This is a genomic window from Phenylobacterium sp., from assembly GCF_036501465.1.
GTDB lineage: Bacteria > Pseudomonadota > Alphaproteobacteria > Caulobacterales > Caulobacteraceae > Phenylobacterium.
This window is the reverse complement of record NZ_DASYAF010000168.1, coordinates 1-42,045: the sequence shown is the minus strand read 5'-3', so window position 1 is coordinate 42,045 and position 42,045 is coordinate 1. Positions and strand designations below refer to the sequence as shown.

The following is a 42,045-nucleotide window of genomic DNA, read 5'->3' as shown; positions in this document are numbered from 1 at the left end:
CTTCAGGAACTCGCGCAGGCCGTGCCAGGGATTGGGTTTGTGAACTTCCAGGGGCGTCCTCACTTCTCGAGGGTGAAGGCGCCGCCCACGCCCAGGTCGCCGGTTTGTTTCAAGTCTCCAGGACGCGCCGCTGGGGCGACGAAGTAATGCGCCACTTGATCCGGAAGGCTCTTCGAAGGGGCCGGTCTCGGCAGGCAGATGCCTGTGTTGAGCGCGACCTTGAGCCCCTCCTGGAAGGCGCGATCAAGCTCAGCGGCGCTGAGCAGCCGGGAGCGCGCCACGAAGGATTCGGCCAGACGGGCGCTGACCTTCAATTGACCTGCGTCGCGCAGCGCATGGTTCGCGGCGATACGGGCCTGCGCAATTTCGGCGTCTCCGATAGGCCGGCCGGCCCCGGAGAGCATCTCCAGCGTCGCCCAGTCGTCGGACTCGACGCGGCGCATTTCGCGCATCCGCTCCAGTTCGCTCGCCAGCCCCGAGAGGATGATCTGTTCGCGGTTCGGGAAGTGCGACAGGATTTGGCCCGAGGTCAGGGCCGACCAGCTCTCGAAGGTCCAGGTGGCCGACGGCGGCTGAAAGCTCCATCCCAACGGAGGAAGTCGCCCGGTGCGCTGAGCCTGGTCTATGACTTCGTCGATCTCGCGGAGCCGTTCGACGGTGCAGACCGTATGCGCGTCCTGCGCCGCCGCGCCGCCCACCGTGCGCTTCAGGTCGAACGCGATCGCCTCTTTGGCCACTTCGACCTCGTGGCGCCAATGCTGCGTCTCGACGACCTGCTCAGCGCCCAGGGCCGTCAGCACGCCCACCACAATGATCAGATACTCCTTCAGGAATTCCCGAAGGCCGTGCCAGGGCTTGGGTTTGTGGATGTCCATGGCGCTACGGCTTCCGGAGGAGGGTGGGTACCACTAGCGATCCGCCCTTCCGGAACGCGGCGCGGTCGACCTGCTGCACGCATGCGCCCTCATGATCGCGGTTCGCCGCCATCAGCGGGTCGAGCATCGTCTTAGGCGGCCACCAGTCCCACTCCGAGGCAGTGGTGCCGATGGTGCGCGCCATCGAAACCGCCCTGGATTCGATCCGGTCGGCCCGCGCGACGACCGTGAGGTACCGCGCCTTGTCCTGCGCGGTCAGCGTCTGGTCGAAGGCGAGCGGCGTCAGCTCCGGCAGCAGGTCGCCCAACAGGCCTTGCTGTCCACCGGCGGTCATCGAGGTCCGATAGATGAGGGCGTAGGCGCGGACCCTGTCGGCCGGAAGATGCGTGAGCGAACCGTCGGCGAGCGCACTCTCCCATGGCGCGTACGCCCACGGCCGCCCTCGCACTTGTAGGCGCGGCGGAAGGTAGCTTTCGACCGGACCCGATGCGTCCGGCTTCAGTCCCTTCCACGCCGTCCCGGGCCGTAGCAGCGCCTCGCCGATCTCCTGCAGGGCGCCCCTTAGGCAGCCGTCGACCGCCAGCTGCTGGATGGCGTTGGCGGCCACGCTCTGGGCGCTCATGGCCAGTTCCGCGTCGTGTTGCTCCGCCAAATGCCGCCAGTGCAGCCACTCAACCCCGGCCTCGGCGCTGAGCGCCGTCAGCACCCCGATGACGATGATCAGGTACTCTTTCAGGAACTCGCGAAGGCCGTGCCAGGGCTTCGGCTTGTGGATGTCCATGCCCGGCCGCTCCCCCAAGCGGATCAACTCAGGGGTTACCGATATCCGGACTCTCCCGACGTCCGCAACGGGTGGGTAGCGGACCTTGGCTCGGGTTGGGTTGGTGCGTGTCAGTACCCGCCGACCCGACGCAGCATCAGGGCTTCGCGGGCGCGGGCGGGGCGACGCCCAGCAGCCGGCGATCTTCTGGGGTCAGGTCGGCAGGCGGGCGGGAGCCCGCGGGCAGGAAGCCCGCAAAGAAGCAGGCTCGGTACGTGCCCGATTGCTTCAGGAGCTGCCTTTCCGCGAGATTGGTGTCCGGCGGCCCGAGCCGAGCGATGTTGAGCATCAGCCTGCGCGCGTTGCTCGTCATCCCGTCATTGCGGACTTCTTCCTGCTCCAGCCGCAGGACCATTTCGTTGCGCTCCGGCCAGGATAGGACGGTGTGATTGTGCAACAGGTTGAACGCGGAGACCTCGCCGATCTCCAGAACGTGGCGAGCGCGCAGCGCCTGGGTTTGCACGAAGATGGAGCCGTAGAGAAGTTCGCGGTCCTCGCGCAGATGGGAGACCGTGCCGTCCGCCACGAGCGTTTGCCAAACCTGATCCGGCCAGAGGCGACTGGGGGTGATCAGCACACCGTCCCGTCCCGAAACGCCCGTCACCATCATGGACGCGAGCGGCTTCCACTCGCCGGGCCCCGTCAGTAGCGCCGCCTTGAGGTCCTCGATCCGCCGGTCGATGCAGGGCTGAACGACGTCCCGCTCATAGGCGTCGGCATAGATGCTCGCGATCTCGGGCGCCTCCTGAGCCTCGGCATGGCGCACCTTTTCCGACCAGTGGAACGCCTCGACCATCTGCTCCGCAGCGAGCGCGGTCAGCACGCCCACGACGATGATCACATACTCCTTCAGGAACTCGCGGACGCCGTGCCAGGGCTTGGGTTTGTGGATGTCCACGGCTCAGTTCCCCGCAGCAGCTGATTTGTACTGGATCGACCGGGTCCTCTGCGTCGCATCGACATCGACCTCGCGCACGCAGCCCTGCGGCATCCGCTGAAGCAACTGCGCCATGCGGCTCTTCATGTCGGTGGGATCGGGCTGGATCGATTTCTGTCCGGCCTGAACAATGGCGCTGCGGGCCATGGCGTCGGCCGTGGCCTCCAGCCCGTCCAGGTCGCCGACGATCGCGAGATAATGTGCGCGTTGTTCGGCGCTCAGCGACTGGTCGATGGCCAAGGGCGTCAACTGCGCCCGAACGCGCTTTTCTTGCTCCTGCGGCAGTTGGATATCGCGCGCGACCTCGAAGAGGAAGGCGTACAGCGCCACCTGCTTTCGCGGCAGGTGCACGAGAGCTCCGTCGCTCACTGCCGCTTCCCAGGCGGCGCTTGGCCAGGGCCGCCCCTGGGTCAGCAGGGCCGGGAGCAGGTACTCGCCGGGCGGCGTGTCCGGGCCGGGGTTGGCGCCCTTCCAGTCGCCTGAGGCGCGCAGCGCCGCGGCCATGCGCTTGAGTTCAGCGCGGGCGCAGGGGGCCTGAGCCAGGCGCTCTACGGACAGATCGACGATCTGCACCGCGCTTGCGCGAAGGTCCTGCTCGTGTTGTGCGGCCAGATGCCGCCAATGCAGCCATTCGACACCGGCCTCCGCGCTCAGCGCAGTCAGCACGCCGATCACGATGATCAGATATTCCTTCAGGAACTCGCGTAGGCCGTGCCACGGCTTTGGCTTGTGAATGTCCACGCCGCTCCCCCAAGCGGATCAACCCTGGGGAGACTGTAAGCGGACTCGCGGAAGGTTCGCTATGGGCCGAACGCCGACGTCGATGCGGCCACACTTCCGAACGGCTTCGTCCTTTAGGAGGCGGCGGAAGCGTCCGTGTCCGGGTCGCCGTGCAGAGTAGCGTCATGCGTTTGAAGCCTGTGATCCTCGCGGCCGTGTTCACCGCGGCGGCCTCCGCGACCCTGGCGGCCGAGCCGGCGGCTTCGTCAGCGGCGGCCCAGGCCCGGGTTCGCGCGACCCTGGCCGCCGACGTCGGTCCCATGCCGGCCGATGCGGCCGCCCTGGACGGCTATGTCGCGCGCGAGGACTGGACGCCGCTGATCAAGCGCCTGGCCTCGACCACCGCGCCGGGCGACATGCTGCTCGACCTGGACTGGGAGCGGTCGAAGGTCGTCAATGGCGGCAACCTTCTGTTCGACATCGCCTATGTGAACTCCGTCTGGAAGGTGGCGAGTTCGCTGCGGGGGCCGGTGGCGGACCAGATGCGCCAGACCGCCGTCGCCTTCGCCCTGTACGAACTGGCCGTGGTCGATCTCGACGGCCTCCGGTGCAAGGACCCCACGGCGCCGGCCCAGAAACGCGCGCTGGCGGTGAAGAATTGGCCGGTGATCTTCCGCTACGGCCAATCGCTCCCGCCCCAGGCGCAGCAGGTCGTCGAGCAGGTGGCCGTCAAGCTCGAATGGGCGACGGCGCCGGTTCGCGCCAATGACCCGGTCCTCTGCCGCGGCGGCGTGGCCGAGATGCAGGCGAACCTGGCGGCCGGGGCCAAGCCGCAGGAGGTCCCGACAACCCGGGCGCCCAACGACCTTCCAGGCAAGGCCTACGAGATCCCCCATATCGTCGACTACAAGCCGCAGTATCTGGCCGAAACGGTTTGGAAGCCGAGGGCGGAAGCCGGCCGCGCCAGGCTCCCCGAGGCCTTCGCCGCCTTGCTGAAGGCGCCGCCCGCCGCCGCGCCGCCGCCCGCGCCCGTCAAATAGCAGTGGGCGGCGCTTCGGTCCGGGGGCTCGGAGTTCCGCAATGGCCGCAACCCGAAGCCGTCGTATCACCTGTGTCCCGGCCGTGGCGGAACGCTCGGCGCGACCTTCACCCCCGCCGCCTTCAGCAGGGGATCGACAGCCGCCGCGCGGTCGGCGGCGAACAGGGCCTCGGCGCGCATGTGCAGGCTGTCCGAAAGGTCGCGCTCGGCGGTGATGGCTAGCGGATAGTCGCCCGCCACCGCCGTCACCGGCCCCTCGCCCTCGGCCTTGTCCGGCAGGGCCTCCGTCTCCGGCGTGGTGCAGGCGAAGACGCCGGCCAGGGAGCGCACGCAATATTGCCGCTGCAGATAGCCGGCCAGCTTCCAGCGATAGCGGTCGGCCCCGGAGTCGGACTTGGCGTCGGATGTGCCGTCGGCGGCGGCGTTCGCGGCCCGCACCTGGATCACCTGGGCGGTGACGAACACGGCGCGGCGCACCACCATCTCCTCCCTGCGGCCCGCCTTGGTGATGGTCAGCGGCAGGTCGAGGTCGGCGGCGACGGCGGTGTGGTCGGAGCGCGCGACCACCACCTCGGCGGCAGCCGCGGGGGTCGCCGCCTGGGCGGGCGGCGCATCAGCCTGGAACATCGGACTACTCGGTCGGTGACGGTTATCGGCCGGCGGGGCCCGGGTCGCGCAGGGCGTTCAGCCTCGCCACGGCCTCGGGGTCGCTGGGCAGGGCGAAGCGGATCGGGATGTTGATCCGCCCGTCCGCGGTCGGCACGCCGTTCACCGTCTGCGGCCGCATGCGGAACAGGCTGGCGAGCTGCAGCGAGGCGTTGCGGAACTGCTCGCCGAGGTCGGCCGGTCGGCCGAAGCCGGGCGCCAGCTCGTCCTTGGCGGAGCATCCGGCCAGCCGCCCATCCTTGCCCACGTCGCAGGAGAGCGTCACGAAGCCCTCCCAATTCCCCTTCAACGCCTCGGCCGGATAGAACCGCGCGATGTCGGCGCCGGTCGGCTTGTCGATCCAGTCCGGCCGGGTGACCAGGCCGACCTGGGCCGCCGGCGCCGCCGGCAGGAAACGGATCGGGATGCGGATCGCCCGTCCCGCCACCGCCTCGCCGGACTTGCTGAGCGGCTTGGCCTGGAACAGCGGCGCGAGCGCCAGGGCCGCGGCCCCGAAACCGTCGCCCGGCGGGGTCTCGCTGGCCACCTTGCAGGCGGTGAGCCGCCCGTCGCCGGCGAAGCGACAGTCGATCGCCGCGCTCCCGCCCATCCGGTCCTGATTGGCCTTCGGATAGACGCGGGCCACGTCCTCGCCCTTCGGCTTCGCGGCCCAGTCGGGCGCGGTCACGAACCCGGTCTCGGCGGCCGGCGGCGCGAAGGCGGCCAGCAGCTTCCTGGCGGGTGACGCCTGCGATACCCGGGCCGGCGGGGCCGGCGCGGGGGCGGCTGCGCCCGGCAGGGGCGGAGGCGGCCGCGCGAAGATGGCGCCTGGCGGCGGCGGGGTTCCGGGCACGGCGTCCGGCGCGAACACGATCCTGGCCGCGGCGTGGCCCTTGAAGGGAGTTCGGACCGGCTCGCGCATCCGGACCTGGTAGTAGCCGCCGAGCGCCACCGCGGCCTGGCCGAAGGCGGCGCGGGTCTCGTCGGTGACCGCAACCCCGTCCGGCGCCCGCACCACCGTCTCGCCCGCCGCGCAGTCTCTGTAGAGGCCCTGGATGGTGAGGTTGCAGGTGATGTCCACCTCGGCCGTGATGCCGGCCTTCAGGGCGGCCGCCGGGTAGAGGCGCATCAGGTCGCCGTGGGTCGGCAGGGCCAGGTGCACGGACTGGCGGATGATCTTGCAGCCGCCGCCGCTGAGCTCGATGGCGCGATCGCAGGTGTAGTTTGGATGCAGGTTGTCCTGCGCCTGGGCGGCCTGGCGTTCGGCCGGGCCGATGGTCGTCAGGCTCTCGACGCGGCGGCCGTCCGCCGTCACGGGCGGGCTCGCGGCCCAGGCCAGGCCGGCGGCGCCGGCGCAGGCGAGGAGAGTCACGGCCGCGCCCAGTCGGCGCGCCCCGCGCGCGGGCAGGGGAGACTTCAGCATGGCGATCCGCTCCTTCAGGGGATGCTCCGCGCCCGCCGGCCAGTGGCAGCCGAGCGGCAGGGGCTGGGTGAACAGCTGGGTCTTGAGCAGCAGCTCGGCATAGGCGCGCCGCCGCTCGGGGAAGCGGCCGACCACGGCGGCGTCGCAGGCCAGCTCCTGGTCCACCCGCATCAGCCGCGCGGCCAGGTGGACCAGCGGGTTGAACCAGCAGGCGCAGCGAAACAGGCAGGCCAGCGCATTGATCGCCGCGTCATGGGCGCGAAGGTGCGCGGCCTCGTGCGCCAGGATCAGCGCCCGTTCGTCGGCGGCGAAGCGGGTCTCGAAGTCGGCCGGCGCCACCACCTTGGGCCGCAGCACGCCCACCACCGCCGGCCCGACGCCAGCGCGCTCCGCGCGGAACAGGCCCGGCTGCGGCAGTGGCGTCAGCCGGCCCAGGGAGGCCACGAACCGCGCCTGGCGGCGCGCCAGCAGCCCCGCCGCGCACAGGCCGCCGGCGATCCAGGCCGCCAACAGCAGCGCCGGAACGTTCGGGCCGCGGTCCGGCGTCACCGTCACCGCCTCGGCCACGAAGACGTCGGCCGCCGTTTCGGCCTGCAGCACGATCGGCGCGACCGTCATCGGCAGCGTCGTGCGCGCCGCCGAATGCGGCAGCAGCACCGCGCCCGCCGCCAGCAGCGGCGCCAGCCACAGCGCATAGGTCGCCCGCGCCCCCAGCCGGCCGCGCGCCCACCGGCGCACGCCGATCACGCAGAGGATCGGGACGGCGGCGGCGATATTGGCCTTGGCCAGGTCGACCAGCAGGCCGGCGATGGTGAAGTGGATCATGGCTCGAAGTCCTCGATCAGCTTCTTCAGCTCGGCCACGTCCTCGGCCGTGAGCTTGTTGGTCTCGGAAAAATGGCTGACCAGCGGCGCCAGCCGCCCGTCGAACAGCCGGTCCAGCAGGCCCTGGCTCTCGGCCTCCACATAGGCTTCCCGCGCCACCAGCGGCCGATAGCGGTAGCGGCGCCCGTCGCGCTCGGCGCCGATCGCGCCCTTGTTGAGCAGCCGGTTGATCAGGGTCTTCACGGTCGCCTCCGACCAGCCCTGCGCCTCGGCCACCTCGCCGGCGATCTCTTCGGCGGTGAGCGGCGAACGCTGCCACAGCGCCCCCATCACCACGCTCTCGGCCGTGCTGATCTTCATGATGTTTACGCCCGTAATCGTTAGCCTGACGATTACGCCGGTAAACGATGGAGTCAAGGCCCCGATTGACACCGCGCCCCGTCCCCGCAAAACCCTGCGCCAATGTCGCCTGAGAGGGGCGCTGGAGAGCCTGTCATGCCCGTGTCCGCGCCGGTCTTCGACCAGCACATCGCCGCGCTGATCCAACGGATGGCCCCGGACTCGGTGCTCGACATCGGCCCCGGCGCCGGCAAGTACGGCCGGATCGTGGGCCAGCTGCGCGCCGCCGGCCTGGCGGTGGGCTCGCTGACCGCGGTGGAGATCGACCCCAGCTACATCGAGCAGTTCAGGCTGGCCGAGCTCTACGACTTCGTGCAGCAGGGCGACGCCTGCCTGCTGCCGGACGTCAGCCCCGACGCCTTCTGGGACCTGGTGATCCTGGGCGACGTCCTGGAGCATTTCCGCAAGTCGCGCGGCGTCGACCTGATCGACTATCTCTACTACCGCACTAAATACATCGTCCTGGTGGTCCCCATCGACTACCCCCAGGGCGCCTGGCAGGGCCACGCGGCCGAGGCCCACATCTCCACCTGGTATCCGGCCGATTTCGCCCGCTACAAGGCCAGCGGCTTCAGCTCGGTCGCGCCCAGCACCGGCAACGAGATCCAGCTCGTCCTGATCAACGGCCTGCGCGCCGACCCGGCCGCCGACTTCATCTTCGCCCGTGACCTCGCGGCGTCGGGCGTGTTCGCGGGGCCGTTTGCGCCGGCCTGATTTCCCAAGACCGTCATCCCCGGCCTTGTGCCGGGGACCCATACACACGATCGCCGCAAGAGAACCCCTGAACGGCGGTGCGCATGGGTGGCCGGGACAAGCCCGGCCATGACGGATCGAGGTCGATGGCAGTAGATAACCTACACGCGGTTTTGACGCGCTAGAACGTGGGTGAAATATCCCCCGCCGATTCCCATCTCCCAGCCTCCCATGAACGACATCACCACCGCCGCCCCGCCGCCGTCCGGGCCGGGCCCCGACGACCGGATCATCGACGAGCCCTTCGCCGAGGCGCTCAGCCGGCGCTACCTGGCCTATGCGCTCAGCGTCATCACCGACCGCGCGCTGCCGGACGTGCGCGACGGGCTGAAGCCGGTGCAGCGGCGCGTGCTCTACGCCATGCGCGAGATGCGGCTGAACCCGGAGGCCGCCGCGCGGAAATGCGCCAAGGTGGTGGGCGAGGTGATGGGCGGCTACCACCCGCACGGCGACCAGTCGATCTACGACACCCTGGTGCGCATGGCGCAGGACTTTTCCCAGCGCTTCCCGCTGGTCGACGGCCAGGGCAACTTCGGCAACATCGACGGCGATAACCCCGCCGCCATGCGCTACACCGAGGCCAAGCTCACCGCCGCGGCCATGCTGCTGCTGGACGGCATCGACGAGGACGCCGTCGACTTCAAGCCCACCTACGACGGCCAGGACGAAGAGCCGGTCGTCCTGCCCACCGGCTTCCCGAACCTCTTGGCCAATGGCGCCACCGGCATCGCGGTCGGCATGGCGACCTCCATCCCGCCGCACAACGCCGCCGAGCTGATCGACGCCTGCCTGCTGCTGCTGGCCAACCCGGACGCCACCACCGCCGAGCTCATGGCCCATGTGAAGGGCCCGGACTTCCCCACCGGCGGGGTCATCGTCGAGCCGGCGCCGAGCCTCTTGGAAACCTACGAGACCGGCCGCGGCGGCGTGCGCCAGCGGGCGAAGTGGGAGCGCGAGGAAACCGGCCGCGGGACCTACCAGATCGTCGTCACCGAGATCCCCTACCAGGTGAAGAAGGCCGACCTGGTCGAGGGCATCGCCCAGCTGATCGAGGACAAGAAGGCCCCGCTCTTGGGCGACGTGCGCGACGAGTCCGCCGAGGACGTGCGCCTGGTGCTGGAGCCCAAGTCCCGCAACGTCGAGCCGGAAGTGCTGATGGAGAGCCTGTTCAAGCTCTCCGACCTGGAGACCCGCTTCTCCGTCAACCTCAACGTCCTGGACGCGCGCGGCACGCCCGGCGTCATGGGGCTGAAGGCCATTCTCAAGGCCTTCCTCGACCACCGCCGCCAGGTGCTGGTCCGCCGCGCCGGCCATCGGCTCACCAGGATCGAGGCCCGCCTCCACATCCTCGACGGCCTGCTGATCGCCTACCTCAACCTCGACGAGGTGATCCGCATCGTCCGCTACGAGGACGAGCCCAAGGCCCGCCTGATCGAGGCGTTCGCGCTCACCGACATCCAGGCCGAGGCCATCCTCAACACCCGCCTGCGCCAGCTCGCCCGGCTGGAGGAGATGGAGCTGCGCCGCGAACACGCCGACCTCAGCGAAGAGCGCGACGGCATCGTCGGCATGCTGGCCAACGACCGCGCCCAGTGGAAGCTGGTGGGCGAGGGGCTGAAGCACACCCTGTCCATCGTCGGCGCCCAGACCGCGCTCGGCAAACGCCGCAGCCAGTTCGCCGAGGCGCCGGAGATCGACACCGAGGCCGCCCTGGAATCGATGATCGTGCGCGAGCCGATCACCGTCATCCTGTCGGACCGCGGCTGGATCCGCGCCGCCAAGGGCCGGGTCGACGACCCCTCGGAGCTGAAGTTCAAGGAGGGCGACAAGCTGGCCTTCCTGGTCCCGGCCGAGACCACCGACAAGCTGCTGATCCTGGCCTCCGACGGCCGCTTCTTCACGCTCGGCTGCGACAAGCTCCCCAGCGCGCGCGGCCACGGCGAGCCGGTGCGCCTGATGATCGACCTCGACGACAAGGTGGCGATCATCGACGTCTTCGCCCACCAGCCGGGTCGCCGCCGCGTCCTGGCCAGCAAGGCCGGGTACGGCTTCATCCTGCCGGAGGCCGAGGCCATCGCCTTCCGCCGCGCCGGCAAGCAGGTGCTGAACGGCACGGCCGTGGTCAGCGTGCCCCTGAAAGAAGGAAATGGGGCCGACGGCGACGACCAGATCGCGGTCATCGGCGACAACGGCAAGATCCTGATCTTCCCCACCGAGGAACTGCCCGAGATGCCCAGAGGCAAGGGCGTCAAGCTCCAGGCCTACCGCGAAGGCGGCCTGCGCGACGCCATGGCGTTTAGCGGCGCCGGCGAAGCCGCCTGGACCACCGCCGACGGCCGCACCCGCGCCTGGCCGGAATGGCGCGAATGGCTGGGCCGCAGGGCCGGCGCCGGCAAGCTGGCCCCCAAGGGCTTCCCGGCGACGAAGCGGTTCAGGCCCAAATAACCCCCGCCGCTTCGCCCACACCCCAAAACCCCGCTCATCCCCGCGAAGGCGGGGATCCAAGCTGAGTCAGCCGGAAGGATGCGGCCGGCCCGAAAATCCCCTGCGCCCCATGGGTCCCGGCTTTCGCCGGGATGAGCGGAGCCCTACCTCCCCCGCGAAGCGGCGGGAGGGGGACCGTCCGCCGAAGAGCGGATGGTGGAGGGGGCGAGCCTCACCTCGAACTCTTTGGACGTAACCGAAACTGGGATGACTTCCCGCTGATGGGGCGACGTTGCCTTAGGGCATCCCAGGAAAGCCCCAGTAAAAGCCACCAACACGATCATGGCTGCCCAGAAGTAGAAGTGTTCCCACGCCTCCCAGGTCTTCCCGTCGAGGTTCGGCCAGCGGCCCCTGGAATCCTGCCCTGGCAGGCTAAAGCCGTGGCGTTTTGTCTGGAGGTCGTTGTGGCTCGTCACGCGCGGGATTTGCGAAGCGACCATCCCGCCGCAGGCCCCAGCGAACAACAGGAGTAGAATGCTGAGGAACAGCAGCAGCTTCAGCCACCAGACCAGGTCGGCGACCTTGTCGCCGCTGAAGAACGACGCGCCCATGATCGCCGTCGCCAGGCTCAGATAGATGCCGATGTGGAAGTGCTGATAGGCCTGCTGCCGATCCAGCCGCTTGTCTTCGACAGACATCTGCCCTCAGCCCCGATCCCGATACGCCCGCGTGGAGTAGGACGGAGTTTCCGGCGGCAGACAAGGTAGCGCCTACCTCCCCCGCGAAGCGGCGGGAGGGGGACCGCTCGCCGACGAGCGAGTGGTGGAGGGGCGAGCCGTGGTTCGCAAGCAAGCGTTCGCCGTGCAGTTCGCGAATCACTCGTGATACGGTTGCAACTGATTCGAGTCAGTGCGGTGCCAATCCGAAAACTCATAAGTCAACGGCACGCGTAGGAGCGGCCAGCAAGTGTTGGCGAGGTCGAGCGGCTAATGAAACTCATCAAGAAGATTGAGGTGAACTATCTCAGATCGCTCTACGGGGCGACGCTCGACGACGTGGGCGACATGAATGTTATATTTGGTCGGAATGATAGCGGGAAGTCCAATCTTCTCAGAGCGCTCAATCTATTCTTCAACGGTGATGTCGAGGCGGGCCGAAAGGTAGAATTTGACGTTGATCTATCGGATCAACGGCGACAGGAGGCTCGCGATGCAAAGGGTAAGCAGTTCGTTTGGATAAAAATTACTTTCAACGTTCCAGACAACTATGTTCAGTCAGTGGGGAAGGAGGTGGCTGTAAAACGTCAATGGAATCGAGGTGGAGATCTAACGCAGACGGTGTTTCCGCATATGGATACTGCGGGAAAGAGCGCGAGGCTCACGAGATTCCTGAATGACATCGATTTTGCCTACATCCCAGCGATTAAAGATCTAAATGTATACGCGGATTTGATCGAGAGGATGTATGGGGCCGCCTCTGAGACAGAGGCTCTGCGTGACGCAACGACAAGATTTGTGGACGCTATCGCGGAGCAGACGACAAGTCTGTCTGATCAGCTAGGCACGCTATTTGGCGCGCCCGCAAAATTAGCGCCGCCGACAGAAATGAGCCGCCTATTTAGAAATTTGGATTTCGCTCATGGGGCGGCGGGGCATTCGATGCTGCGGCAGAAGGGCGATGGTATAAAGGCGAGGCATCTACCTGAATTACTTAGATTTATTAATGAGAACGAACCACGAAAGAAGACCTATCTTTGGGGCTTTGAGGAGCCGGAAAATTCTTTGGACCTTGGCGCTGCTGAGCTTGAGGCGCACCGGTTCGCTGATTTTGCGGCCCGAGTAGATACTCAGGTATTTATCACTAGCCACTCTCCTGCGTTCTACCTCGCAAATGAAGCCGGTGAGGCGGCAGTTCGAAGATATTTCATAACAAGACAAGAGCCTGGTCCCGATGGAACGATGAACCCATCTAACGCGGCGTCGCTTATTAATCGGCTTGAGGACGCTGAATTAAGAATGGAACAGGCGGGACTTCTCCAATTACCCTTTGTAATTCGTCGAATGGGAGAGCAACGCGAGGCGTTGCGCGCCAAGGAGGCGGAAGCAGAGGCGCTTAGAGAAGAATTGGAACAACTTAAGCGTCCAGCTCTCTTTGTCGAAGGTGTCCATGACGTTGAGATATTCAGCGCTGCGTTTAGCCGAATTGGTATTGGGGAGGAGGTAGACGTAAAGCCACTCGGTGGAACGCCGCAGACGTCTGATGCACTGCTGAGTGCTGTGCTGGAGCAGGGCGGTATTCGAGCCGCGGCTCCCACATTGTTCCTGTTTGACGATGATAAGGCGGGAAGGAGTGCTGCTAGGAAGCTAGCGAAAGGTCTTCTGCTGGGCCACCCGGTTGACTACCGGGACAACACGAAAGTCTGGGTATTGCCGCAAACCGACGAGTTTAAGTTGTTCCTGAGGCGCAGGCATATAGGTAGCGATCAGGCGTTCTTTACGGCTGAATTCTTATATCCCGTGGTCGAATCAGCAGCTCTTTGCATGGAACTGGCAGACTCATATCCAAGTGACGAAGTGACAAACTGGCGTACAAGTATAAACGGTGACTATTGGCCGAGCCTTGGGCAGGTGAAATGCCATGAGTTGGCGAACGCTGAACCAGGCTCGGCAGATTGGTTTTATTCACGGGGAGTGCCGCCTTCTTTGAAGCGTTTATTTGCTCGAGAAGCGGCGGCCCGAGGGTTTGCCACTGAAGTCATCGACGCAGTTGCAGAGGTGGCCCGCGAAAATCTGAGATGATTTGGGGGTTGCGGCCGTCTCGTGCCGCCCCCTCACACCCGCAACCGCCAAACCCCACCCTCGGCGCTCTCCACCCACCCCGCCGTCGGCGCGGCGAAGTGGGTGCCGATCACCAGCGTCTCCGTCCCCGCCAGCGCGCCGAACATCCGCCGCCGCGTCGCCGTGGACGCCGTCCCGTCATAGTCCGCGGGCGTGTCCCACTCCGGGTGGGTGAGCTGGCAGGGGTGGTGGATGAAGTCGCCGGTGATCAGGGCCTCCTTGTCGCCCGAGCGGATGCGAACGCTGACGTGGCCCGGCGTGTGGCCGAGCGTCGGCTCCAGGGCGACCTCCGGGCACACCTGGTGGGTGGTCTCCACCAGCTCGACCAGGCCCGCCTCCCACACCGGCCGCACGCTGTCGTGGAAGGGTGAGCGCGCCAGGTCTGCGCCGTCCCTGGCCTCGGCTTCCTCCTCGGCCTTCCAGTATTCGAACTCGTCGCGGGCCAGCAGGTAGCGGGCGTTGGGGAAGGTCGGGACCCAGGCGCCGTCGACCAGCATGGTGTTCCAGCCCACATGGTCCACGTGCAGGTGGGTGCAGAGCACCACGTCGATGCTCTCGCGCGGGTAACCGGCGGCGGCCAGGTCGGCGAGGAAACTGGTCTGCAGCCCGCTCCAGGTGGGGATGTCGCGGTCCTTGTCGTTGCCGATGCAGGTGTCGACCAGGATGCGGCAGGTGGGCGTCTCCACCACCAGGGCGTGGATGCTCATGCGCAGCTTGCCGTTCTCGTCGGCGAAGTGGGGGCTAAGCCAGCCGATCTCGCGCACCACCTCCGGCGTCGCCTGCGGCAGGATGAACCGCGTGCCCCCGGTCGCCTCCAGCTCCAGGATCCGCGTCACCGTCACGTCCCCGATCCGCCAGCTCAGCATCGCCGTCCTCCCGCGCCAGAGGCGGCGATCCTAGGCGCGCGGGGCGCGCATTTGAAACCACGGAAAACACGGACCACACGGAAGGCGGTCAGGAGGGCGCGTTCGTGTCGTTCGTGTGGTTCGTGGACCAATGCCTGCGATGCCCAAGCCGTCCCCACGGCCAGAAGGCTATCCACGAACCACACGAACCACACGAACAAGGGAGGAGAGGCCGCCCGCTGGCGCGGGCCCGCTTTTCCGTGTGTTCCGTGTATTCCGTGGTTCTCTAGACGGCCGCCACGCCCCGCCGCGCGCGCAGGCTCGCGCCTACGGCCCCAAAGCCCAGGATCATCAGCGCCCAGGCCGCGGGCTCGGGTACGCCGGTGACCGGCGCGCCGGCGACCACATCGCCGGTGACGGTCAGGATCATGGCGTAGCTGTCGCGGCCGAGGCCCGTCCCGGCGTCGGACAGGTCGATCTCGAACTGCTGGGAGAAGACGCCGAGCTGGCTGGTGTCGAAGCCGACGGTGAAACCCTGGCTGCCCGTGGTCTCCAGGTCGCTGAACGCCGGCACGTCGAGGGTGAACGGCCCCGGCGTGCCCAGCACGTGGAAGCCGTCGAGCTGCAGCCCATCGGTGTTGGCGTCGCCGAGGTTGAAGATCGTCCCGCCCAGGGTCGCGGCCGAGCCCTGGGTCACGGTCGAGAAGTCCAGGGTCTCGGTGTTCAGCAGGGACGCCAGGCCGGGGACCTGGCTGATCAGGCTCAGCAGCCCCGGCGGTATGGTGTCGGGCGACACGAACGAGGGCAGACCGTGCTTGAGGTAGTCGTAGGTCAGGCTGAGCGCGCTGGGGGTCAGGGTCGCGGTGTCGGTCATGCTGAAGTTGGGGGTGTCGCCGTCGAAGCCGAAGATGTTCGACGCCGCGGTCACCGAGGGCGTGACCGTCACCCCCTGGACGCCGGCCGAGGCGAAGGCCTGCAGGGTCGAAAGGTCGGTGAAGGTCTGGTGGACGTCGAACGCCTGGCTCTGGCTGCCGGACGCGCTGCACCCCTGGCTCGCCGACGCGCCCGTGCAGCCGAGCGTGAAGTTGTTCGAGGCGGTGGCGTTGACGCCGCCCGGGGTGAGCGTCAGGCCGACGCTGTTGGTGAACGGCACGCTGGCGAACGGCGGCGCGGTCTGGCCCTGGAACGGGCTCACGCTGGTGGTGGTCGCCACGCTGAAGGTGGACTGGTAGTCCAGGGTGGCGCCGACCAGCACCCCGTTGATCCCGAGGCCGAACACGCCGCTGGCCGGGTTCCAGCCATCGAACTGATAGGTGGTCGGGAAGACGAGGCCGCCACCGGGGATGACGCCAAAGGCGCCCGTGGCCGAGGCGGTCTGCACGCCGCCGCCGCCGGCCACGGTCTGGACCTGGGTGAGCGGCGTCGCCGCCCGCGCCGCGTTGGCCGCCGCCGTGAGCGCCGTCGCGCCGAACAGCGCGATGATCAGCGCCGCCGCTTGAGACCGTCTCGTCATATCCATCCCCCAAAGCCTGTCTCCACGAGGGTAAGGCCTTGGGATGGCTCTAGATATTGGACCAAAGTCGTAGGACTAAAGTCGCAGGCACGCCTGAGAGGCGAGCGGTCGCCCATCAGATGAATTGCTCCAGAGACGCCGAAAGCCGGAACCCCTGGGGGCCCCGGCTTCCACTGCGTCCGGTCCGGAGACTTAGGCCGGGGAGGGTCCTCAGGCCGACGCAACCTCCGCCTGGCGCCGCGTGCGCAGGCTCGCGCCCACGGCCCCGAAGCCCAGGATCATCAGCGCCCAGGCCGCCGGCTCCGGCACGCCGGGGGTCGGGGGCGTGGCGATCACCGCCACGTCGTTCGGGATGCTGAAGTTCAGCGCCGCGCCGGTCTCCTGGCGGTCGGCGTAGAACAGCTCGAAGGTGTGGGCGCCGGAGTCCAGCGCCACGTCGTTGTCGGCCGGCGTGTCGCCGTGGATGCCGCCCAGGATCACCGCGGCCTTGCCGTCGACGAACAGCAGGGCGTCGTCGTCGGCGCCCAGGCTGAAGTCGATGGTCTGGGCGGTGTTCAGGTTGAACGAGCCGGAGAAGATCGCCGTCTGGAACCCGGTCCCGTCGCCGTTATGGGTGTTGGTCCCGTTCACCGGATACATGGAGCCATTGTCGTAGCTGTTGCCGCTGATCACCACGGCCGGGCCGTCGGAGGTGACCACCGGGCTGTTCGTGCTGCCGGAGGACACCGTCCACCAGTTGAGCTCGTTGGTGGTCAGGTTGCGGTCCAGCAGCGTCGGGCTGTTGGGGATGTCCGACGGCGTGGAGTTCCACACCGGCAGGCCGTTCGGGCCCAGGGTGTTCAGCACCTCGTCGTGGTTGGCGAAGCAGCAGATCACCGGGCCGAAGTCGCGGCCGTCGGCCTGCACGGTGAAGAACTGGGCGAGCATGTCGGCCCGGGCGGCGGATGCCGCGCCAAGGGCGCTGGCGGAGATGGCGCCAAGGACGATGGCGCGGAACGGATGACGCATGGCTTGAACCCCCAATGACTGCACTTTGATCACAACGTTAGCTGAACGATGCAATCTGGAAACCGGATTCCCCTGAAAAGTGAATTCCTTCCGGGGATTACCTTCCGTTTCTCTATAGGCGACAGATCGGGCGGCGCGCGCAATTGCCTATATAGGCGCCGCCGCGTGGGGCCCGCCACCGACCTCCCCCAAAGCGGCGGGAGGGGGCGAGCCCCAACCCTCGCTCCGCTCAGCCCGGCGAAAGCCGGGATCCAAAGGGCCCCCGCCGTGGGACGCGGCGGCCCCGAACTCCGCCTCAGCCTGGGTCCCGGCTTTCGCCGGGACGAGCGGTGCGAAAATCCTTGACTCTGGGCTCGATCTATGTTCTTGTTTTGTTCATGTCGGATGCAGTGGCCAAGCGCGAGAGAGCCGAGCAGATCCTGGGCGAGCTCGCAGAGCTCGGCCTGATGCTGGCCCGTGACCTGGCGGTGCAGGCCCGCGCGGCGGAGACGCCGGAAGAACGGGCGCTCCTCACCGAAGCCTTCCACAAGACCTCGCGCACCGTGCGCCTGACCCTGGCGCTCACCTTCAAGCTGGATCGGGATGCTTCGCATGACGCTCGCGAGGCGGCGCGGGAGGCCGAGGCCCAGGCGGCCGAGGCTGAGCGGCGCGAGAGCCGGATCATCAAGCCGGCGCCTGGCCGCATAACCCCTGAGGAAAACCAGAAGCGCCGGGTGCGGAACATCCTCAACCGCCTGCTCTGGACCGAAGCCGAAGGCGACGAGGAAGAGTACGAGGTCCTGCGCGAAGACCTGGACGCGCGCCTCTACGAAGCCTGCGACGCCCCAGGCTTCGCCGAGATGCCCATCGCGGTCCTGGCCGAGACGCTCGCCCGCGACATGCGGCTCTCTGGTGAGCTGGTCATCACCACCGCGGCGACCCTCGTCCCGGCCAACACCAGCGCCCAGCCACCCCTGGCCGACACCGGCTGACGCGCCGCGTTACCTCCCCCGCGAAGCGGCGGGAGGGGGACCATCCGCCGAAGAGCGGATGGTGGAGGGGGCGAGCCACACCCAGGACCCCATGCGCAAGACACTCATCACCAACCGCGCACGTGCGATGCGCAAAGCCATGACCGAACCCGAGGTCATGCTCTGGAGCCGGCTGCGCGGACGCAGACCGGACAAGCCGTCGTTCCGCCGTCAGCATCCGTTCGGCTCGATCATCCTCGACTTCTATTGTCCGGCCGCCAGGCTGGCCGTGGAGGTGGATGGATCCACCCATTGGGACGAGGCGGCCCAGGCGAAGGACTTCGCGCGGGATCGCTGGCTGATGGGGCAGGGGGTGAGCGTGCTGCGCATTCCCGCCTCGCGGGTCTACCTTGAACTTGGCCAAGTCACCGACAGCATCCTGCTGCGGGCGGAGGCGCTGATCGCCGCCGAGAGGCGCCGGGCAGGGCTCGCCCCCTCCACCATCCGCTCTTCCCCCGGCTTGGCGCCGGGGTCGGCGGACGGTCCCCCTCCCGCCGCTTCGCGGGGGAGGTAGCCGCCATCCCCAACGCCCCAGCCGCATACCCTGTTCGCCAATTCTGGCACGCATCGTGCCACTTAAGAACAGCTCTCATCTTCGCTCGACGAGCGACATCCTCTTCCCTTGGGCGACCGAAAGGTTAATGGTGCAGCTTCACGGTTCGGCCTGGCCGGGGCGGCGCTTTGTCGGCGCCGAGGCTATCGGCCGAGGGCCAGGGAAACCTGGCCGGACTGCGGGCGCGGTGACCAGTCCTCACCACGCCCGCAGCGCCGTGTGCCAAACCACCACATCCCCAACCCCAGCCCGAATCTTTCCGGCCCGCGCGATCGGCGCTAGGCTCGTCCGCCTGTCCGGAGGGTCCGCCCGTGCTGCTCGCGCTCACCGCCGCCGCCGTCCTGTTCGCCCAGGCCACGCCTGACGCCGCGCCCGCCGCCGGGCCCAAGCTGACCAAGGCCGCCCCCGCGCCGGAGGGCGTGAGCGACACGCCCCTGGTGGTGACGCCCAGCGTGAAATCCAAGACCGTCTCGCCGCTGGTGGTGACGCCGCAGGTCAAGCCGCAGACCAGCGCCGAGGTGCAGAAGAGCACCGTGGTCTGCCGCACCGAGCCGGTGCTGGGCTCGATGTTCCCCAAGAAGGTCTGCGCCACCAAGGCCGAGCTCAAGGACCGCCGCGACCAGGACCAGGCGGAGGTCCGCAAGATGCAGGCCCTGCGCCCCTACGTCTCGAACTAGGGCCTAGGGTCCGTACTCAATCATTTTCCAGCCGTCATGGCCGGGCTTGTCCCGGCCACCCGTGAACGCCGCGGTGCAGGAGCCAGACGGCGCCGCCGACGCTGCTCCTTGTTCTGCGCTATCGGCGCGCATGGCTGGCCGGGACAAGCCCGGCCATGACGTAATGTAATAAAATCAATCTCTTGATTGGATATTTGCCTAGCCCGGCGGCGCGGGCTCGAGGTCCAGCCCGACCGCGCGCATCATCAGCTTGATCAGGATCGCCTGGCGGTTGGCGCCGGTCTTCTCGAAGATCCGCGCCAGGTGGTTCTGGGCGGTGAAGCGGCTGATCTGCAGCGTCTCGGCCGCCTCGGCCAGGCTCGCGCCCTCGAACAGAGCCAGCGCCAGCCGCGCCTCGGCCGGCGTCAGGCCGAACAGGTCGCGCAGCCGGTGCTCCGGCAGGCGCATGCCGGCCTCGGTGTCGGTGACGCAGACGATCACCATCGGCCCGCCGCCCAGCAGGCCGGCGTCGGGCAGCCGCACCGGGGCCACGGTGACCGAAAGCGGCAGGGCGCCCTCCGTCACCGCCAGCGCCATGGAGCCGCCGGCGCGGGTGTCGGGCTCGGCGGCCGCCGCCCGGCCGATCAGGGCGGCCAGCGCGCGGCCCGCGCCGCTCTCCAGCGCGATCAGCCGCCCGCCGCTCAGCGTCAGCCCCTTGCGCTGGGCGGCCAGGGTCTCGCCGGCCCGGTTCATGCGGCGCAGGCGGCCCTGGCCGTCGACCAGGAACAGGCCGTGCGCCGACTCGTCGAAGACCACCGCGAAGCCGCTGGTCAGCGCCCGGTCCATGGCCATCCGCTGGCCCAGGTCGAAGGCGCGGATCAGGTGCGGGTGCAGGCTGTTGGCCAGCTCCAGGTCGGCGCCGCTGAACTGGCCGTGCTCGGCGGGCCGGGTGATGTTGATGGTCGCCGTCCCGCCGCCGCGGCACGCCAGGCGCACCATGACGCAGGAGTGGATGCCCTGCGGCTTCAGGAAGTCGTTGTAGTACTCGGACGACGTCAGCTCGTCCTTCGCCATCCAGTCCTCGTCGGTGAGGATGCGTGGGACATAGTCCTTGACGAACCGCGCCGGGTCGTCGACCCGGTTCAGCGGGTTGATCCCAGCGAAATAGGCCATGTAGCGGTCCATCTCGGCCGGATCGATCCGCGCCAGGTAGCCGCCGCCGCGCCCATCGCTGAGATTGAGCAGCGACAGCCAGCCCCGCTGCCCGCCGATGGCGTCGGCATAGCGTTCCATGACCGACGTCCACAGGGCCGGCTCCAAGGCCGCCCCGTAGACCAGGTCCAGGAACTCGCTCTTGTTGAAGACGCCCATACCTCGGCCCAGACGCACGCACAGCCCAGTCGCACGGCGATCACGATAGTCGGATACCGCCGGTCCTCAAGGCCGCTCTCCTCTCAGGGGTTTCCGCTGGGGAAGATCGTCGGGTGTCCGCGGCGCCGCGGCCACACACCCGTGTTACGGCGGCGAAACGCAACCCCGCTTGCGTCGTGGTGCGAGCTATCTGAAGCTCGGGCCAACCACCAAGGGGGAAGACCATGCATCGTCACGCTTGTTTCGCCGCGGCGCTCAGCGCCGGCCTGCTGTTCGCCGGCTTCGCCGTCCAGGCCGCCGAGGCGCCGGCCGCCGCGCCCGCGGCCAAGGCGGCGCCCAGGGCTGGCGGGCGCGATCTCGGCGCGACCACCACGCCGGAAGCCGTCGGCTTCGACAGCGCCCGCTTGAAGCGGATGGACGACTACATGGCCAAGGTGGTGGCCGACGGCCGGGTGGCCGGCATGACCACGTTGCTCGCCCGCCACGGCAAGGTCGTGGAGTTCAAGACCTACGGCAAGGCCAGCCTCGCCACTGGCCAGGCCATGCCGAAGGACGAGATCTTCCGCGTCTATTCCATGTCCAAGCCGCTGACCGGCGTGGCCATGATGATCCTGTTCGAACAGGGCAAGTGGCGGCTGGACGACCCGGTCACCCGCTACGTGCCGGAGTTCAAGAACCTCAAGGTGATGGTCGAGGCCGACAAGGAGGGCCACATCACCAAGGTCGAGGACATGAAACGTCCGCCGACCATGCGCGAGATCATGAGCCACACCGCCGGCTTCGGCTACGGCCTGGGCGACCGCCATCCGGTGGACAAGCTCTATCGCGAGCGCAAGGTGCTGTCGTCCAACGGCCTGCAGGAGATGATCGACCGCACCGCGACGATCCCGCTGATGTACCAGCCGGGGACCAGCTGGTCCTACTCCAGCGCCGTCGATATCCAGGGCTATATCGTCCAGAAGCTCTCCGGCAAGCCGTTCGGCCAGTTCCTGCAGGAGAACGTCTTCGGCCCGCTGAAGATGAAGGACACCGGCTTCTACACCGGGCCGGCCAAGGCCAACCGGCTCGCCGCCGTCTATGTGGGCGAGGTGGTGGACCGCAAGCCGACCGGCCGGATCGTCGAGGCCAAGGACCTCTTCGGGACCCAGATGCCTGACTACACCAAGCCGCCGGCCATGGAGAGCGGCGGCGGCGGCCTGGTCTCGACCACCATGGACTATGCCCGCTTCTGCCAGATGATGCTGAACAAGGGCGTCCTGGACGGCGTGCGCATCCTGGCGCCGTCGTCGATCGAGCTGATGGACACCAACGTCATCCCGCACAACGTGCTGGTGAACAACAACGGCACGGGCGTTGCGAGCTTCAACGAATACGTCGGCTTCGGCCTCGACTTCCAGGTGGTCAACGACGCGCGCAAGGCCGGGATGAACGAGGGGAACAACACCATGAGCTGGGGGGGCGCGGCCGGCACCTGGTTCTGGATCGACCCGACCAACGACCTGCTCTACGTCGGCATGATCCAGCGCATGGGCGGCTCCGGCGGCGACGACCTCGGCACCATGGCCCGCACGCTCACCTACCAGGCGCTGCTGCACCCGGAGAAATAGGGACCTTTGGGATCGCTTCACACGCCGCCGCTGTCGGGCCTGGTCCGAGGTCTCCAGCGGAAGCACGAGTTGCAGACCTTCGTGGAGACCGGGACCTATCTCGGCGGCAGCACCGAGTTCGCCGCGGGCGTCTTTCCGCGCGTGGTGACCATCGAGATCAACCCGCAATACCACGAGGTCGCGGCCGCCCGGCTGCAGCCGTTCGCCTCGGTGACCTGCCGCCTCGGCGATTCCCGGACCGAGCTGCCGCAGGTGGTCTCGGCGCTGGAGGGGCCGGCGCTGTTCTGGCTCGACGGCCACGCCGGCGTCGGCCAGTACGGCGACACCGACGACTGCCCGCTGATCGAGGAACTGGCGGCCATCGCGGCGTCGCCCTTCGAGCATTTCGTGCTGATCGACGACGCCCGCGCCTTCCTGGCGCCGCCGCCGCCGCCGTTCGATCCCGACAGGTGGCCGGAGCTGGCCGAGGTTCTGTCGACGATCCGCCAGCGCACGGCCTACTACTGCGTGGTGATCGGCGGCGTCATGATCTGCGCCCCGCCGGCCGCCCGAGCGGACATCCGCCACTACTGCAACCTGGTGCGCCCCAAGATCTGAGATCGGTCCGCGCCTTGACTTTCGCCCCCTCGCGTGCGCCCTTCCGCGCCTCGTAAATCACTCGCTTTTCCAGAAGATATGCACGCCTACCGCACCCACACCTGCGGCGCGCTCCGCGCCGCCGACACCGGCCAGACGGTCCGCTTGTCAGGCTGGATCCACCGCAAGCGCGACCACGGCGGGCTGATGTTCGTGGACCTGCGCGACCACTACGGCCTGACGCAGCTGGTGCTGTCGCCCGAGACGCCCGGCTTCGACCTCGTCGAGCACCTGCGCGCCGAGAGCGTGATCCGCATCGACGGCGAGGTGGTCGCCCGCTCGGCCGACACCGTGAACCCCAACCTGCCCACCGGCGAGGTCGAGGTCCGCGTGAAGAAGGTGGACGTGCTGTCGGAAGCCGGCGAGCTGCCGCTGCCGGTGTTCGGCGAGCCCGACTATCCGGAGGACATCCGGCTCAAGAACCGCCACCTCGACCTGCGCCGCGAGACCCTGCACAAGAACATCGTCCTGCGCTCCAAGGTCATCCAGTCGATCCGCAACCGGATGATCGGCCAGGGCTTCCTGGAGTTCCAGACGCCGATCCTGACCGCCAGCTCGCCGGAGGGCGCGCGCGACTTCCTGGTGCCCTCGCGGATGCACCCGGGCAAGTTCTACGCGCTCCCGCAGGCGCCGCAGCAGTTCAAGCAGCTGCTGATGGTCTCCGGCTTCGACCGCTATTTCCAGATCGCGCCCTGCTTCCGAGACGAAGATCCGCGCGCCGACCGCAGCCTCGAGTTCTACCAGCTCGACGTGGAGATGAGCTTCGTCACCCAGGAGGACGTCTTCGCGGCCATCGAGCCGGTGATGCACGGCGTCTTCGAGGAGTTCGCCGACGGTAGGCCGGTGACGCCGTACCCGTTCCCGCGCATCCCCTACCGCGAGGCGATCGCCAGGTACGGCTCCGACAAGCCCGACCTGCGCAACCCGATCGTCATGCAGGACGTCTCCGAGCATTTCCGTGGCGGCGGCTTCGGCCTGTTCGCCCGGATCCTGGAGGACGCCAAGAACGCCGTCTGGGCGATCCCGGCCCCGAGCGGCGGCTCGCGCGCCTTCTGCGACCGCATGAACAGCTGGGCGCAGGGCGAGGGCCAGGCCGGCCTTGGCTACATCTTCTGGAGCGACGACCAGGGCGGCTGGGGCGGCCCGATCGCCAAGAACCTGGGGCCGGAGAAGACTGAGGCCGTCATGGTCCAGCTGGGCCTGGGGCAGGGCGACGCCGTGTTCTTCGCCGCCGGCGACCCGAAGGTGTTCTACAAATTCGCGGGTATCGCGCGCGCCAAGGTGGGCGCGGACCTCAAGCTGGTGGACGAGGACCGCTTCGAGTTCGTCTGGATCGTCGATTTCCCGATGTTCGAGTTCAACGAGGAGACGAACCACGTCGACTTCTCGCACAACCCGTTCTCGATGCCGCAGGGCGAGCTGGAGGCGCTGAACAGCAAGGACCCGCTCGACGTCCTGGCCTACCAGTACGACATCGTCTGCAACGGCTATGAGCTGTGCTCCGGGGCGATCCGGAACCACCTGCCGGAGATCATGATCAAGGCCTTCGAGATCGCCGGCTACAATCAGGGTGTGGTCGAGGAGCAGTTCGGCGGCATGCTGAATGCCTTCCGCCACGGCGCGCCGCCGCACGGTGGCCTGGCGCCCGGCATCGACCGCATCGTCATGCTGCTGGCCGGCGAGACGGCCATCCGCCAGGTCATCGCCTTCCCGCTGAACCAGCAGGGGCAGGACCTGCTGATGAACGCGCCCTCAGAAGTCTTCGACAAGCAGTTGAAGGAACTTCATATCCGCCTGGCGCCGCCGATCAAAACCTAGGGTCGTCAGCGGCGGAGGGCTGCGAGGCGGCTATTCCGCGATGGTCGGCGCGACCAGGTAGTTGCGGCCGATCTGCGGGCTGGGCGGCGCGGGCGGCGCCGGCGGAGCCGGAGGCGCGGGCGGGCTGATGGTCACTCGGATCCGCGGCATCACGAAGTGACCCGTGCAGGGCTTGGCGGTCAGGCCCGATGGCACCCGGGTGCGGCTGTCGGCGCAGGCCTCGTCGAGCTGATCCTGGGTCAGGCCACGGGCCTTCGACAGGTCGGCGCCGGTGATGAAGGCCCGGCGCAGGTTGGCGTCCTTGAAATCCGCGCCCTCGAAGTTGCCGCTGGTCAGGATGGCCAATTCCATCTCGGCGTCCCGGAAATCGGCCTGTTCGAAGTGCCCATAGCTCAGATTGGCGGCCCGCAGGGTGGTGTCGTGGAAGTTGGCTCTGCGGGCGATCACCCGAGTGAGGTTGGCGCTGGTGAGGTCAGCCGAGCGCAGCACCGTCTCGATCATCTGCGCCTGGCTGAAGTTCGAACTCTGGGCCGCTGCGTCGGAAAAGTCGGCGCCCGACAGATTGGCGTCCTGGAAGTTGCTGGCGGTGGCCTGGCTGTCGCGGAACCGGGCGTGGGTCAGTATGGCGTTGGTGAAGATCACCCCGATGATCTGGGAGTCCGACAGGTCGGCGCGGGTCAGGTCGGCCCCGTTGAAATTGGACGACAGGAAGTGGGCTTCGCGCAGGTCAGCGCCCACCAGGGCCGCGCCGGAGAAATTGGCGTTGATGAAGTGGGCGCCGTGCATCCGCCGCCCCGAAAGCTCGCATTTGACGCAGTCGCCGCCAAAGGTGTTGGTCCGCGGCACCTCCTTGTCGCCACCGCCGGCGTAGGCGGCCAAGGGCGCCGCGATCGCGATCAGGGCGGCCAGCGCGCTCAGCAGGTGGGTCGAGGTCTTGCTCACTTCGGAAGCTATCCTTGGAACATCTACAGCTTCCATCTGCCCGCCGATGCCCCACGACGCTACTTAATTCGCGGTAATTCATAAGGGCTTAGGCGTAGATGCCTGCAATCTAGCGTCGCCGTTTTACAGGCCTGTGTCTTCGCTGAGACGCCCGGCGCGCGCACCGCAGCTCTCGCAGATCAGCGCGACGCCCTTGCGGACCACGGCCACGTCGCCGCAGGTCGCGCACATGTCGGCGGCTTCGTTGGCGGCCGGCCCGCTAGTGCGGCTGGCGCTGGGCAGGAAGACCAGGTTGTCGGGCGCCGCGCCGCGTGAAAAGCCGCGGGAGATGAAGCGCGACGCCGGCTGCGGCCCGATCTCTTCGACGACGGCGTCCACGGCCTCCGCCTTGCCCTCGCCCATGCCGTCGGCGTTGAGCGCGTCGGGGTCGCTGGTCTCCAGGTCCTTTCGGCCGAGGTAGGAGATGCCGAGCTCGCGGAAGATGTAGTCGAGGATCGAGGTCGCCGAGCGGACGCTGTCGTTGCCGGTCACTGGCCCCGCCGGCTCGAAGCGGGTGAAGACGAAGGCGTCGACGAACTCCTCGAGCGGCACGCCGTACTGCAGGCCGATGGAAATCGCGATGGCGAAGTTGTTCATCAGCGAGCGGAAGGCGGCGCCTTCCTTGTGCATGTCGATGAACAGCTCGCCGAGCTCGCCGTCGTCGTATTCGCCGGTGTGCAGATAGACCTTGTGGCCGCCGACCCGGGCCTTCTGGATATAGCCCTTGCGCCGGTCCGGCAGCTTGCGCCGGGTGCGCTCGCGCTCGATGACGCGTTCGACGATCCGCTCCCCGAGGGGTTCTGGCGACTCGGGCGCAGCGCGGGCCGGGCGAGGCTCGGTGGGACTGGGCAGCTCCAGCGCGGCCTCGGCGGGCGCGGCGGCGCGGCGCAGGCGGATCGAGCCGGTGGCTTCGTTCAGGGCGGCCAGCGCGTCGGCCGGCGTGGCGTTCCAGGGCAGCTCGACCTCGGCCACCGGCGGGGCCGTGAGCGCCAGGTCCAGCGCCTGGGCCATGGCCCGGCGCGGCGCCTCGCCCAGCGCGTGGGCGCTGCGGAAGATGTCGTGGGCGACCGGGGTCAGGAACTCGGCCTCGGCCAGGCTGTCGCCGCCCAGGGCGTAGGCCTCCGCCGCGGCCACATCGGCCAGCGAGAAACCCAAGCTCGCGAGCAAGTCGAAGCGCGGGTCGCCGAGTTGCTCGGCGCTGACGCCCATGACGTCGAGCAGGAAGCCCTCGCCGACCACGGCGGGCGCGAAGGCGTCGGGCAGGCGCTGCACCAGGGGCAGGGCGGCCTCGACGGCGGCGATCTCGTGGTCGGTGAAGCCGCGCGTCAGCAGGGCCGCGTGGTTCACGCCGGGTGCGGCCGCAAGGTCGGCCCGGCCCAGCAGCAGGGCGTGGGCCTCGGCCGCCTCGACGCCGGCCAGCGCGAGGCCGCGGATGGCGGATTCGCTCAGCACCCGCACCGTCTCGCCGTCGGCGGTTTCGGCGAAGGTCAGCGGGCCGCCCCAGGGCTCGCCCGAGCACCGGCCGCCGCCCAGGCGCAGCTCCAGCTCCGGATCGCGGAACAGGCCAAGCCGGGGCGAAAGGTCACCGGCGCCGGCCATCGCCTGTCCCGCTGCGAGGTAGAGCTCTCGCGCGGTCTCGCGGGCCGCGTCGCTGTCGTAGTCGAGGCCGTGCGCCACCAGCCAGTCGCCCAGCCCGGCCAGGCCCACCAGGCCAGGGCCGTCGCCGGCGGCCGCCAGGGCGGCGGCCAGCACCGCCGCGGCGGCCTCGAAGCCGTCGATGTCGAAGCCCCGGTCCGACCAGAAGCCCATCAGGTCCAGGCCGCCGCGAAGCGCCGAGCCGGTGTCGGCGACGCGTTCAGCCACGCCCAGGCTGGGGCTCATCACCACCGCGCCGGTGGCCCAGGCGGCCGCGGCGATCGCCTCGTCGGGCGGCCCGACCACCACGAGCTGGACGCCGCCGGGCGCGGGCGGCGCCTCGGCCTCCCAGGCGCTTTCGCCGGCACGGGCCAGCGCGATGGCGTCCAGGATCAGGGCGTCGGACGCGCCTGCGGTCCGGGCGGCCTCGGCGGCGCGAGCGAGGCTCGGATTGGCGGCGGGATCGGCGCAGGCGTCGGCGTCGCCCTCGCAGCGCAGGATCGCGTCCATCACCGCCTGCAGGCGACGGCCGAGCTCGGCCGTCGCGGCCGCCGCAGCCGCGCGCCCGCGCCAGGCGGCGACCATCCGGCCGATCTGGGGTGAGCCGGCCTCGACGACCGCAACCGCCGCCCCCGGCCGAGGGCCGATGGCGATCACGCCGGACAGCAGGGCCTCGGTCAGGTCGTCGCGGAAGCGCGTGCGGGCCCGGACGTCCTTCACCAACCCCTTGGCCTGGGCCCTGGCGGTGAGATCCTCCACATAGTCGGCGATGGCGGCGGGCAGGTCGGCGACGGCGCCCTTCACCTTGAGGTCCGGCCAGTCGAGCCAGCCTTCCAGCCGTGCGGTCGTCCAGTGGGCCGGGGCCATGACCTCGACGAGGCGACCGCCGCGCTCGATGGCGCGGGCCTCGATTCCCGTCCGCGACGCCTGGCGCCCCATGAGCCGACTCCCTTCGGCGAGCCTAGGGCGCGTGGCGCGGGGCGATCAATAGATGTTGCGGTCGTGGGCGTGTTCATCCCCAACATCTTGGTGTGTGCTCGGCGCGGGCGCGGCGCTGGACGCTCCCCGGGGCGCCGCCTATAAGTCAGGCTCCACTGACGAATTCGAAGTGATCGCCCCGTGCTGAATTTCCTGAAGTCGATCTTCACCTGGTGGAACGGCGCCACGATCGGCGTGCGCTTCCACATCGGCCGGCGCGGTGTCTTCGTCGGGCAGGACGCCCACGGCAACCGCTACTTCGAGGCGCGGGACAATTCCGACAGCTACGACGGGCGCAAGCGTCGCTGGGTGATCTACCAGGGCTACGCCGACGCCTCGAAGGTGACGGCCGAATGGCACGGCTGGCTGCACTATACCTTCGACGAGCCGCCGACCGCGGAGACCCTCCCGGCCAAGGCCTGGGAGAAGGATCACCTGCCGAACCTCACCGGAACCATCCACGCCTATCGGCCGGCCGGCGCCCTGTCGCGTGGCGGCGAGCGGCAGAAGGCCACGGCCGACTACGAGGCCTGGTCCCCGAAATAGGCCGGCTGCCATGTCGCCTCGGCCATTGCTTCGTCGCTCACCTGGCAGGCTTCCACTGCGGGCCGCGGCGCTCGCCCTGACGGCTGGGCTGGCCGGCGGCCTGGCGGCGGCCCAGCCCCAGTCCCAATCCCAACCCCCAGCCGCGCTGCCCCAGGTGGTTGCGCCGAAGGCCGCCGAAGCGCCGCCGCCGGGGCCCGCGCCCGCGCCGGTCCCGGCCATCGCGCCGGACTCGGCGAAGGAGACGCCGGTCCAGGCCGCGCCGCCGCCGCCCAAGCCGCCGGCGCCGCCGGCGCGGCGGACCCGCTACGACGTCGCCGTGCTGGAAGCCTTGGACAAGGTGACCGCCGAGAGCCTGCGCTTCGAGGCGCCGGTTGGCCGCCCGATCCGCTACCGGACCCTGGTCTTCACGGTGAAGGCCTGCGAGCGCACGGCGCCGGACGAGCCGGTCGACGATTCCGTGGCCTATCTGACGATCGACAGCCAGCCGCGCGCCCTGCCGGGAAAGCCGGCGCTGTCGCCGCGCCAGGTGTTCAAGGGCTGGATGTATGCCTCCTCGCCGGGCCTGCACCCGCTCGAGCACCCCGTCTATGACGCCTGGCTGATCACCTGCAGGGCGACGGTCCCGGTGAACCCGCCGCCGACCCCGCCCGCGGCGGCGCCGGCAGCCGCCCCTGCGGTTGCGAAGCCCGAGCCGGCCGCCAAACCGGCGCCCACGCCGCCGCCGCCAGCCCCGAAGCCGCTGCCCGAGGTGGTCGCGACCCCGACCCCGGCTTCGCCGCCCACCCCCTGAAAGCTCGCGTCGCGCTCGAGCGCGGCGGCCAGGCGGCGATGGTATTCGTCCCGCGCGATCTCCTCGGCTCCGAACTGGGTCAGATGATCGGTGAGGAACTGGGCGTCGAGCAGGCGGTATCCGCCGGCGATCAGCCTGGCGACCAGGTGAACCAGCGCGACCTTCGAGGCGTCGGTGCGCCGGGAGAACATGCTCTCGCCGAAGAACGCCGCCTTGAGCGTCACCCCATAGAGCCCGCCCACCAGCTCGCCGTCGGCCCAGCATTCCACGCTGTGGGCATGGCCGATGTCGTGCAGGTGAACATAGAGGGCTTCGATCGGGTGGTTGATCCAGGTCTCCAGCCGGCCCGGCTTGGCCGCGGCGCAGGCCTGGACGACGTCGCGGAAGGCGGTGTCCACCCGCACCTCGAACGGATCGGCGCGAACGGTGCGCGCCAGGCGGTGGGAGACGTGGAAACCGCCCAGCGGGATCACGCCGCGCCGCTCCGGGTCGATCAGGAAGACCCGGTCGTCGTCGCGCGCATCGGCCATCGGGAAGACGCCGCGCGCATAGCAGGCCAGGAGGTCGCGGGCGTCGAACGCAGCCATGGCCGCCAGACTAGCCTCACCCTCCGTTCGGTACGACCGGCAGGATGATCCGCGAGGCCATATCCGGCGTGGAATAGACGGTCTGGGTGGCCGCCTGGAAGTCCTTCGCCTTGGCGGCGTAGATGCTGGGGACGAAGGTCTGCGGGTTGCGGTCGATCAGCGGGAACCAGGTAGACTGGACCTGCGCCATGATCCGGTGGCCGGCCTTGAACACGTGGTCGCGGTCGCGCAACGGCACGTCCCAGCGCACCGGCTTGTTCGGCGTCAGCGCCTTGGGATGCTCGTAGCTTTCCAGGTAGCGGCCACGGCGCACCTCCATGGCGATCGGAAGCTCGTAGCCGTTGGCGCTCCTGGCGAATTGGCCCGGCGCCGGGCCGAAGTCGGCGATCCAGTCGGGCTTGGCCGCGTTGTCGGGGGCTACGTCGATCAGCTTGACGATGAAGTCGCTGTCCGTGCCGGAGGTGGCGGCGAACAGCTCGGCGGCGACCGGCCCGGCGACCTCGACATCGTGGTCCAGGGGCGCGCTGACATAGGTGAGCACGTCGGGCCGGTGGTCGACGAAGCGCTGGTCGGCGCTCTCCCACAGACGCCAGTCACCGCCGGGATAGGTGGGCGAGATCGGCCGCTGGCGATAGGGGACCGGATTGGCGGGGTCCGAAACATAGGTGCGGCGCCCGCCCGTCTCGGCCGCGCCCGGCGCCTCGAAGCTCAGGGTCCCGTCGGCGTGGAAATAGAGGCTGGTGGACTGGGCCCCGGCCGGCGGCCAGGCGTCATAGCTCTTCCAGACGTTGGAGCCGGTCTGGAACATGCGCGCCGCGTAGGCCGGCTTGGCGCCCTTGTCGTGCAGCCAGTAGGCGAAGAAGGGCGCCTCGATGTCGCGCCGGAAGGCGAGGCTGGTGTCCTGGCCGAGCGGGGCCGCGCCGAGGGTCGAGACCGCGCCATGCCAGCCGCCATGATACCAGGGGCCGGCCACCATCAGGTCCGTGTGGTCCGGATCGCTCTCGGCGGCATGGCGGAAGATCTGCCAGGGACCCCAGGGGTCCTCCTGGTCCCAGAAGCCCGCGACGTTGAGGTTGGGCACGCTTGAGCGATGCAGGGTCTGGGCCCAGGCCTGGCTCTTCCAGAAGGCGTCGTAGTCGGGATGCTCAGTGGCCTCGTTCCAGTAGCGGATCGCGCCATGCAGGTGCTGGTCGTTGAGGTTCGAGAGGGGCCCAGCGGCCAGATACCACTCATAGGTGTCCCACTTGTCGAAGGCGAAGTGGGTGTTGGCGTTCTTGTCGGCCTCTTCATAGACCGCGTACTCGAAATCGTAGCTGAGCCGCAGCGCGCCATAGCGGTGGTCGTCGTCGTTCATCCACTGGTCGACCGGCGAGGCCTGCTCGCTCACCGCCTTCAGCGCCGGGTGCGGGCCCAGCAGGGTCGCGCCGGCCGTATAGCCGTCGTAGGAGATGCCGTAGATGCCGACCCGGCCGTTGTTGTTCGCCACGTTCTTCACCAGCCAATCGACGGTGTCGTAGGCGTCGCGGGTCTCGATGGTGCCCTGGCCCGGCGTGACGGTGGAATCGTCCGACAGGCTGAAGGTCCCCTCGGACTTGAACCGGCCGCGCAGGTTCTGGATCACGAAGATGTAGCCGTCGGCGTAGAGTTCCTTCAGCGGGTCCGGCACACCTTCATAGGCGTGGTCCGGGACGCCATAGGGCGTGCGGCGCAACAGGATCGGCAGCGGGCCCGTCGCGTTGGCGGGCGCCATGATCACCGTCTGCAGCCTGACCCCATCGCGCATGGGGATCATCACTTCCTGGTAGGTGAAGGGGGCAGGCCTGGGCGCCGCCTGGGGCGCGGGCTTCGGCTGGGCCGCCAGGGCTGGGCCGCCCGCCGCGAAGATGGCCGCCGCGAGGATGGCCCTCGCCGCAAACGCCGCCCAGACTGTCCGCACGCGCGCGCTCCCCGACTTGTCTCCGCCAGGAGCTAGAGCATGACGTGTGCGGAAGGCCAAGCCTTGCGCGACGAGCGGCCGGTCAGGCCCCCCGGCCAGGAACAGGCCTCAGGAACCGGTCCTAGGAACCGGCTTGGGCCTTCATCCAGTTTTCCAGCCAGTGGATATTGTAGTCGCCGGCGTTGATGTCGGGGTTGGCCAGCAACTCCTGGAACAGCGGGATGTTGGTGTCGATGCCGGCCACCACCACCTCGTTCAAGCAGCGGTTCATCCGCGCGATGCATTCGGCGCGGTCGCGGCCGTGAACGATCAGCTTGCCGATCAGGGAGTCGTAATAGGGTGGGATGGTGTAGCCGGCGTACAGCGCGCTATCGAGCCGCACGCCCAGGCCGCCGGGCGCGTGGAAGTCGGTGACCAGGCCCGGCGAGGGCGCGAAGGTCTTCGGATTCTCGGCGTTGATCCGGCATTCGATGGCGTGGCCCTCGAACACCACCTCCTTCTGGCTGAAGCTGAGCGGCAGGCCCGCGGCGATGCGGATCTGCTCGCGCACCAGGTCGATGCCGGTGATCGCCTCGGTGACCGGGTGCTCCACCTGCAGGCGGGTGTTCATCTCGATGAAGAAGAACTCGCCGTTCTCGTAGAGGAACTCGATGGTGCCGACGCCGAGGTAGCCGATGGCCTTGACGGCGTCGACCACCACCTTGCCGATCCTTTCGCGCGCGGCGGCGTCGATGGCCGGCGAGGGGGCTTCCTCCAGCACCTTCTGGTGGCGGCGCTGCAGCGAGCAGTCGCGTTCGCCCAGGTGGCAGACGTTGCCGAAGCTGTCGGCGATCACCTGCAGCTCGATGTGCCGGGGCGTCTGCAGGTAGCGTTCCATATAGACCGCGTCGTCGCCGAAGGCGGCCTTGGCCTCGGAGCGGGCGGTGGAGACGGCTTCGTAGAGATCGTCCTCGGTCTGGGCGACCTTCATGCCACGCCCGCCGCCGCCGGCCGCGGCCTTGATCAGCACCGGGAAGCCGATGGCCTTGGCCGCCGCGAAGGCTTCCTCCTCGGTGGTGATCGCGCCGTCGGAGCCGGGCACCACCGGAATGCCGGCGGCCTTCACCGCCTGCTTGGCGGTGATCTTGTCGCCCATCATCGCGATATGCTCGGGCTTCGGCCCGATGAAGGTGAAGCCGTGGGCGCCGACGATCTCGGCGAAGCGGGCGTTCTCCGACAGGAAGCCGTAGCCCGGATGGATCGCCTGGGCGCCGGTGATCTCGGCGGCGGCGATGATCGAGGGGATGTTGAGATAGCTCTTGGCCGCCGCCGGCGGTCCGATGCACACGCTTTCGTCGGCCAATCTGACCCACATGGCGCCCGAGTCGGCCTCGGAATGCACGGCCACGGTGGCGATGCCCATCTCCTTGCACGCCCGGTGGACCCGGAGCGCGATCTCGCCGCGATTGGCGATGAGGATCTTGTCGAACATCGTTCTAGCCGATGACCGCGAGCGGCTCGCCGAACTCCACGGGCTGACCGTCCTCGACCAGGATCGCCAGGATCTTGCCGGCCTTGGGCGCGGGGATCGGGTTCATGGTCTTCATCGCCTCGATGATGAACAGGGTCTGGCCGGCGGTGACGCTGTCGCCGACCTCGATGAAGGGATCGGCGCCCGGCTCGGGCTGCATGTAGATGCTGCCCACCATCGGCGACTTCACTTCCTCGCCAGCCGGGCGGCCCGCGCCGGCGTCGGAGGCGGGTGCGGCCGCCGGGGCCGAAGCGGCGTGCGTCGCGGGCGCTGTAGCCGGCGCAGGGGCCGGGGCATAGGTCACCGGGGCGGCCGCCACGGCGTTCAGCGTCCTGGCGACGCGGATCTTCAGGCCCGAGTGCTCGACCTCGATCTCCGTCAGGCCCGTCTCCGTCAGGATGTCGGCCAGTCGGCGCACCAGGCGCGCGTCGATCGGGTCGGCGGCGGGGGCCTTGGGGGGGCTAGCCATGCAAATTCACTCGCTTCTTCTTCTGCGTCAGGCGGAGCGGGTCAGGCCCGCGGCGGCCTCGACGGCCAGTTCATAGCTCGCGGCGCCAAAGCCGCAGACCGTGCCGGTCGCGGCCAGGGCCACATAGGTCTTGCGGCGAAACGGTTCGCGCGCCGCCGGGTTCGACAAGTGGCACTCGATCACCGGCACGCCCACGGCCTTCAGGGCGTCCAGGATGGCGATGGAGGTGTGGCCATAGCCCGCCGGATTGATCACCAGGGCTGAGGCCTCTGTGCGGGCCTCCTGGATCCAGTCGATCAGCTGGCCCTCGTGGTTCGACTGCCGGAATACGACGCTGCGCCCTAAAGACTTCGCGCGCGCCTCGCAGAGGCGCTTCACGTCGTCCAGGGTCTGATGTCCGTAAATCTCCGGCTCGCGGGTCCCCAGCAGGTTGAGGTTGGGGCCGCTCAGCACATAGATCGGTTTGGGCATTACGCTCCGCCGTAGATTCCGGCGTCTTGTACCGGCAGGGCTGCGGCGTCACAAGCTTGCCGGGTTCTGGAGGCAATTCGGCGCATGACCCTGACCCTGAACGGCGAGACGCGGAGCTTCACCGGCGTGGACCACCTGGCGGCCCTGGTGACGGCCCTGGGTCTGGACGGGCGCAAGGTGGCGATCGAGCGTAATCTGGAGATCGTGCCGCGGTCGGCCTATCTGAAGACGGCGCTCTGCGACGGCGACCGGATCGAGATCGTGCACTTCATTGGAGGCGGCTGACATGGACGGCGCGCAGACCCCGCAAGCCGCGGACACCTGGACGGTCGCCGGCCGCACCTTCCGCTCGCGCCTGATCGTCGGCACCGGCAAGTACAAGGACTACGCCCAGAACGCCGCCGCCGCCGAGGCCGCGGGCGCCGAGATCGTGACGGTGGCGCTCCGCCGCGTGAACCTGTCCGACCCCAGCCAGCCGATGCTGGTGGACCATGTGAAGCCCGACCGCTTCACCTTCCTGCCCAACACGGCCGGCTGTTTCACCGGCGAGGACGCCGTGCGCACCCTGCGCCTGGCGCGCGAGGCCGGCGGCTGGGACCTGGTGAAGCTGGAGGTGCTCAGCAACACCAAGCACCTGCTGCCCGACATGGAAGAGACCCTGCGGGCGCTGAAGCTGCTGATCGCCGACGGCTTCCAGGTGATGGTCTACTGCTCCGACGACCCGGTCTACGCCAAGAAGCTGGAGGAGGCCGGCGCGGCGGCGATCATGCCGGCGGCGGCGCCGATCGGCTCCGGGCGCGGCATCCAGAACTTCCTGAACCTCGGCCTGATCATCGAGCAGGCCACGGTGCCGGTGCTGGTGGACGCCGGCGTCGGCACGGCGTCCGACGCGGTGCTGGCCATGGAGGCAGGCTGCGACGCGGTGCTGATGAACACCGCCATCGCCGAAGCCCAGGACCCGATCCGCATGGCGGCGGCCATGAAGCACGCGGTGATCGCCGGGCGCGAAGCCCATCTCGCTGGGCGCATGGCCCGACGGACCTACGGCGATCCATCGTCACCGCGCGGCGGTTTGATCTAGGAAACCAGCGCCCTAGCTCTGCTTCTTGTACTTGGAATGACACGCCGTGCAGGTGTCGCCGAGGTCGTTGGCGGCCTTGGAGAAGGCGGCGCCGTCCTTCTTCTGGGCGGCTTTCTCGGCGTCGGCGGCGAGGCGGGCGAAATCGCCGGCGGACTTGGTCCAGACGTCACCGGGCTGCTTCTGCGGGCCGACGAGATCGGCCGCGGAGGCCTTCAGCTTGGTGGAGGCGGCCAGCGCCTCGGCCCAGCGGCTGGCCGGGACCTTGGCGGCGTCCGGGCCGTTGGCCGGGTCGACGTCGCCACCGACCGCGAAGATGGTGTTGGTGGCCGGATCGACGACGGTCTTCATCTCGTCCTTCACGCTCATGCCGGCGGCGAGCGCGGTTCCGGCGAGGGCGAGGCTGAGCAGGGCGGCGAGGGGCGTTCGGCGCATCGGGCGGCCTTTCGTTGCGGTCGCCGCAGTCTAGGCGGATTCAGCCGCCGCGAGCGAGCGCCACGCGCTCGATGTCGGCCTGGGGCGAAAGGCCGAGCCCGGTCAGCATCTCCTCGCGGTCCGGTCCGCCGCGCGGGCGATAGGCCTCGGCGTTGCGGTCCTTGCCCCGCGCCCAGTAGCCCAGCACCTTCGCCAGGTTCCTCGGCCGCTTCAGCCAGGCCTGCGGGTCCTCGAGCATGTGGAAGCCGCGCAAGGCGGCGCGGAACAGCTCGACATCCGAGCGCACGGCGACGGCCACGCCGTCTTCCAGGAAGGCCTTGGTGAGGCGGCCCTTGAGGCTGGGCTGGTGGCCCGGCGTCAGCGCGTGGCGCGCGCGGCGGATAGCGCTGCGGTCCTGATCGCGCATGCCGTCGTAGTAGGGGCGAAGCTCGGCGGCGAGGCGGCGCTGATAGGCCTCCAGCCGCGCGGCCGGGTTCTCGAACATCTGCACGGCGTCGCGCAGCAGGTGGGCGCTGACGGCGGCGAAGGAGCAGCCGCGGCCATAGAGCGGGTTGGAGCGCACCACGCTGTCGCCGACCGCGAAGAAGCCCAGCACCGCGGCGCGACCCTCCGGCGCGAAGTCGCGCCAGCGGCTGGAGAGGTCGCCCATGCCGAACACCCGGCTGATCGGCGTGGCCACCTTGGAATCGACCCAGGGTGCCAGGCCCGGCAGGCGCGCGCAGATCGCGTCGAACATCGCCGGATCGACCACCTTCTTGCGCAGTTCCTCCTCGATCTCCGGCACGCACAGGGTGATGGAGAAGCAGCCGTTGTCGGCCGGAAAGACGCCGAACTTCAGGTATTCCAGGTCGCCGGTGAGCGGGTTTCGGGTGCGCTCCGGCTCGGCCACGCCGGGGTTCAGCCGGTAGTGGCGCGTGAAATAGAGGATGCCGCAGGCTTCCGACTCCTCAGGGATCGCGACGCCGGCCTCGCGCAGCTGCTCCACGGCGCCGGAGGTTCGGCCGGCCGCGTCGACCACGATCTCGGCGCTCAGGATCTCGCTCGCGCCATCCGCCTCGACCACGACGCCGGTGACGGTCGCCGGCGCGCCCGGCGCGATCGTCACGGCCTTCACGAACACGCCGGAACGCACCGTGACGTTCGCCTGGCGCTCCACATAGCGGCGGATCACCAGCTCCAGGGTGGTGCGCCGGCTCGTCAGCACCGCCAGGTCCCGGTCGACCGAAGCAGGGACGTAGGCGCGCTTGTGGATGTCGGTGAGCCCGCCCTCGAAGCCCAGGTCGCGGCAACCGGCGGCCAGCAGTTCCGCAAGCAATTCAGGATGTTCATCGCGGATGATGAGGCGCAGGCGGGCCAGGAAGGCGTGGCTGTGGCGCAGGTGGCCTACGCCGCGGCGGGTCCAGGTGTCGAAGGCCTCGTCGGCCCCGCCTTCGGGCGGCGGCGGGTCGCGTTCCAGCAGCGTCACCTGCCGGCCGGTGGGCGCGAGCGCCAGCGCGGTCCATAGGCCCGCCATGCCGGCGCCGATCACGAGCACCCGTTCCGTCATGTCCCGCTCCGACGTTCCCGCCACCAGACTACGTCAAGTCTCCGCTGCCGTGGGGTCAAGCGCGGCCGGGCCCGGTCAGCTCTTGCTCTCGGCCGGTAGCGGGACGCCCTTGGCCTTGGCGATCGCCGCGCGCAGGGCGGCGATATCGGCGCCGGGGATCATGGTGTCGCCGACGATGAAGGCCGGCGTGCCGTCGATCTTCAGTTCCTCGGCCAGGGTGTGAGCGTCCTCGATCTGCCGCTCGATCATTGGATGCTCGGCGTCCTTGCGGGCGGTGGCGGGATCGATGCCGATCTCGGCGAGGTGGCGGTCGAGCGCGGCGTCATCCAGCGCCTTGTCGCTCATCAGCGCCTGGTAGAGCTGGACGCCCTTGGCCTTGGCCTCGCGGGTCAGCGCCACCTTGGCGGCGGTGTCGGAGACCTCGCCGAAGATTGGGAACTGCTTGAAGACGAAGCGGACGTCTGGATTTTCCTGGATCAGCTTCACCACCTCTGGCGCGGCCAGCTTGCAGTAGCCGCAGCGGTAGTCGAAGAACTCCACCACCGTGACCTTGCCGTTCGGATTGGCGACGAAGTCGCGCGGGTCGCGCTCCAGCTGGCCGCGGTATCTGGCGATGGCGTCGGTGGAGGCCTTGACCGCCGCCAGGCGCTCGTTCTCGGCCAGCTTGTCGGCGGCTTCGCGGACCACCTCCGGATGGGTCATCAGATAGGCGTGGACGCGGTTGCCGAAGGCGGCGTCGTCCATCCTCTGGCAGGCGGCGAGCGGGATGGCGACGGCGAGCGCGCCCAGGGTCATCAGGGCGGCGCGGATCGGGGTGTTGCGAATGGCGAAGGTCATGCCAGCCATCTAGGACGGATCGGCGGCTTTTGCGAGGCGCAGCCTGTCAGCCGCCGGCTCCGCCCTGCCGGCGCAGGTCGTCGACGGTGGGGTTGGAGACCAGCACGATGTCGGTGGCGCGGCGCCAGTCGGCGCTGTCCTTCGGCAGGCGGTCGCGGGCGCGGATCGCGAATTCCCGGGCCTGGCGCATATCGCCGATGTTGTATTCCATCTCGGCGGTCGCCAGGCGGGCCAGGCCTTCGTCGCCGTGCTTGTCGTAGGCCTCCGCCAGGATGCGCCAGGCCGTGGCGTTGTCGTTTTCCTGGGTCAGGGCCTTCTTCAGCTCGACGATTCCCTCCTCTGTCTTGGTGCGGTTGTCCAACGAGACCAGCGTCTGGCCGAGGTTGACGCGCAGCAGGGGCGCGTCCGGGCGCAGGGCCACGGATTTGCGCTGCGGCGCCTCGGCCTCTTCCTGGCGGCCGAACTCGAACAGGATCTGGCCCTTCAGCTCATAGAGGTAGGCGTTGTTGGGCTGCTCGGCGATCAGGGCGTCGACCCGCTTCAGCGCCTTGTCCGGCTCCTTGAGCTGGTAGTAGGCGATCGCCCGCGCATAGCGGGCCGGGTAGGAGGTGTCCTTCTCGTCGTACTTGGTGAGCGCCACCTGCGGCTCGATGAAGCCCTCCAGCTTGGCCTTCATGATCTCGTGCTCGGCCAGCGCCTCCGGCGGGTCCTTCTTGTAGTAGTGGGGCAGGGCGGTGACCCGGGTCTGGAGGGCTTCGATCCGGTCGGAGAACAGCGGGTGGTCGATGAAGTACTTGTAGCGCCGGGTCTGGGAGAGGACCTCCTGGTAGCGGTATTTGTCGAAGAATTCCGCCAGGCCCCGGCCTGAAAGCCCGGCCTTTTCCATGTAGGTGGCGCCCGCCTGGTCGGCGCGGGCCTCCTGCTCGCGGCCGTAGCCGGCGTAGCCCAGGGCGCCGAAGTAGGGCGCGCTGGAGATCAGGCCGGCCGCGGCGTCGCCTGATCCCGCGATGGCGGCCAGCACGCCCAGGCCCATGGTCAGGATCATCGGCACCATGCCCGCCCGCGCGCCGTCGCCGGAGCGGAAGGCGTGGCCGCCGGCCAGGTGGCCGATCTCGTGGGCCATGACGCCCTGCAGCTGGTTCGGGTTGTCCGCCTGCATGATCAGCGCCGTGGTGACCATCATCACCCCCGGCGCCGCTGCCGCGTTCGGATCCTTGGAGCCGATCAGGACGATCTGGATGCCCTTGGGATCGATGCCGGCGGCCGCGAAGATCGGCGACGACTGGCGGTGCAGGATCTCCTCGATCTCGGTGTCGCGGATCAGGTAGTCGCCGCTGGTGAACTGCGCTGCGGCCAACCCGGGACGCAGGACCAGGCTCAGGGCGATGGCCCCGGCCAGGACGGCACGGAAGATCGAACGGGCTGGAGAGGCCATGCTCAACTCTCGACAACGCCCCCCGTCAAAAATCCTACCGCGTCACCCGCGCCGCCACCAGCCTCTCCGCGGCGCGGCGGGCGGGGCGGCGATCTCCGCCGGGTCGGGCTCGCGCGGAGCCGTGGCGGCGGGCTTGGGCTCGGGCGCCGCGGCGACCGCCTCGGCCACGGGCTCGGCGACGGCCTCCGCCGGCGCGGCCGCCTTGGCCTTGGCGCGGCTCGCCCGCGGCTTCTTGCCGCTTGGCGCGGCTTCCGCCACGACGGGCTCGGCCGCGGGTTCGGGCGTCGGTTCTGGCGCGGGTTCCGGCGCGGCGACAGCCTCCGCCGGCGCCTCGAAGGCCGCCGTCGGCGCATCGTCCTTGCCGCGACCACGGCCGCGGCCGCGGCGCGAGCGGCGGGGCTTGTCGTCCGCGGCGGGCAATTCGACCCAGATATCTTCCTCGCCGCCATCCCGATGGGCGACGGTGGGCGCGGCCGGGGCGGACTCGGCCGCGGCGCGCGGCGCGGGGGCCTCGGCGCGGGTGTCGTTTGCGGCCGGCGGCTTCATGTCCTCGGACGGGTCGTACCAGACGAACGGGTCGTCGCCGTAAGGCACCCAGGGCCGCACCCAGGCGAAGGCGTCGTGCGGGCGGCCATCCTCGCGCATCCGCCGGCCGCCGCGGCGACCGCGCCGGCGGCGACGTCCGCCGCCTTCGTCCTCGTGAGCGGCGCCTTCAGCGTTGGGCGCGGCGGCCTCACGGCCTTCGCCGCCGCCGCCTTCGCGGCGACCGCGCCGGCGCCGCCGACGGCGTCCGCCACGGCCATCGCCGTCCTCGCGGTCGTGGTGCTCGGCGCGGTCGCGCGCCTCGTCGTCATCCACGTCCTCGCGGTCGAGCTCGGCCTGATCGTCTTCGTCTTCCTCGTCCTCCTCGTCGAAGGCTTCGTCGTCGAAGTCGTCGTCGGCCGGCGGTTCGTAGGCCTGGACCGGTTGGGCGGCGATCGCCGCGTGCTCCGGCCGCTGCTCCATCGAGGTGCGCTCGATCAGGCAGTCGGCATGGGCCATTTCGTCGTCCGCCACCACGGTGACGAACAGGCCGAGCGTCTGCTGCAGCCTGGCCAGATGGGCGCGCTTTTCGTTCAGGATGTAGAGCGCCACGGCCCGCGGCGCCTTCAGCGTCGCCTCGCCGCCGCCCTTCAGGGCCTCCAGCTCCAGGGTCCGCAGGGCCGCGAGCGCGCTGGATTCCACCGAGCGCACCCGCCCGGTGCCGCCGCAATGCTCGCAGACGTGGGTCGTGCCCTCCAGCACGCCGGTGCGGCGGCGCTGGCGGCTGATCTCCATCAGGCCGAAGGCGCTGATCTTGCCCATCTGCACCCGGGCGCGGTCGTCCTTCAGGCAGTCCTTCAGCTTCTTTTCGACCGCCCTGTTGTTCTTCGACTCGTCCATGTCGATGAAGTCGATGACGATCAGGCCGGCCAGGTCGCGCAGGCGCAGCTGGCGCGCGGCTTCCTCGGCCGCCTCCATGTTGGTCTTCAGCGCGGTGGCTTCGATGTTGCGCTCGCGCGTGGACTTGCCGGAGTTCACGTCGACGGCGACCAGGGCCTCGGTCTGGTTGATCACCAGATAGCCGCCGGAACGCAGCGGCACGACCGGCGAATAGATCTGCGAAAGGTGGTCCTCGACCCGGTGGCGGACGAACAACGGCGTCGGCTCGGTATAGAGCTGCACCTTCTTCGCCTGGCTGGGCATCAGCATGCGCATGAAGTCGCGCGCTTCCTTGAAGCCGGCCGCGCCTTCGACGAACACGCCGTCGATGTCCTTGTCATAGAGGTCGCGGATCGCCCGCTTCACGAGGTCTTCTTCCTCGTAGATCAGGGCCGGCGCGATCGACTTCAGCGTCGCCTCGCGGATCGTCTCCCACAGCCTGAGCAGGTATTCGTAGTCGCGTTTGATCTCGGCCTTGGTGCGCGCGGCGCCGGCGGTGCGGATGATCAGGCCCATGCCCTGCGGCACGTCCAGACTCTGCACGATGCCCTTCAGGCGCTTGCGGTCGGCGGCGGTGGTGATCTTGCGGCTGATGCCGCCCCCTCTTGCCGTATTTGGCATGAGCACGCCGTAGCGG

37 protein-coding genes and 1 pseudogene are annotated in these 42,045 nt (G+C 69.0%); 14 read left to right on the top strand and 24 right to left on the bottom strand.

Translation table 11 applies throughout. From position 1 onward, the window contains the following. Nucleotides 1-59: 59 nt before the first annotated feature. The 4 genes from VGL85_RS20015 to VGL85_RS20000 all read right to left on the bottom strand — a co-directional run bounded on the left by VGL85_RS20015 (nt 60) and on the right by VGL85_RS20000 (nt 3,373). Entirely contained in the window at nt 60-875 is an 816-nt protein-coding gene (locus VGL85_RS20015; protein ID WP_331590779.1) for a hypothetical protein, read from the bottom strand. A gap of 4 nt (nt 876-879) precedes the next feature. Further along, a complete protein-coding gene (locus tag VGL85_RS20010) occupies nt 880-1,656 on the bottom strand; it encodes a hypothetical protein (protein ID WP_331590778.1) in 777 nt (258 codons plus the stop codon). Between the two features lie 136 nt (nt 1,657-1,792). Further along, the gene (locus VGL85_RS20005; RefSeq protein WP_331590777.1) at nt 1,793-2,593 is read right to left on the bottom strand and encodes a hypothetical protein; all 801 of its coding nucleotides are present in this window, start codon (nt 2,591-2,593) and stop codon (nt 1,793-1,795) included. Between the two features lie 3 nt (nt 2,594-2,596). After that, nucleotides 2,597-3,373, bottom strand: a complete 777-nt coding sequence (locus VGL85_RS20000; protein WP_331590776.1) for a hypothetical protein — start codon at nt 3,371-3,373, stop codon at nt 2,597-2,599. 164 nt (nt 3,374-3,537) lie between these two features. Here VGL85_RS20000 and VGL85_RS19995 point away from each other — a divergent pair, with 164 nt between their 5' ends. Next, nucleotides 3,538-4,392 (top strand): hypothetical protein, encoded by an 855-nt coding sequence (locus VGL85_RS19995; RefSeq protein ID WP_331590775.1) that lies wholly within the window; start codon nt 3,538-3,540, stop codon nt 4,390-4,392. Nucleotides 4,393-4,457: 65 nt separating this feature from the next. Here the strand turns inward: VGL85_RS19995 and VGL85_RS19990 are convergent, their stop codons facing one another. Genes VGL85_RS19990 through VGL85_RS19980 form a run of 3 tightly spaced genes read right to left on the bottom strand, consistent with a single transcriptional unit; the run spans nt 4,458 to nt 7,643 of the window. Next, nucleotides 4,458-5,018, bottom strand: coding sequence for a hypothetical protein (locus tag VGL85_RS19990; RefSeq protein ID WP_331590774.1), 561 nt, complete (start codon nt 5,016-5,018; stop codon nt 4,458-4,460). 22 nt (nt 5,019-5,040) lie between these two features. After that, the gene (locus tag VGL85_RS19985) at nt 5,041-7,284 is read right to left on the bottom strand and encodes a M56 family metallopeptidase (protein WP_331590773.1); all 2,244 of its coding nucleotides are present in this window, start codon (nt 7,282-7,284) and stop codon (nt 5,041-5,043) included. Beyond that, complete coding sequence (locus VGL85_RS19980; protein ID WP_331590772.1) at nt 7,281-7,643, bottom strand: BlaI/MecI/CopY family transcriptional regulator; 363 nt, start codon at nt 7,641-7,643, stop codon at nt 7,281-7,283. Before VGL85_RS19980 ends, VGL85_RS19985 begins: the two co-directional genes overlap by 4 nt. A gap of 135 nt (nt 7,644-7,778) precedes the next feature. Between VGL85_RS19980 and VGL85_RS19975 the strand changes: the two genes are divergently transcribed. Beyond that, nucleotides 7,779-8,396 carry a class I SAM-dependent methyltransferase gene (locus tag VGL85_RS19975; protein ID WP_331590771.1) on the top strand — a complete coding sequence of 206 codons (618 nt, stop codon included), beginning with the start codon at nt 7,779-7,781 and terminating at the stop codon, nt 8,394-8,396. 210 nt (nt 8,397-8,606) lie between these two features. Then, the gene (parC, locus tag VGL85_RS19970) at nt 8,607-10,880 is read left to right on the top strand and encodes a DNA topoisomerase IV subunit A (protein ID WP_331590770.1); all 2,274 of its coding nucleotides are present in this window, start codon (nt 8,607-8,609) and stop codon (nt 10,878-10,880) included. A gap of 143 nt (nt 10,881-11,023) precedes the next feature. On the opposite strand, the gene VGL85_RS19965 is transcribed toward parC, so the two are convergent. Beyond that, the gene (locus tag VGL85_RS19965; RefSeq protein WP_331590769.1) at nt 11,024-11,557 is read right to left on the bottom strand and encodes a hypothetical protein; all 534 of its coding nucleotides are present in this window, start codon (nt 11,555-11,557) and stop codon (nt 11,024-11,026) included. A 291-nt stretch (nt 11,558-11,848) separates the two neighbouring features. Here VGL85_RS19965 and VGL85_RS19960 point away from each other — a divergent pair, with 291 nt between their 5' ends. Beyond that, a complete protein-coding gene (locus VGL85_RS19960) occupies nt 11,849-13,657 on the top strand; it encodes an ATP-dependent nuclease (RefSeq protein WP_331590768.1) in 1,809 nt (602 codons plus the stop codon). A gap of 32 nt (nt 13,658-13,689) precedes the next feature. Here VGL85_RS19960 and VGL85_RS19955 read toward each other — a convergent pair whose 3' ends face one another. From VGL85_RS19955 to VGL85_RS19945, 3 genes are all read right to left on the bottom strand, one after another. Then, complete coding sequence (locus tag VGL85_RS19955) at nt 13,690-14,562, bottom strand: MBL fold metallo-hydrolase (protein WP_331590767.1); 873 nt, start codon at nt 14,560-14,562, stop codon at nt 13,690-13,692. Nucleotides 14,563-14,827: 265 nt separating this feature from the next. After that, on the bottom strand, nt 14,828-16,054 hold the full coding sequence (locus VGL85_RS19950) for a PEPxxWA-CTERM sorting domain-containing protein (protein WP_331590766.1): 1,227 nt from the start codon (nt 16,052-16,054) through the stop codon (nt 14,828-14,830). A gap of 210 nt (nt 16,055-16,264) precedes the next feature. Continuing rightward, nucleotides 16,265-17,062 carry a PEPxxWA-CTERM sorting domain-containing protein gene (locus tag VGL85_RS19945; protein WP_331590765.1) on the bottom strand — a complete coding sequence of 266 codons (798 nt, stop codon included), beginning with the start codon at nt 17,060-17,062 and terminating at the stop codon, nt 16,265-16,267. Between the two features lie 377 nt (nt 17,063-17,439). Between VGL85_RS19945 and VGL85_RS19940 the strand changes: the two genes are divergently transcribed. The 3 genes from VGL85_RS19940 to VGL85_RS19930 all read left to right on the top strand — a co-directional run bounded on the left by VGL85_RS19940 (nt 17,440) and on the right by VGL85_RS19930 (nt 19,302). Continuing rightward, a complete protein-coding gene (locus VGL85_RS19940) occupies nt 17,440-18,033 on the top strand; it encodes a hypothetical protein (protein WP_331590764.1) in 594 nt (197 codons plus the stop codon). Between the two features lie 91 nt (nt 18,034-18,124). Then, nucleotides 18,125-18,586: an endonuclease domain-containing protein gene (locus VGL85_RS19935; protein ID WP_331590763.1), complete on the top strand. Its 462-nt coding sequence runs from the start codon at nt 18,125-18,127 to the stop codon at nt 18,584-18,586. 350 nt (nt 18,587-18,936) lie between these two features. Then, nucleotides 18,937-19,302 (top strand): hypothetical protein, encoded by a 366-nt coding sequence (locus tag VGL85_RS19930; RefSeq protein ID WP_331590762.1) that lies wholly within the window; start codon nt 18,937-18,939, stop codon nt 19,300-19,302. 198 nt (nt 19,303-19,500) lie between these two features. On the opposite strand, the gene VGL85_RS19925 is transcribed toward VGL85_RS19930, so the two are convergent. Then, nucleotides 19,501-20,652, bottom strand: a complete 1,152-nt coding sequence (locus tag VGL85_RS19925) for a helix-turn-helix transcriptional regulator (RefSeq protein WP_331590761.1) — start codon at nt 20,650-20,652, stop codon at nt 19,501-19,503. 224 nt (nt 20,653-20,876) lie between these two features. Between VGL85_RS19925 and VGL85_RS19920 the strand changes: the two genes are divergently transcribed. The 3 genes from VGL85_RS19920 to aspS all read left to right on the top strand — a co-directional run bounded on the left by VGL85_RS19920 (nt 20,877) and on the right by aspS (nt 24,713). Continuing rightward, a complete protein-coding gene (locus VGL85_RS19920) occupies nt 20,877-22,259 on the top strand; it encodes a serine hydrolase domain-containing protein (RefSeq protein ID WP_331590760.1) in 1,383 nt (460 codons plus the stop codon). 6 nt (nt 22,260-22,265) lie between these two features. Continuing rightward, nucleotides 22,266-22,856: a hypothetical protein gene (locus VGL85_RS19915; RefSeq protein WP_331590759.1), complete on the top strand. Its 591-nt coding sequence runs from the start codon at nt 22,266-22,268 to the stop codon at nt 22,854-22,856. A 78-nt stretch (nt 22,857-22,934) separates the two neighbouring features. Beyond that, nucleotides 22,935-24,713, top strand: a complete 1,779-nt coding sequence (gene aspS / locus VGL85_RS19910; protein WP_331590758.1) for an aspartate--tRNA ligase — start codon at nt 22,935-22,937, stop codon at nt 24,711-24,713. 30 nt (nt 24,714-24,743) lie between these two features. Here aspS and VGL85_RS19905 read toward each other — a convergent pair whose 3' ends face one another. Both VGL85_RS19905 and VGL85_RS19900 read right to left on the bottom strand, forming a co-directional pair. Next, entirely contained in the window at nt 24,744-25,655 is a 912-nt protein-coding gene (locus VGL85_RS19905; protein WP_331590757.1) for a pentapeptide repeat-containing protein, read from the bottom strand. A 123-nt stretch (nt 25,656-25,778) separates the two neighbouring features. Beyond that, complete coding sequence (locus VGL85_RS19900) at nt 25,779-28,268, bottom strand: ribonucleotide reductase (protein WP_331590756.1); 2,490 nt, start codon at nt 28,266-28,268, stop codon at nt 25,779-25,781. 192 nt (nt 28,269-28,460) lie between these two features. On the opposite strand from VGL85_RS19900, the gene VGL85_RS19895 reads away from it, so the two are divergent. Beyond that, entirely contained in the window at nt 28,461-28,853 is a 393-nt protein-coding gene (locus VGL85_RS19895; RefSeq protein WP_331590780.1) for an NADH:ubiquinone oxidoreductase subunit NDUFA12, read from the top strand. 10 nt (nt 28,854-28,863) lie between these two features. Beyond that, entirely contained in the window at nt 28,864-29,643 is a 780-nt protein-coding gene (locus tag VGL85_RS19890) for a DUF2155 domain-containing protein (RefSeq protein ID WP_331590755.1), read from the top strand. Here VGL85_RS19890 and aat read toward each other — a convergent pair. The 5 genes and pseudogenes from aat to aroQ form a co-directional block, all read right to left on the bottom strand. Continuing rightward, nucleotides 29,622-30,230 (bottom strand): annotated as a pseudogene (gene aat, locus VGL85_RS19885) (leucyl/phenylalanyl-tRNA--protein transferase); the annotation flags it as partial. The gene VGL85_RS19890 and the pseudogene aat sit on opposite strands and share 22 nt — an antisense overlap. Before the next feature lie 16 nt (nt 30,231-30,246). Beyond that, nucleotides 30,247-32,166, bottom strand: a complete 1,920-nt coding sequence (locus tag VGL85_RS19880) for a CocE/NonD family hydrolase (RefSeq protein WP_331590754.1) — start codon at nt 32,164-32,166, stop codon at nt 30,247-30,249. A 121-nt stretch (nt 32,167-32,287) separates the two neighbouring features. Continuing rightward, complete coding sequence (accC, locus tag VGL85_RS19875; protein ID WP_331590753.1) at nt 32,288-33,637, bottom strand: acetyl-CoA carboxylase biotin carboxylase subunit; 1,350 nt, start codon at nt 33,635-33,637, stop codon at nt 32,288-32,290. Nucleotides 33,638-33,641: 4 nt separating this feature from the next. Beyond that, nucleotides 33,642-34,145 carry an acetyl-CoA carboxylase biotin carboxyl carrier protein gene (accB, locus tag VGL85_RS19870; RefSeq protein WP_331590752.1) on the bottom strand — a complete coding sequence of 168 codons (504 nt, stop codon included), beginning with the start codon at nt 34,143-34,145 and terminating at the stop codon, nt 33,642-33,644. Between the two features lie 27 nt (nt 34,146-34,172). Beyond that, complete coding sequence (gene aroQ / locus VGL85_RS19865) at nt 34,173-34,616, bottom strand: type II 3-dehydroquinate dehydratase (protein WP_331590751.1); 444 nt, start codon at nt 34,614-34,616, stop codon at nt 34,173-34,175. 84 nt (nt 34,617-34,700) lie between these two features. On the opposite strand from aroQ, the gene thiS reads away from it, so the two are divergent. Together thiS and VGL85_RS19855 are read left to right on the top strand one after the other, a co-directional pair. Next, nucleotides 34,701-34,901, top strand: a complete 201-nt coding sequence (gene thiS / locus VGL85_RS19860; protein ID WP_331590750.1) for a sulfur carrier protein ThiS — start codon at nt 34,701-34,703, stop codon at nt 34,899-34,901. A gap of 1 nt (nt 34,902) precedes the next feature. Next, on the top strand, nt 34,903-35,697 hold the full coding sequence (locus VGL85_RS19855) for a thiazole synthase (protein WP_331590749.1): 795 nt from the start codon (nt 34,903-34,905) through the stop codon (nt 35,695-35,697). A 12-nt stretch (nt 35,698-35,709) separates the two neighbouring features. Here VGL85_RS19855 and VGL85_RS19850 read toward each other — a convergent pair whose 3' ends face one another. The 5 genes from VGL85_RS19850 to VGL85_RS19830 form a co-directional block, all read right to left on the bottom strand. Beyond that, a complete protein-coding gene (locus VGL85_RS19850) occupies nt 35,710-36,129 on the bottom strand; it encodes a hypothetical protein (protein WP_331590748.1) in 420 nt (139 codons plus the stop codon). A gap of 40 nt (nt 36,130-36,169) precedes the next feature. Further along, complete coding sequence (locus VGL85_RS19845) at nt 36,170-37,675, bottom strand: NAD(P)/FAD-dependent oxidoreductase (protein WP_331590747.1); 1,506 nt, start codon at nt 37,673-37,675, stop codon at nt 36,170-36,172. A 75-nt stretch (nt 37,676-37,750) separates the two neighbouring features. Continuing rightward, a complete protein-coding gene (locus tag VGL85_RS19840; RefSeq protein WP_331590746.1) occupies nt 37,751-38,512 on the bottom strand; it encodes a DsbA family protein in 762 nt (253 codons plus the stop codon). A 46-nt stretch (nt 38,513-38,558) separates the two neighbouring features. Further along, a complete protein-coding gene (locus VGL85_RS19835) occupies nt 38,559-39,947 on the bottom strand; it encodes a M48 family metalloprotease (protein WP_331590745.1) in 1,389 nt (462 codons plus the stop codon). Nucleotides 39,948-39,989: 42 nt separating this feature from the next. Continuing rightward, the coding region (locus tag VGL85_RS19830) for an Rne/Rng family ribonuclease (RefSeq protein WP_331590744.1) at nt 39,990-42,045 on the bottom strand (2,056 nt) is incomplete at its 5' end.

Excerpts from the sequence above, each read along its gene's own strand:
- VGL85_RS20015 (WP_331590779.1), bottom strand. The coding sequence starts at position 875 with ATGGACATCCACAAACCCAAGCCCTGGCACGGCCTTCGGGAATTCCTG.
- VGL85_RS20010 (WP_331590778.1), bottom strand. The coding sequence starts at position 1,656 with ATGGACATCCACAAGCCGAAGCCCTGGCACGGCCTTCGCGAGTTCCTG.
- VGL85_RS19995 (WP_331590775.1), top strand. The coding sequence starts at position 3,538 with ATGCGTTTGAAGCCTGTGATCCTCGCGGCCGTGTTCACCGCGGCGGCC.
- VGL85_RS19990 (WP_331590774.1), bottom strand. The coding sequence starts at position 5,018 with ATGTTCCAGGCTGATGCGCCGCCCGCCCAGGCGGCGACCCCCGCGGCT.
- VGL85_RS19985 (WP_331590773.1), bottom strand. The coding sequence starts at position 7,284 with ATGATCCACTTCACCATCGCCGGCCTGCTGGTCGACCTGGCCAAGGCC.
- VGL85_RS19980 (WP_331590772.1), bottom strand. The coding sequence starts at position 7,643 with ATGAAGATCAGCACGGCCGAGAGCGTGGTGATGGGGGCGCTGTGGCAG.
- VGL85_RS19975 (WP_331590771.1), top strand. The coding sequence starts at position 7,779 with ATGCCCGTGTCCGCGCCGGTCTTCGACCAGCACATCGCCGCGCTGATC.
- parC (WP_331590770.1), top strand. The coding sequence starts at position 8,607 with ATGAACGACATCACCACCGCCGCCCCGCCGCCGTCCGGGCCGGGCCCC.
- VGL85_RS19965 (WP_331590769.1), bottom strand. The coding sequence starts at position 11,557 with ATGTCTGTCGAAGACAAGCGGCTGGATCGGCAGCAGGCCTATCAGCAC.
- VGL85_RS19960 (WP_331590768.1), top strand. The coding sequence starts at position 11,849 with ATGAAACTCATCAAGAAGATTGAGGTGAACTATCTCAGATCGCTCTAC.
- VGL85_RS19955 (WP_331590767.1), bottom strand. The coding sequence starts at position 14,562 with ATGCTGAGCTGGCGGATCGGGGACGTGACGGTGACGCGGATCCTGGAG.
- VGL85_RS19950 (WP_331590766.1), bottom strand. The coding sequence starts at position 16,054 with ATGACGAGACGGTCTCAAGCGGCGGCGCTGATCATCGCGCTGTTCGGC.
- VGL85_RS19945 (WP_331590765.1), bottom strand. The coding sequence starts at position 17,062 with ATGCGTCATCCGTTCCGCGCCATCGTCCTTGGCGCCATCTCCGCCAGC.
- VGL85_RS19940 (WP_331590764.1), top strand. The coding sequence starts at position 17,440 with ATGTCGGATGCAGTGGCCAAGCGCGAGAGAGCCGAGCAGATCCTGGGC.
- VGL85_RS19935 (WP_331590763.1), top strand. The coding sequence starts at position 18,125 with ATGCGCAAGACACTCATCACCAACCGCGCACGTGCGATGCGCAAAGCC.
- VGL85_RS19925 (WP_331590761.1), bottom strand. The coding sequence starts at position 20,652 with ATGGGCGTCTTCAACAAGAGCGAGTTCCTGGACCTGGTCTACGGGGCG.
- VGL85_RS19920 (WP_331590760.1), top strand. The coding sequence starts at position 20,877 with ATGCATCGTCACGCTTGTTTCGCCGCGGCGCTCAGCGCCGGCCTGCTG.
- aspS (WP_331590758.1), top strand. The coding sequence starts at position 22,935 with ATGCACGCCTACCGCACCCACACCTGCGGCGCGCTCCGCGCCGCCGAC.
- VGL85_RS19900 (WP_331590756.1), bottom strand. The coding sequence starts at position 28,268 with ATGGGGCGCCAGGCGTCGCGGACGGGAATCGAGGCCCGCGCCATCGAG.
- VGL85_RS19890 (WP_331590755.1), top strand. The coding sequence starts at position 28,864 with ATGTCGCCTCGGCCATTGCTTCGTCGCTCACCTGGCAGGCTTCCACTG.
- accC (WP_331590753.1), bottom strand. The coding sequence starts at position 33,637 with ATGTTCGACAAGATCCTCATCGCCAATCGCGGCGAGATCGCGCTCCGG.
- accB (WP_331590752.1), bottom strand. The coding sequence starts at position 34,145 with ATGGCTAGCCCCCCCAAGGCCCCCGCCGCCGACCCGATCGACGCGCGC.
- aroQ (WP_331590751.1), bottom strand. The coding sequence starts at position 34,616 with ATGCCCAAACCGATCTATGTGCTGAGCGGCCCCAACCTCAACCTGCTG.
- thiS (WP_331590750.1), top strand. The coding sequence starts at position 34,701 with ATGACCCTGACCCTGAACGGCGAGACGCGGAGCTTCACCGGCGTGGAC.
- VGL85_RS19855 (WP_331590749.1), top strand. The coding sequence starts at position 34,903 with ATGGACGGCGCGCAGACCCCGCAAGCCGCGGACACCTGGACGGTCGCC.
- VGL85_RS19850 (WP_331590748.1), bottom strand. The coding sequence starts at position 36,129 with ATGCGCCGAACGCCCCTCGCCGCCCTGCTCAGCCTCGCCCTCGCCGGA.
- VGL85_RS19845 (WP_331590747.1), bottom strand. The coding sequence starts at position 37,675 with ATGACGGAACGGGTGCTCGTGATCGGCGCCGGCATGGCGGGCCTATGG.
- VGL85_RS19840 (WP_331590746.1), bottom strand. The coding sequence starts at position 38,512 with ATGACCTTCGCCATTCGCAACACCCCGATCCGCGCCGCCCTGATGACC.
- VGL85_RS19835 (WP_331590745.1), bottom strand. The coding sequence starts at position 39,947 with ATGGCCTCTCCAGCCCGTTCGATCTTCCGTGCCGTCCTGGCCGGGGCC.